This is a genomic window from Sediminimonas qiaohouensis DSM 21189, from assembly GCF_000423645.1.
Taxonomy (GTDB): Bacteria; Pseudomonadota; Alphaproteobacteria; order Rhodobacterales; family Rhodobacteraceae; genus Sediminimonas; species Sediminimonas qiaohouensis.
The window spans coordinates 55,776-102,997 of sequence record NZ_AUIJ01000013.1 but is presented as its reverse complement, the minus strand read 5'-3'; the positions used below and the strand labels follow the sequence as shown (position 1 = coordinate 102,997).

The following is a 47,222-nucleotide window of genomic DNA, read 5'->3' as shown; positions in this document are numbered from 1 at the left end:
CCGCCTCGCAAAAACGCCAAGCCGTGGAAGACCGTCACCGCGGGTGCAATGGCCAGAAACGAGGCCCTGCGAGCTTCGAAATACCTCGGCCGCGCGATCTGGCGAAACTGGAGTGGATACCACCGCCGAAGCCGCGTCGAGACCAAAATGCACTGCGTGAAAATGCTGGGCCAGCGCCTCATGGCGCGGGACTTCGATCGTCAGGTTGCGGAAGTCCAAGTCCGCATCCTCGTCATGAACGGCTATACCGCGCTCGGCATACCCATAACTGAGCCCGTAGGATGAGTCTGTCTGGGGAAAGGGGGCGTCTGGCCTTCAACCAATTTGTGCAACAGAGTCAATCTAGGCTTCTGATCCTCACTCAGATGAAGCCAGATCAGCGAGTCTATCCGTCTGTGCGAGCATCGCCAATTCGACGGATTTAAAAGTCGGAAATGTCGGCTTTGTCCGCATCTTACCAGTTCGCAACCCGTGCGGCGAAGGGCAGCTATCGCAAATTTGAGCCAAGGACTATGGGTCCGCTCCGGGCTGGGAGCGGTCATTGCCGATGCGGAGGCGAACGCCTCCTTTGTCCCGCACGCCACTCCTTCGCTCATAGCGCGGCGACCTTCCGCTTTTCCCCATCGCGACCGCCCCCTCTCGTCGCGGCGCGCGCACCTGGCCCCGGCTCGCTCGGGCGGGGCGCAGGGCCGTGCCCCCGCGATTCATCCCCGCCTACATCTTGGGGTGTTGCGTGGCGGGCGGCGCATTAACCCGCCCCCTGTTCGGCGCCCATACCGACGCGATACCGACGTGGGACCGCCGGGATACAGACGTGCCGACCCCTGCAAAATCAGCCCGTTAACCTTCGAATCACCCATCCGGGCGGCGCAGGGCCTCCAGCGCGTCGATCTCCGGCGCGCCGGCCTCTGCCGCGTGCCGCTCCAACGCCCGGTACCGCGCCAGAACCTCGCGGCCCATGTCGGTCAGGCGCGCGCCGCCGCCGCCCTCGCCACCCCGGCTGCTGCTAACCAGTGGCGCCGCGAACAGCGTGTTCAGCGTCTCAACCAGCGTCCAGGCCCGCTTGTAGCTCATCCGCATCCGCCGGCCCGCCGCCGAGATCGATCCCGTCTCGTCGATCAACGCCAGCAGGTCGGCCTTGCCCGGGCCCAACATCGCCCCCGGCCCGAACACCACCCGCAGCCGCAGGCGCGGCGCCTCGCCGTCCCGCCCCTCGCTCATGCAAAGCTCACGTGGCGGTTCAACGGCAACTCGCGGATGCGCTGCCCGGTGGCGGCGAATATCGCGTTGGCCAAGGCCGGCGCGGCGGGCGGCACGGCCGGCTCGCCAATCCCGCGAATGGTCTCGCCGTTCTCCAATGCGCGCACCTCGATGCTCGGCGCCTGGTAAAGGCGCATGCCCTGGTAGCTGTCGAAATTGCGCTGCTCGGTCATGCCGTCCTTGTAGGTCAATTCACAGTTCATCGCGTGGCCCAAGCCCCAGATGACGCCGCCCTTGACCTGGTTGTCGAAATTCACCGGGTCCAGAACCCGGCCCACCTCAACGGCGACGAACACCTTGTCGATGCGCAGTCCCGCGTTGGTTTGGCTCACTTCCACGACCTCGGCCGCCGGCACCCCGAAAGACAGGGTAAAGGCCACGCCGCGCGCCCGCCCGTCGCCCATGTCCGGCCCGGACCAGCCCGACATTTCGCCCACTGCCTCCAACACCCCGCGCGATAGCGGATCGTCGCAAAGGCGCAGCCGTTCCTGCAACGGATCGGCCCCCGCAGCGTGGATCAACTCATCAAGGAAACAATCGTGCAGGAACCCGTTGCCCGACGCGCCCACCGACCGCCATGAGCTGACCGGTACCATCGGCTGCGCCCGGTAGCCCGTCACCCGGTAGTCGGGAATCGCAAACGGCTGATCCCACGCCCCGGCCACGATCGCCACGTCGGGGCCCGGCATCGGCTGGTTCAAGCGCCCGCCCTGCGATTGCGCGACCGACGGTGTCGCCAGCGACAGGTCGAACGCCGCCACCTTGCCATCCGCCACCGCGCCGCGCGCGCGCGACACCGCCATGGGGCGCGGGAAATCGTGGCTCATGTCCTCTTCGCGAGTCCATGTCATCTTGATCGGGCGGCCCTCGGCGACCATGGCCAGCTCGATCGCCTCGGCGATGAAGTCATCCTCCAGCCGCCTGCCGAAACTGCCGCCCGCGTATTGGTTGTGCAGATGGATATCCTCAGCCTTCAGCCCGGTCAGGCGCGTCGCCGTGGCCACCACGTACATCGGGATCTGCGTCGAGGCCCAGATATCCAGCCGCCCATCCTTGAGCTGCGCCGTGGCGTTCATCGGCTCAAGCGGCGCATGCGCCAGGTGCGGCACGCGGTATTGCGCCTCGAGCACCTCGCCGCCGGCCTGTTCCAGCGCCGCATCGACGTCGCCATCGTCGCGGAACCGCGAATCCTGCAACGCCTCGGTGAACGACGCCTCAAGCTGCGCCCACATCTGCGCGGTATCCGCCGGATAAGGCGCCTCGCCCCAGTCAAAGCTGATTTCCTGTGCCGCGCGCATCGCGCGCCAGGTGCTATCGGCGATCACCCCGGCGCCGCCGGTGACGGGTACGACACGTTGCACGCCCGGCATGCCCTCGGCCTTGCTGGCGTCATAGCCGCGCACCACGCCGCCCCGGCGCGGGTTGGTGCGCACCGTGGCATATAGCATGTCCGGCAGATCGATATCGATGCCATAGCCCTGCGTGCCGGTGGACTTGGCAACGATATCCAGCCGCTCCATCGGTTGGCCCAGGTAGCGCCAGTCGTCGGGCGATTTCAGCGCCACCTCGTCCGGCGGCGCGATCTTTGCCGCCTGCACGGCCAGGTCGGCATAGGCAATCGCCTCGCCGTCCGGCGTCACGACATGGCCGTCGCGCGTGGTCAAGTCGGCCTGCGAGATGCCCGTCTCTGCCTCCGCCGCGCCGATCAGCATCTGCCGCGCCGCCGCGCCCGCCATGCGCATCCGGTCGAACCCATCGGGAACGGTGGTCGATCCGCCGGTGATTTGCAGACCCAGAACCTTGGCCACCCGCCCGCCGAACGCCCGCGCGTTGCGCGCCACGAACCCGTCATCGGTCGCCGAGAACGGAAGCGCCTCGGCCGCGACCTTGGCGTTGTAATAGGCCGCGCCCGGCGGCCCGTCCCAGACCCGGATATCGGACCACGCCAGGTCCAACTCCTCGGCCACCATCGCGGCCAGAACCGAATGCGCCCCCTGCCCCATATCGGTGCGCGGGGTGATGATGGTCACGCCGTCCGCGTCGATCAGGACATAAGGGTTCAGCGCCGCCTCGCCCGGGTCCAGCCCCGGCTTGAGCGGGTTGTCATGCGGGTGCTGCACCACGTAGTAGCCAAGTGCCACCCCCCCCGCGATGGCCACCGTGCCAAACAGGAACGTGCGGCGCGCGATCTTGCCCGCGCGGCTCATTGGGTGTCCTCCCGCATCAGCTCGGCCGCGCGATGCACCGCCGCACGGATGCGCGGATAGGTGCCGCAGCGGCACAGGTTCCCCGACAGGGCGTCGTCGATCTGCGCATCATCGGGGTCCGGCACCTCGGCCAGCAGGGCCGCCGCCGCCATGATCTGCCCCGACTGGCAATAGCCGCATTGTGCCACCTGGTGTTCGATCCAGGCGCGCTGCACCGGGCCCGGGGCCTCGGGCGTGCCTTGCGCCTCGATCGTAGCCACCTCGGCGCCTTCAAGATCCCCGATCTGCATCTGGCACGACCGCATGGCGATCCCGTCCAGATGCACCGTGCAGGCCCCGCATTGCGCGATCCCGCAGCCATATTTCGTGCCGGTCAGCTTCAGCGTATCGCGCAGAACCCACAAGAGCGGCGTCTCGGGCTCCAGATCTGTCTCGACCTGCGCACCATTTACGGTGAATCGGATCATGCGGCCCCTCCGGCAGTTCACGACCTAGCGTAGTATAATTCATTTCAATTGCACATAGCCCCATTGCCCGAGGTGTCAGCAGTGCGGGCCGGGGCTTGACAGCATGCAATAATTGATATTGATGTCATTTTCATAAATGAGGACCCCATGATCCCAAACGCCCAAGACCCCGCCCACTCATCACCGCCCGAGGCGGCGCAAAGCATCGATTTCGCCCGCGCCCTGGAGCAGGCGCAAACCGGCATGAAGAAATCGGACCGCACCCGCACGCGGCTGCGCATCGCCCTGTGCACCGCGTTGAATGAGCGGCCCGCGACCGCGCTCAAGGTGGCCGATATCTGCGCGCTGGCCGGCGTGGCGCATGGCACGTTCTATGTCTACTTCAGCGATTTGAACGCCGCGTTGGATGATGTTCTGGGCGCCTTTGTCGAACACGTGCAGCAGGTGATGCGCCACGCGGCCAAGGGCCGGGGCGGCGCGCGCACCCGCGCCGCGACGGCGGCCTATTTCGACCTGTTCGATAGAAACCCCGGGCTGATGCGCTGCTTGCTTGGCGGCTTTGAAAGCTACCCCGCCGCCGCCGCGATGTTCCAGCGCCTCAATCACGACTGGGCCCGTATCGTGGCCGAGGCGACCGCGCGCCGCCTGTCCCAGGCCGGCCGCCCGGTGCCGCCGCACGACGAGCTGATGCGCCGCGCCTACGCGCTTGGCGGCATGGTCGATCAATACCTTGTCGCCCTGCATTTCAACCGCGACGCGGCCCTCGCGGCGGTGTCGGACGACCGCGAGCAGGTGATCACCACGCTCAGCACGATCTGGCAAAAGGGGATGGAGCAATGAGCCTCGTTGATCGCGCCGAATACAGGCACCCGGCTTGGCTGCTGGAGCACCAGCAAGCCGCCTGGCAAAGGCAGGCATTCCACGTCGCGCAAAACTCCGCGTTCTACCGCTATCTGTGGCAGGGGCGCACGCCGCCACAGGACCTGCACGATCTGCCAGTGCTGCCGCTGTCGGACAAATCGCAACTGCGCCGATCGCAGGCCGCGCATCCCCCGTTCGGCGACTACCTTGCCGCGCCGCGTCGCATGGCCAACCGCCTGCACCGCACGTCGGGCACCACCGGGCAGGCGATGAACCTTGCCCTGTCGGCCGACGATTGCCACATCACCGAGGTCGTCGGCGGCCGCAGTCACCGCGCCGCCGGCCTTGGCCCCGGCATGACCGTGGTGCACTGCCTGAATTACCAGATGTGGATGGGCGGGCTGACCGATCACCGCACGCTTGAAGCAACTGGCGCGCTGGTCGTGCCCTATGGCGTCGGCGGGACCGAGCAACTGATCCGCACCATCCAAGAGGTCGGCATCAATGCGATCTCTTGCACGCCGTCCTACCCCGCCGTGCTTGAGCGGGTGTTGGCCGACAAGTTCCCCGGCACCGACCCGCGCGACCTGGGTCTTGAGCTGGGCCTTTTCGGGGGCGAGCCGGGCCTGGACGATCCCGCCTTCCGCGAGCGTATCCGTGCCACCTGGGGAATGGAGCCGCGCAACGCCAATTACGGCGTATCGGACGTGTTTTCCAACTTCGCCGCGCAATGCGCGCATGACACCGACCTGCATTTCATGGCCGCCGATGTGCTTTGGCCCGAACTGATCGACCCCGACAGCGGCGCGCCGCTTCCACTCACGGATGGGGCCGAGGGCGAGCTGGTGCTGACGCACCTCGTGCGCGAGTGCCAGCCGCTGGTGCGGTTCCGCACCGGCGACATCATCGCCATCACCGCGACCGAGCCGTGCAAATGCGAGCGGACCGGCTTTCGCTTTCGCGTGGTGGGGCGCAGCGATGACATGGTCGTGGTGCGCGGCCTCAACCTGTTTCCCAGCATGGTCGCCGCCGTGGTCAACGAATTCGCGGAGCTATCGGGTGATTACCGCATTATCCTCGATGGCCCGCCCCCCTATGACCGTCTGCCGCTGAGCGTCGAGCGGGCCGAGGGCGCCACGAGTGACTCCGCAATGGGCGATGCCGCGCTGGCCGCCCGCGTCGCCAGCGCCATCAAACACCGCCTTGGCGCCTCCGCCGAGGTCACGGTGTACCCCCACGGCCATTTCCCCGTGACCGAAGGCAAAACCAAACGCGTGATCAGGAGCGACCAATGACCGACCAGAGCGCAGACCAGACCACTGAGCAAACCTATGAAACCATAGAGAGCACGCTGATGGGGGACGGGGTGCGCGTGATCGCGCTTAACCGGCCCGAGCGCCTGAATGCGATGAACCCGGCCCTGATCCGCGACGTGGCGCGCGCCTTTGATGACGCGAATGCCGATACGCAGACCCGCGCCATCGTGTTCACTGGCAACGGGCGCGCCTTTTGCGCGGGCGACGATCGCCACGATCACACCCACCCCGAAACCGAACAGCAGGCCCGCGCCCTTGTCGACGCGATCCAGCGCGCGACACACGCGATCACCTTCGGGCCGAAACCCGTGGTTGGCGCGATCAATGGTTGGGCCGTGGGCGGCGGCTTTGAATGGGCGATCAACTGCGACTTCCCGATCTGGGGCGAAAGCGCGGGCGCGTTCTTTCCCGAGGTGTCGCTCAACCTCTTTGTGACCGGCGCGGTTACCGCGCTCTTGCCCGCGCTGGTGGGGCTGCAAAAGGCGCGCGAGATGCTGTTTCTCGGCCAACGCTACACAGCGGCCGAACTGTCCGAGGCCGGGCTCGCCTGGCGCGTGGTGCCCGATTTGGCCCTGCGCGACGAGGCGATGGAGACCGCCCGGCACCTGGCCGCCCTGCCGCCGCTGGCCGTACGGGCCATGAAGCGCACGCTCAATGCCAACGCCAACGCCGATTTGAACCGCGCGCTGCAAATGGAAACCGATGCCACCGTCGCCGGGTTCCTCGACCCGGAAACCACCCGCCTGCTCAAGGACTTTTGAGGCGCACGCGCGCCCGCATGCCCCACCCGACACCCCGCCGCGCCCCGCGCCGGTGGGGTTTTCTAGCGTCCGCGCCCCGGAAAATTTTTCCCGAAATCCGGCGATCCGCCGCCGTGTTCGTTCAGGTTTCATATTTCTGTTACAAAACTCTTACATAAGCGTCATGCAATCCGCCTACCCGGGGCACGTTCTGTTCTGAAACACCGATAGCAGGAGCTTTCATGTCCTACACCAAACTCACCGTTTCGGCCCTGGCACTGGCTGCCGTGTCCGCGACTTCGGCCGCAGCCCGCGACAACGTTCAGGTTGCCGGGTCCTCGACCGTCCTTCCCTATGCATCGATCGTTGCCGAACTGTTCGGCGAAAACACCGACTTCCCGACCCCGGTCGTGGAATCGGGCGGGTCCTCGGCCGGCCTCAAGCGGTTCTGCGAAGGCGTCGGCGAGAACACCATCGACGTGGCGAACGCATCGCGCGCGATCCGTGAAAAGGAAATCAAGGCCTGCGCCGATAACGGCGTGACCGACATCATCCAAGTCCGCATCGGCTATGACGGCATCGTCTTCGCCAGCCAGCAGTCGGGCCCGGCCTACGACGCGTTCGTGCCCTCCGACATCTTCAACGCCATCGGCGCCACCGTCCTGGTCGACGGTGAACTGGTCGACAACCCGCATCAGCAGTGGGCCGACTTCAACAGCGACCTGCCGGCCGCCGACATTGCCATGTTCATCCCCGGCACCAAGCACGGCACACGCGAAGTGTTCGAGGACAAGGTGCTGCTGAAGGGCTGCGAAGCCACCGGCACCATGGAAGCGATGATGGACTCGGGCATGAGCGAAGACGACGCCGAGGATGCCTGCCTCGACGTGCGCACGGACGGTGCGTCGGTCGACATCGACGGCGACTACACCGAGACCCTCGCCCGCATCGATGCCAACCCCAACGGCATCGGCGTGTTCGGCCTGGCGTTTTACGAGAACAACACCGACAAGCTGAAGGTGACCACGATGGGCGGCGTCTCGCCGTCGACCGAAACCATCGCGTCGGGTGAATACCCGGTCTCGCGTCCGCTGTATTTCTACATCAAGAAGGCACATATCGGCGTGATCCCCGGCCTGAAGGAATACGCGCAGTTCTTCACCGCCGACGAGATCGCAGGCCCCTCCGGCCCGCTGGCCAACTATGGCCTGGTTGCCGATCCGGAACTGGCCAAGACCCAGGAAATGATTGCCAACGAAGTGACCATGGGCAGCGACTCCTGAGCTGACCCGGCCCAATCGGGGGCGGCATATTTCGCCGCCCCCGTTATCGTCTTTTAGGACCTTTTGAAAAGAAACCGGTGGGGTGGCATGCCTGTTATCTGGATCATCGTGGCCGTGCTGGCGATTGCCGGTGCCGGGTATATCCTAGGTCGGCAACGCGCGCTGGCGCGTGCGGGGGGCGACCGGCGCGAGTTGCACTCGCTTCCCTCGTATTACGGCTCAAATGTTGCGCTCAAGGTGGCGGTGCCGTCGTTCCTGCTGCTGATCGCCTGGATGATCGTGCAGCCCTTCGTCGTCGAGAATGCCGTTTCGGGGATGATCCCGCAAAGCGAAATCGACGAAGGCTCCAGCCTCGGCCTCGTGATGGCGGAAGTGCGCCGCGCGGCGACCGGGCTGGAAAACGCGGTCGCGCAGGGCGTCATCACCGAAGACTTCGCGCGCAATGCCCGCGCGGATATCACGGACATCACGCAACGCCTCAAGGACGCGGGGCAGATCGTGACCTCCGACATCACCCAGACCATCCTGCACGCGGCGCAGCGCTACCGGCTGCTGAGCGCCACCGGCGACATGATGATGGCGATCGCGGTGTTGCTCGTGGCGCTGGCCGGGGCGCTCTGGGGGCTGCGGGAATCGGTCCCGCTGTTCCGGGCGCGCAATGCCGTGGAACGCGTCATGCGCGCCATTCTCGTGGCGGCGGCGTCGGTTGCGATCCTGACCACGCTGGGCATCGTGCTGTCGCTGATCTTCAACACCATCGAGTTCTTCCGCCTCTACCCGGCGTGGGATTTCTTCACCGGGACCAACTGGGCGCCGAGTTTCTCGGGCCGTGGCGGCAGCTCCGAGCTGGGCGTGCTGCCGCTGCTGTGGGGGACCTTCTACATCTCGCTCATCGCGCTGCTGGTCGCGGTTCCAATCGGGCTGTTCTCGGCGATCTACCTGTCGGAATACGCGTCAAAGCACGTGCGGTCCATTGCCAAGCCCATGATCGAGGTGCTGGCCGGTATCCCGACCATCGTCTACGGCCTTTTCGCGCTGCTGACGGTCGGGCCGCTTCTGCTGGCGGTGTTCGGCAAGGAGGGGCTGGGCTGGATGCAGGCGGGCACCGCAGTGATGACCGCGGGGCTGGTGATGGGGGTGATGCTCATTCCTTTCGTCAGTTCGCTGTCGGATGACATCATCAACTCGGTGCCGCAGGCGCTGCGCGACGGCTCTTTCGGGCTGGGCGCCACGAAATCGGAAACCATCCGGCAGGTCGTGCTGCCCGCCGCGCTGCCCGGCATCGTGGGCGCCATCCTGCTGGCCGCGAGCCGCGCCATCGGCGAGACGATGATCGTTGTCCTGGGCGCCGGCGCCGCGGCACGGCTGAGCCTCAACCCGTTCGAGGCGATGACCACCGTAACCGCCAAGATCGTCAGCCAGTTGACCGGCGACGCCGATTTCGCCTCGCCCGAGGCGCTGGTTGCTTTCGCACTCGGCATGACGCTCTTTGTCATCACGCTGGGGCTGAACGTCCTGGCCCTCTACATCGTGCGCAAGTACCGGGAGCAGTACGAATGACAAACGCATCGCTCAACACTGGCGGCGAGGCCCCCAAACGCTCACTGCGCGCGCAGGATGCCCTCACCAAGCGGCGCAACGCGGCCGAGAGGCGTTTCAAGGCGTATGGCATGGCCGCGATCGCCGTCGGGCTTTTCTTCCTGGCGGTGCTGGCCGTGTCGATCGTGCGCTCGGGGGCCCCGGCCTTCACGCGGACGGTTGTCGAGGTGGAACTCACGGTGTCTCCGGCAGACATCGACGCCGCCGAGAGCCAGCTTTTCAAGACGAAGGCCTACCAGGACCTGTTCGTCGCCGCGCTTGACCGTCAACTTACCAACAACGGCGTCGAGGTCGCGTTCGATCCCAAGGCGATCGAACGGCTTCTGGGCAAGGTCGGCAGCACGATGCGCGAATTCTACCAGGCCAATCCCGCCAAGGTCGGCAAGCCGGTCAAGTTCGAGCTTGCCGCCGCGTCCCGTGTCGACAGGTACCTCAACGGCGAGTTGACCCGCGATGCGATTCAGGACAGCCGGTTCATGATGAAGACGGATCTCGATCTGGTGGACGTGATGGTGGACACCGGGGTCATGAAATCCAGCTTCAACTGGACCTTCATCACCGGGGCGGATTCGGGCGTGGACAACCCCGGCGGCGCCGGGATCGGCGCCTCGGTCGTGGGCTCGTTCTTCATGATGCTGGTGGTGCTGGTGCTATCCTTGCCGATAGGCGTGGCCGCCTCGATCTACCTTGAGGAATTCGCACCGCAAAACCGCTTCACCGACCTGATCGAGGTGAACATCTCGAACCTGGCCGCCGTTCCGTCGATAGTGTTCGGTATCCTGGGTCTGGCGGTGTTCATCCAGTTCATGCATTTGCCGCAATCGGCGCCGCTGGTGGGGGGGCTCGTGCTCACGCTGATGACGCTTCCCACCATCATCATCTCGACGCGCGCATCGCTTAAGGCAGTGCCGCCATCCATTCGCGACGCGGCGCTTGGCGTGGGCGCGTCCAAGATGCAGTCGGTCTTTCACCACGTCCTGCCGCTGGCCATGCCGGGTATCCTGACCGGCACCATCATCGGCCTTGCGCAGGCATTGGGCGAAACCGCGCCGCTGCTGCTGATCGGCATGGTGGGCTTCGTCGCACGCGGCTATCCCGACGGCGTGGTTTCGGGGTTCGTCGATCCCAACTCGGCCATGCCGGCACAGATCTATACCTGGGCGGCGCGGGCCGATGCCAGCTTCTACGAGAAGGCATGGGGCGGCATCATCGTGCTGCTGGCCTTCCTGTTGACCATGAACATCATTGCCATCATCCTGCGCCGCCGTTTCGAGCGCCGCTGGTAACAACCCGGGACGGATCTCACGATGTACGACATACCAAGAAGGGATAGCTCCGTGGATCAGAAAGACATCAAGTTTCGCTGCCATGGCGTGCAAGTCTATTACGGCGACACCCATGCCATCAAAGATGTCGATGTCGACATCGAGGACAAGACCGTCACCGCCTTCATCGGGCCTTCGGGCTGCGGCAAGTCGACCTTCCTGCGCTGTCTGAACCGCATGAATGACACCATCGCTTCGTGCCGTGTCGAGGGCGACATCCGGCTCGATGACGAAGACATCTATCACCGCGATGTCGACCCCGTGCAACTGCGCGCCAAGGTCGGCATGGTGTTCCAAAAACCCAATCCGTTTCCCAAGTCGATATACGACAACGTCGCCTATGGCCCCAAGATCCACGGGCTGGCCAAGAACAAGGCGGGACTCGACGAGATCGTCGAGAAATCGCTGCGCCGCGCCGCGCTTTGGGACGAGGTGAAAGACCGCCTCGACACGCCCGGCACCGGCCTTTCGGGCGGCCAGCAACAGCGCCTGTGCATCGCCCGCGCGGTGGCCACCGAACCCGAGGTGCTGCTGATGGACGAGCCGTGCTCGGCGCTAGACCCGATCGCGACCGCGCAGGTCGAGGAGCTGATCGACGAGTTGAAGCAGCGGTTCTCGGTCGTGATCGTCACCCACTCGATGCAGCAGGCGGCCCGCGTCAGCCAGAAAACCGCCTTCTTCCACCTCGGCAACCTGGTGGAATACGACGACACCAACAGCATTTTCACAAATCCGCAGGACCCCCGGACCGAAAGCTACATCACCGGCCGGATCGGATAACGGAGCCCTATCATGACCTCCCAACACATCGTTTCATCCTTTGACCGCGATCTTGAATCCCTTCAGGCCATGATCATGAAAATGGGCGGGCAGGTCGAAATGGCCACCGCCAATTCGATCAAGGCGCTCGAGGCGCGCGATCTGGAGCTTGGCGAACAGATCCGCCGCGACGACAAGATCATCGACCAGATGGACGAGGACATCAAAGCCGAAACAGCTCGCGTTCTGGCCCTGCGCTCGCCCACGGCGGGTGATCTGCGCACGGTGCTGTCGGTCATGACCATCAGCTCGCACCTCGAGCGGTGCGGCGACTACGCCAAGAACATCGCCAAGCGCACCACCGTGCTGGTGGACCTGCCGCAGATCAACGGCACCGTCTCGGCCCTGCGCCGCATGTCACGCATGGTCGAGCGGATGCTGGCCGACGCGCTCGATGCCTATATCCAGCGCGACGAGCACAAGGCCGAGGATGTGCGCCTGCGCGATCTCGAAGTGGACCAGATGTATAACACGCTGTTCCGCTCGTTGCTGACGCACATGATGGAAGACCCGCGCAACATCACCGCATGCATGCACCTGCACTTCATCGCCAAGAACATCGAACGCATGGGCGACCACGCCACCTCGATCTCGGAGCAGACGATCTACCTCGTCACCGGCGAGCTTCCTGACGAGGACCGCCCCAAGGGCGATTCCACTTCCTTCGACACCTCCAATGAGGATGACGACTAATGTCCGCCGACAAACCCACCGTTCTGGTCATCGAGGACGAACCGGCCCAGCGCGAGGTTCTCGCCTACAACCTCGAGGCCGAGGGCTTTGCCGTGTTCCGCGCGGAAACCGGCGACGAGGGGCTGCTTCTGGTCGAGGAACAAGCCCCCGACATCATCGTGCTGGACTGGATGCTGCCGGGCGTGTCGGGGATCGAGGTGTGCCGCCGTCTCAAGATGCGCCCCGAGACGCGCCGCATCCCGATCATCATGCTCTCGGCCCGCTCCGAAGAGGTGGACCGGGTGCGCGGTCTGGAAACCGGCGCGGACGACTACGTGATCAAGCCATATTCGGTGGTCGAACTGATGGCGCGGGTGCGCACGCAACTGCGCCGTATCCGCCCCTCGACCGTGGGCGAGACGCTGGAATTCGACGACATCATCCTCGACGCCGAGGCGCACAAGGTCCACCGCGACGGCGAGTTGCTCAAGCTCGGCCCGACCGAGTTTCGCCTGCTGGCCACCTTCATGGAAAAACCCGGCCGCGTCTGGAGCCGCGAACAACTGCTCGACCGGGTCTGGGGCCGAGATATCTACGTCGACACGCGCACCGTGGACGTGCATATCGGGCGTCTGCGCAAGGCCCTGACGCGCCACGGCGGCGAAGACCCCTTGCGCACGGTCCGCGGCGCGGGCTACGCGCTCGGCTGAGGCGTGCGGCTCATGCGGCGGATCATGTTATCCGCGTATGTCTCTGACAGACCAAGATGAATCGCGCTGGGCTGGTTTCGACCCGGCGCGCGCCGGTCAAATCATTGATTTTACTGTGGATAAGTGTGGTTAATTCACCGATTCAGACAAGAATCGGCGTTATATGCTGGATATTTTTATGATCTAAGACTCAATACCGCTAGCACTATGGCTTCAAGTTCAGCAGCATTGACATGGGCACACCGTCAGGTTCGCGCCCGGCCCCGAGGGTGGGCGCGGCAAGGCTTGGCGCGCGGGTCATGCAAAAAACCAGCGCTGCAGCCTTTTGAAACGTCGGATCAATTCGCGCCCGCCCTGGGGGGCGGGGCCGGGCGCGAACCGGATCGCCCGGCGATCCGGGGGCAAATTTGTGAATATCGCGCATGACACCGCTTGTCTGGATATGCCCACGCCCCTGCGGTATGCTGCACGGCAAGACAGCGCGCCGCGCGCAGGCCGGTAATCATGAGGGAATCGCGTGACGTTTCAGGGACAGGATCAGCTACCGCTGAAGTTCCGCGCATCGCATAAAAGCGATGTCAGAACGCAGTTTGCAGCCCTGTGTTACCGTATCCATCGCGGCCGCCCCGAGGTCCTGTTGATCACCAGCCGCGGCTCGCGCCGCTGGATCGTACCCAAGGGCTGGCCGATCGAAAACATGACCCCCGCCCAAAGCGCCCTGCAGGAAGCCTGGGAAGAGGCCGGCGTCAAGGGCCGACCGATCGAGCGCTGCATCGGGTTATTCTCCTACCCCAAGGTGATAGGACAGGACGAAACCTTGCCTTGCATCGCAATGGTCTACCCCGTGAAGGTCAAGTCGCTGGCGAACGACTACCCCGAATCCCATCAGCGCCGCCGCAAGTGGTTCACTCGCAAAAAGGCCGCCGCCCGCATTACCGAGCCGGAGCTCGCGCATATCATCCGCAACTTCGATCCCTCCGCCCTGCGATCGCGCAAGACTTGATCGCCGCGCATTTGTGCATAGATTACCCGCAGGTAACGAAAAAATCGGCCCATGATCCAGTTTTCCCTCAAATGCGACAACGACCACCGCTTCGATAGCTGGTTCCAATCCGCCAGCGCCTTCGACAAGCTCAAGGCGTCGGGCATGGTCACCTGTGCGGTTTGCGGCTCGGCCAATGTCGAAAAGGCACTGATGGCGCCGCACCTGAATTCCGGGCGCGCCTCAGAAGGCACCGAGGAACCGGAGCCGCCCAAAGAGCACGGCGCGCTCAGCGCCCCCGCCACCCCCGCTGAGCAGGCCATGGCCGAGCTGCGCCGCAAGATCGAGGCAAACTCGGACTATGTCGGGCGCGATTTCACGACGCAGGCCCGCGCAATGCACGAGGGCACCGCCCCAACCCGCGCCATTCACGGCGAGGCCAAGCCGGACGAGGCGCGCAAGCTGCTTGAGGACGGCGTGCCGGTGCTGCCCCTGCCATTCCGCCCGCGTGACAAATCCAACTGAAGGGACCAATATATGCATGCCGTCATCACCGGCGCCAACCGCGGTATCGGCGCCGCGCTCGATGCGCGCTACCGCACCGCCGGATGGAAAGTCACCGCAACCGCTCGGCAAGGGGCCGAGTTTCTGCCGCTTGACGTGACCGACCCGGCCGCGCACCGCGCGATGGCGCATGCGCTTGATGGGCAAGCGGTTGATCTGCTGATCTGCAACGCTGGCACCTACCCCGACAAGTACGAAAACCTCGCCGATGGGTACCCCGCGCAGATGTGGGCGGACACCTTCGCCACCAACGTGACCGGCGTATTCCTGACCGTGCAGGCGCTTTTGCCCAACCTTCAAATGGCCGCCGCCCCCAAGGTGGCGATCATCGCCTCGCAAATGGGCAGCAGCACCCGCGCCCCCGGCGGCAGCTACATCTACCGCGCGTCCAAGGCCGCCGCGATCAACCTTGGCCGCAACCTGGCCGCTGATTTGTCACAGCTTGGTATCGCCGTGGGCATCTACCACCCCGGATGGGTGCGCACCGACATGGGCGGCGACAGCGCCGCAATCGACACGGATCAATCCGCCGATGGCCTGGTGCGCCGTTTCGATGCGCTGTCGATGGACACCACCGGCCAGTTCCTGACATGGGACGGGCAGGAGCACCCGTTTTAACGCGGACTGCCCTCCGCCCGTTGCCGCCGGGCCGCGGTGATGCGTCGCAATCCGTCTTGCCCTTTGCCCCCGCAGGGCCTAAACCCCGCGCTACCTGACAATGGGGGGTCCATGCCCGTTCTCGTGATGAAATTCGGCGGCACCTCGGTCGCCAACCTCGACCGGATCAAGCGCGCCGCCAAACGCGTCGGCGTCGAGGTCGCCAAGGGCTACGACGTGATCGTCATCGTCTCGGCCATGTCCGGCAAGACCAACGAGCTGGTCGGTTGGGTCGACGAAATCTCGCCGCTCTTCGACGCGCGCGAATACGATGCCGTGGTCTCGTCGGGCGAGAACATCACCGCCGGCCTGATGGCGCTGACGCTTCAGGAAATGGATGTCCCCGCGCGTAGCTGGCAGGGCTGGCAGGTGCCGCTCAAGACCAACAGCGCCCACTCCGCCGCCCGGATCGAGGACATCCCACCCGACAACATCCGCACCAAGTTCGCCGAGGGCATGCGCGTGGCCGTCGTCGCCGGGTTCCAGGGCATCTCGCCCGAGGGGCGCATCACAACCCTGGGGCGGGGCGGATCGGACACCACCGCCGTGGCCTTTGCCGCCGCGTTCGACGCCGAGCGGTGCGATATCTACACCGACGTTGACGGCGTCTATACCACCGACCCACGGATCAGCGCCAAGGCGCGCAAGCTCGACAAGATCGCGTTCGAGGAAATGCTTGAATTGGCCTCGCTCGGGGCCAAGGTGCTGCAAACCCGCTCGGTCGAGCTGGCGATGCGCTACAACGTCAAACTGCGCGTACTCAGCAGTCTCAATGAACAGTCCGACAGCGCAGGAACGCTGGTTTGCGACGAGGAGGAAAACATGGAATCGCGTGTCGTCTCTGGGATCGCCTACAGCCGCGAAGAATCGAAAATGACCCTCGTGTCGGTGGCCGACCGCCCCGGCATTGCCGCCGCCATCTTCGGGCCGCTGTCCGAGGCGGGCGTCAACGTGGACATGATCATTCAGAACATTTCCGAGGAGGGGCGCACCGACATGACCTTTTCGTGCCCCACCAACCAGGTGCAGCGCGCCGAAAAGGCCCTTGAAGGGGCCAAGCAAAGCGGCGCCATCAACTATCACGACCTGATCACCGACAGCGATGTCGCCAAGGTTTCTGCGGTGGGAATCGGCATGCGCTCGCAATCGGGCGTGGCCGCCAAGATGTTCAAGACGCTCTCGGATGAGGGGATCAACATCAAGGTCATTGCAACCTCCGAGATAAAAATTTCCGTGCTGATCGACCGGAAATACATGGAACTCGCGGTTCAGGCACTGCATGATGCGTTTGAATTGGAAAAACTGGCCTGATCCCGGCGACACCCTGTAAACTGGGCCCCCGGCGGTTGGCCGGGCGTGGGAAATGAAGGCAGGCCAATGCCCGAACAAACGGAATCGGAAAGTCGCAAACTGCTGCGCCGCCTGCGCGCGGCCATGGCCGAGGACAACGCCGGGCAGGCGCGTCTGAATGACATCACCAACATCACAGCCGATTCCATGGGCACCGAGGTCTGCTCGATCTACCTGTTTCGCGACGAGGAAACGCTGGAGCTGTGCGCCACCGAGGGCCTGCAGCCCGAGGCGGTACACGAAACCCGCATGCGTTTGGGCGAGGGGCTTGTCGGCCGCGTCGCGCGCAGCGGCCAGCCGGTCAACACCGCCGACGCGCCCTCGGCGCCGGGGTTTCGCTACATGCCCGAAACCGGCGAGGAACGCTATTCCTCCTTCCTCGGCGTCCCGATCCAGCGCCTTGGCGAAAAGCTGGGCGTGCTGGTGGTGCAGTCGAAACAGGCGCGCGAGTTTTCCGCAGACGAGGTCTATGCGCTGGAAGTGGTCGCCATGGTCCTGGCTGAGATGGCCGAACTGGGCGCCTTCGTGGGCGAAGGCGCGGCGCTGTCGGCGCGTCATCAGCAGGCGGTTCTGGTGCGCGGCAGCGTAGGACAGGAAGGCGCCGCGCAGGGCCATGTCTGGCTGCACGAGCCGCGCGTCGTGGTCACTAACCCCATCGCCGAAGACCCCGCCAAGGAGCTTGAGCGCCTGACCGAGGCCGTAGATACCCTGCGCGTCAGCGTCGACCAGATGCTGCAAGGCGCACAGACCGGCGACAAGGAACAGCTTCAGGTTCTCGAGGCGTACCGCATGTTCGCCAATTCCAAAGGCTGGCTGCGCCGGATGGAAGAGGATATAGGCCGCGGCCTGTCCGCTGAAGCTGCCGCCGAAAAGGAACAGTCCACCGCCCGCGCCCGCATGGCACAGGTCACCGACCCTTACTTGCGCGACCGCCTTCACGATCTCGATGACCTCAGCAACCGGCTGCTGCGTATCCTCACCGGCCAGGGCAACCATACCGGCGCCGAAATGCCCGCCGACCCGATCCTGATCGCGCGCAATATCGGCCCCGGCGAGTTGCTTGATTACGGCCGCTCGCTCAAGGGCATCGTGCTTGAGGAAGGGTCCGTCGGCAGCCACGCCGCCATCGTCGCGCGGGCGCTGGCGATCCCGCTGGTGATCCATGCCCGCAACATCACGACCGAGGCCCTGAACGGCGATCACATCATGGTTGATGGCGATCATGGCGTCGTGCACCTGCGCCCCGATGAAACCGTCGCCGCCGCCTTCCGAGACAAGATCGCCATGCAGGCGCAGGCGCAGGAACGCTACGCCTCGATACGCGACAAACCGGCCGAAGCCCTGTGCGGCACCCGCATCCACCTGCACATGAACGCCGGGCTTATGGCCGACCTGCCCAGCCTCGACAGCTCCGGCGCCGAGGGCGTCGGCCTGTTCCGCACCGAGCTACAGTTCCTGGTGCGCAACCAGATGCCCAAACGCTCGGAACTCAGCGCGCTATATTCCCGCGTTCTGGATGCCGCTCATGGCAAGCGGGTGGTGTTTCGCACGCTCGATATCGGCTCGGACAAGGTGCTGCCCTACATGAAGCCGCATGACGAGCCGAACCCCGCGCTTGGCTGGCGGGCGATCCGCGTCGGCCTCGACAAGCCCGGCGTCATGCGCATGCAGTTGCAGGCGTTGTTGCGCGCTGCCAATGGCCGGCCGCTGACCATCATGTTCCCCTTCGTCGCCCAGTACGAGGAGTTCAAGGCCGCCAAGGCCGAGATGGACAAGGCCATCGCGCGCGAGCGCATCCTTGGCCATACCCTGCCCGAAAACCTGGAAATCGGCGCGATGCTGGAAACGCCCTCGCTGGCCTTCGCCCCCGACAAGTTCTTTCGCGAGGTGGATTTCCTTTCGATCGGCGGCAATGACCTCAAGCAGTTCTTCTTCGCCGCCGACCGCGAGAACGAGCGCGTGCGCAAACGCTATGACACCCTGAACGTCAGCTTCCTGACATTCCTCAAGAATATCGTGCAACGCTGCATCGACACCGGCACCGACCTGTCGTTCTGCGGCGAGGATGCCGGCCGCCCCGTCGAGGCCGTGTGCCTTGCCGCCATCGGCGTGCGCACCCTGTCGATGCGCCCCGCCTCGATCGGGCCGGTCAAGCATATGCTGCGCCGCGTCGATCTGGTGGCGCTCGGCGACGTGATCGAAACCGCCATGCAAAGCGGTGAGCAATCCGTGCGCCCCGCGGTGATGGAGTGGCTGCGCCGCGAGATGTAGCCAACCGCCCGCCCGCTCAGGGTCCACTGGCCAGCGCCGCCGCCAACGCCCGCTGGCGGCGCAATACCGCGTCCATGTCCAGCGTCGTCATCTGCCCATCGCGCACCACTTGCCGCCCCTCGATCAGCAGATCGCGCACCCGCACCGGCCCCGCCAGCAACAGCGCGCCGATGTCCCAGCTTCCGGCGCTTTCCACGCCGCGCATGTCCCAGATGGCGATATCGGCGCGCTTGCCCGGCGCGATCCGCCCGCAATCGGGCCGGCCCAGAACATCGGCGCCGCCGCGCGTCGCGATCTCCAGCGCCGCGCGCGCGCTCATCGCATTCGCCCCCTGCGCGACCCGCTGCAACAGCATCGCCTGCCGCGCCTCGGCGGCGACGTTGCCGGCATCGTTGCTGGCCGATCCGTCCACGCCAAGGCCCACCTTCACACCGGCGCGCCGCATCGCCTGCACCGGCGCGATACCGCTGCCAAGCCGGCAGTTGGAACAGGGGCAATGCGCGACGCCGGTGCCGGTCTGCGCGAACAGCGCGATCTCGGGCGCGTCCAGCTTCACGCAATGGGCATGCCACACATCCGGCCCGGTCCATCCCAGGTCTTGCGCATACTGCCCCGGCCGGCACCCGAATGTCGCCAGGGAATAGGCCACGTCCTCGTCGTTCTCGGCCAGGTGCGTGTGCAGCATCACCCCCTTGTCCCGCGCCAGCAGGGCCGCGTCGCGCATCAATTCACGGCTGACCGAGAAGGGCGAGCAAGGTGCCACGCCCACCCGGCACATCGCGCCCTCGCGCGCATCGTGGTAGCGGTCGATCACCCGAATGCAATCCTCAAGGATCGCGGCCTCGTCCTCGATCAGCGCATCGGGCGGCAACCCGCCCGCGCTTTGGCCGATGCTCATCGCGCCGCGCGTGGGATGAAATCGCATGCCGATCTCCGCCGCCGCCTCGATCGTGTCGTCCAGACGCGCGCCGTTGGGGAACAGGTACAGATGATCGGAACTCAGGCTGCAGCCCGATAGCGCCAGTTCCGCCAGCCCCACCTGCGCGGACACACGCATTTCCTCGGGGCCAAACCGCGCCCACACCGGGTAAAGCGCCTGCAACCACCCGAACAGAAGCGCGTCCTGCGCCCCCGGCACCGCCCGGGTCAGGGTCTGGAACAAGTGATGGTGCGTGTTCACCAACCCCGGAGTCACCACGCAACCGCGCGCGTCGATCACCGCACGCCCCTCGGCGCCTAGGTTCGCGCCGACGGCCTTGATCACGCCGCCGCCGGTCACGATATCCGCGCCACGCAGCTCTTGTCGCGCGTCGTCCATTGTGAGGATCAGATCGGCATTTCGGATCAGTGTCTCAGGCATCGCACGCCCCTTTGGCTGCAAACGCCCCCTCGTCCGGTTTACGCCCACCCGCGCGGCGGAAAAGGGCCAAGAGCCACGCGGCGTATCCGCACATCATGCCCCGCAACGCGCCGCGCGATCAAGATGCAACGCACGCAGGCGGGCGCAGGCGGCTCAGGCAGGCACTTTCGCCAACACCTCCAGCGCCGCATCGTGCTGCATGCGCCCCGCTGCGGCGATCACCCGGCCGCCATGCTGCGCCGGGCCACCCTGCCAATCGGTCACGATGCCGCCCGCGGCCTCGATCACCGCCATCGGCGCCTGTATGTCGTAGTCCGACAGGCCCGCCTCGATCACCAGGTCGATCTGCCCCGCCGCCAGCAGCGCGTAGGCGTAGCAATCCATGCCATAGCGCGTCAGCCGCGCCCGCGCCGCCACCTTGGCAAAAGCCTCGCCTTCGGCCTCGGTGCCCAGCTCGGGAAAGGTGGTGAACACTATCGCCTGGTCCAGCGGCCGATCCCCGCGCACCGACAGCGCCCGCGTGCCCTGCGGTCCGTCCATCGCCGCCACGCCCAAACCGCCGCGAAACCGCTCGCCGATATAGGGTTGATCGATCACGCCGTAGACCGGGCCGCCCGCGTCCCCCACGGCAATCAAAACGCCCCATGTCGGCGTGCCCGACAGGAACCCGCGCGTGCCGTCGATCGGGTCCAGCACCCAGGTCAGGCCGCTTTGCCCCGCCGTGGCGCCGAACTCTTCGCCGATCACCGCGTCATCGGGGCGCAACCGGGCCAGCGCCTCGCGCATCGCGCGTTCGCCGGCGCGGTCGGCCTCGGTCACCGGGTCGAACCCGGCCGATAGCTTGTTGTCCGCCGTCAACTCCTGCGCGCGGAACCACGGCAGCACCGCCGCCCGCGCGGCATCCGCCACCTGCTCGGCCACCTGCCTTAGCTCTGCTGCATCCGCTCGTGTCATGGCCCTGCCCCTTGTCGCACCCGGGGGCCTGCCTACCCCGGGCGCGCGCCATGCTCAAGCGGCGCTGGACAGGACCCGCGCCAGATCGAACAAGCGCCGCCGCTGGCTGGCCGGGATCGCGTAGTACGAGCGCACCAGATCCTCCGCCTCCTTGTTCGGCGCCGCGCATTTTTCATCCGCGGGCGCGTCCGCGCCTTCCACGTCCATACCCTCGAAGAAGTAGCTGACGGTCACGCCCAGCGTCCTTGCAATGTCCCAAAGGCGCGAGGCGCTCACGCGGTTTGCGCCGGTCTCGTATTTCTGGATTTGCTGGAACTTGATCCCGACCTGCTCGGCCAACTGGCCCTGCGTGACGCCGAGTGCCCAGCGCCTTTGCCGAATGCGTTGCCCAACGTGGCGATCCACTGGATGTGGCACATCGATTCTCCTCGTAACATCAATCATGCGTCGCGGCCCTTGCGCGCCCCCGGACACGCGGCCGGGCCCTTGCCACCAAATTCTCTGCCTCAAACGCTTACATTTGCTTATGACCAAGCGTTTTAGCCAATTGCGCCGGAAAATGCACCGCATACGCGGCACCCTATACTTTTGCGCCGCTCACGCGGCCCCGGCGCACGATATTTGACACCCGCACGGCCGCGCGCCTATCTACCCCCCGGTGCAACCAACCCGAAAGGGCCGCCATGCGCGCCTTCCATATCCCCGACAGCTCCGCCACCGGCGCGCTGCGCCAGATCGACCGCCCCGCGCCCGGCCCCGGCCAGCTGTGTCTGCGGATCGAGGCGTGCGGCCTGAACTTCGCCGACCTGCTGATGCTCAAGCGGCAGTACCAGGACACGCCCGAGCCGCCCTATACCCTGGGGATGGAGGTGGCCGGCACCGTCGATACCCTCGGGCCCGGCGTGGAGGGCCCCGCGCCGGGCACCCGCGTCGCGGTGTTCGGCGGCCAGGGCGGGCTGGCCGAATGGGGCTGTTTCGATGCGGCCCGCGCCGTGCCCCTGCCCGATGACATGCCCGCCACCGACGCCGCCGCATTCCAGATCGCCTATGGCACCAGCCATGTCGCGCTGGATCATCGAGCGCGGATGCTGCCGGGCGAGACGCTTCTGGTGCTGGGCGCGGCGGGCGGCGTGGGCCTGACCGCGGTGGAAATCGGCAAGCTGATGGGCGCAACCGTGATCGCCTGCGCGCGCGGCGAGGACAAGCTTGCCGTCGCGGCGGAGGCAGGCGCCGACCACCTGATCGACGCCGCGCGCCAGGACATCCGCGCCGAGGTGCGCGCACTCGGCGGTGCCGACGTGGTCTATGATCCGGTCGGCGGCGAGCAATGGCAGGCCGCGTTTCGCGCCTGCAACCCCGAAGCGCGCCTGCTGCCGATCGGATTTGCCAGCGGCGAGGTGCCGCAAATCCCCGCCAATCACCTGCTGGTCAAGAACCTCAGCGTGCTGGGCCTCTACTGGGGCGGGTACCTGAAATTCCGACCCGAGGTCCTGACCGACAGCCTGCGCACCTTGCTTGGCTGGTACCAGCAGGGCCGCATCAAACCCCATGTCAGCCACATCTTGCCGCTGGAGCGCACCGAAGAGGGGCTGGCCCTGCTGCGCGAGAGGCGCGCCACCGGCAAGGTGGTGATCACCCCCTGACGCCGCGCCGGGCGGGACGGCCGGACGCCTCCGGCGGGAGTATTTTGGGCAAGATGAAGGGCCGGGCCGCGCTCAGCGGGCCGCGAACCCCTCACGGATCATGGCGCACAGGTCTCGCTGGATCTCGTCGCGCGCCTGGCCACCGTAAAGGTTGATCTTCTGCATGCCCAGATCCGGCAGCTCGCCGCCCGAGTTGATGCATTCCAGGTGCGGCGGCGCGTGCCCCTCCAGCATCGAGGTGATCGCCAGATCGGCGCTGACCGTGGCCTCAACGGTACGGTCAGAGTCCGAATCCACCGCCATTTCCCATTCGATCCCCTCGTCGTCCAGCCGCCCGATATCGCCGTCGCGAAACTTGCAATAGCGGCAATAGGCAAGGCGCAGCGGCCGCCGTTTCCACGCGCTGCCACCCGGCGCCCCGATCCAGCGCAGGGGCACCTCGTCCAGCGTCTCGCCGCCGGCATCGACGCCGCCTTCGGTGGTCAGGATCACGTTGATCTCGCCATGCGCGTATTGCCGCTTCAGACCGGTGGTATAGGACGACTGCAGATTGACCCGCATGCGCGGGTATTGCGCATGGAACCGCTGCAACACCTTGGGAATCACCGGGTAGACCACGTCATGCGGCACGCCCAGCACAATCTCGCCCTCGAACACCTGGTCCGTCAGGCGCGAGATCGCGTCGTCGTTCACCTCGACGATCCGCCGCGCATAGCCCAGAAGCTGCTGCCCCGAGGCGGTCAGCGAGACGCTGCGATTGGCCCGCTCCAGCAGGGTCTGACCCAGCATGTCCTCAAGCCGCTTGACCTGCATAGACACCGCCGATTGCGTCAGGTTGAGCTGCCCTGCGGCACGGGTTACGCCACCGGTGTCGGCCACCGCGATGAACGAGCGAAGGGTCGTGACGTCAAGGTTTCTCATATTCATCACCGTTTTTTATGCGTTAGCTAATAAATATTAATTTTAAAATGCGGCGCAACCCCATATACATCACCATAGATGATGCAACCCCGATTACCGATCACATTTGCGAAGGTATCCGCCATGACGACCCTGACCTCTACCCGCCGCGACACCGCCTGCACCGCCCCCCGCCGCCCCGGCGTCCTGAGCCGCCTGCGCGGCATGCTGGCCGTGCGCGTCCAGCGCCGCGCACTGGCCCGGCTGGACGAACATGCCCTGCGCGATATCGGCCTGACCCGCGACACGGCCCTGTCCGAGGCAAACCGCCCGATCTGGGACGTGCCGCAGCACTGGCTGCGCTAAACCTGAAAACTGCGGGCACGCCACCGGAAAGCCTTGAAAACATGCACACCGTGCACGATATTCATCCTGAGAGTCCTGACGGGCATCAAAGGTTCACCATCGGAGGCATGAATGGCTGATTTCAACACGATCCGGACGGCGGCCGGCAGAAGCGCCGCCCAGATTGACGAGGGGCTTCGCGCCCACATGAACAAGGTCTACGGCACCATGTCCGTGGGCATGCTCATTACCGCGCTGGCGGCATGGGCGATTTCGGGCATTGCCACCACGACCGATCCGGCCATGGCAGTGGGTGAGATCGGCAATGGCAAGATGCTGACCAATTTCGGCGCGCTGATCTACACGACGCCGCTGAAATGGGTGATCATGTTCGCACCGCTGCTGATGGTCTTTGGCTTTGGCGCCGTGATGCAACGCGCTTCGGCGCAGGCGGCGCAGCTGTTCTTCTTTGTCTTTGCCACGCTGATCGGTGTGTCGCTCAGCTCGATCTTCATCTTCTACACGTCCTTTTCGATCGTGCAGACCTTCCTGGTGACGGCCATCGCGTTCGCGGGCCTGTCTCTGTGGGGGTACACCACGAAAAAGGACATCTCGGGCTGGGGTTCGTTCCTGATCATGGGCGTGATCGGCCTGCTGGTGGCGATGATCATCAACATCTTCCTCGGATCGCCCGCGATCATGTTCGCGATCTCGGCGCTTGGCGTGCTGATCTTTGCGGGCCTCACGGCCTATGACACGCAGCACATCAAGAACATGTACTTGCAACATGCCGCCCATGGCGATCAGGAATGGCTGGACAAATCCGCCATCCACGGCGCGCTCAGCCTGTACCTGGACTTCCTCAACATGTTCCAGTTCCTGCTGATGTTCATGGGCCAGCAGGAATAGCGGAACCACCGACAGACATGTATCAGGGCCGGCGCACATAGCGACCGGCCCTTTTTCGTGGGGGCACGCCCCGCCCGGCCGAGAAGCCGCGCATCGTCGGGCCACGGTGCGGCGATCCTACGTTGGTGCGGGCACTTTATGACAGCCAAATCCGAAGAACCTCAAAGCGATGCGCAGGTGTCAGCCAAATCGCCGTGCCGGTCACGCCGGAGGATCGTTTCGCGCCCGGTCTGTCAGGACCGTAATCAAGTGAGATCGACCGCCGTCTTCGCATGAGGCCTGAACGGATACGCAGCGGCATGTCGCCCGCTCGGGCCTGGTGCGCGACCGGACCGCCCTGATGACCCGGCAATCCGGCACCTGGCGCGGCAAGGCGAGGATAGAGGGCGGGCGCAGACACCTGCGTGAAGCCGGAAAACCTCACAAGGTCGCGCTCACCGCACTCATGCGAAAACTCGTTCAACTCGCCAACACACTCATCCGCGAGGACAGGACATGGCACCCAAAACCCGATTGACACGGACGGATACTTGATGCCGCGCGGGGGAGGGCGGCCTCTTTCAATGCTAGACTGAGGACGCCAACAACACCAAAAAGGCCGCATGCCAATGGCAGCGACCTTTGAAAGACTGCAACGCGGTAATCAGCCCTGGCGTGCCTTGAAGCGGCGCTGGGTCTTGTTGATCACGTAGACGCGGCCTTTGCGGCGCACGACACGGCAGTCGCGGTGCCGGTTCTTGAGCGAGCGGAGCGAGTTTTTGACCTTCATGGTCGTCTCCTGTCTGTCGCGGCGCGGGCCTTGCGCCTGGGTTTGCGGGCGCCCCGTTGGCGGGGCAGTGAAATCATGGTGGGCGATACTGGGATTGAACCAGTGACCCCTTCGATGTCAACGAAGTGCTCTACCGCTGAGCTAATCGCCCATGATCCCGACGGAAATTCGACCCCTCCGAATAAGAGGGGCGCGGATATTCCGCGCCGGTTCGCGTGTCTATAAAAGGAGTCGGCAGGGGGATCAAGGGCTTTTGGCAAGGCAATTTATCGCGCTATAACTTGGTATGTCAGGAGGACCGATGCCAAGCCGACCCTTTCATATCGTTCAGCCCGCCGAGCGCAACACCTGCGTGATCTTTGCCTCGCCGCATAGCGGGCGCAAGTATCCCGAGGACTTCCTTGCCCGGGCGGTTGTCGGGGGGACGGATATCCGGTCGTCCGAGGACGCCTATGTTGACCGGCTGATCGCGGCGGCGCCGCGTCACGGCGCGCCCTTGTTGCTGGCGGATGTGCCGCGCGCCTACGTGGATCTGAACCGCAGCGCGGAAGAGCTTGACCCGGCCATCGTCGAAGGGGCGCGGGCGGTGGCCCATAATCCGCGCATCGCCTCGGGGCTGGGGGTGATCCCGCGGGTCGTGGCGGGGGGGCGCGCGCTTTATCGTGGGAAAATCCCGCTGAGCGAGGCGCATCAGCGTATCGCGACCTGTTGGCGCCCCTACCATGCGCAGCTTGGCGCGCTATTGAAGGAGGCGCATGAGCGGTTCGGCCAGGCGATCCTGATCGACTGCCACTCGATGCCGCACGAGGCGGTGGACGGCGTGGCGCGGCATGGGGCAAAGCGGCCCGACGTGGTGCTGGGCGACAGGTTCGGCGCGGCGGCTGGCGCCGCGGTGGTCGAGCGGGTCGAGGCGGCGTTTGCCCGTGCCGGCCTGGTGACCGCGCGCAACGCCCCCTTCGCGGGCGCTTACACGGTGCAGCATTACGGCCGGCCCCTGCGTAATCAGCACGTCATCCAGATCGAGATCGATCGCAGCCTCTACATGGACGAGCGCCGGGTGCGGCCCAACGGCGATTTCGACGCCTTCGTTCAGGTGATGAGCGGCGTCGTGGCGGACATCGCCCTGATCGGTGCGGCGGGGGATGGGGCGCTGGCGGCGGAGTAGGGGCGGCCTAGCGCAGGGAGCGGCCCTTGCGGATCGCCTGGGCCCCAAAGCGGCGGCGGATCGCGTCGGTGGTGCGCTCAGTGGCGTGGCGGGCGGTGGCGGCCGGATCCAGCAAATCGCCCGAGCGGTCGGCCTGCGCGGCGGGGCACAGATCCGAAAGGCCGACACCCAGCAGGCGAAAGGGGCCGGCGGAGGCACCGCCGCGATCATACAGATCGCGCGCAGCGCGGTAGATGGTATCGGCGAAATGGGTCGCGTCGCGCAGGCTGTGGCGGCGGGTGAGCAGGCGATGATCGGCTGTCTTGAGCTTGAGCGTGACAACCCGCCCGGCTAGGTCACGCGCCTTGGCGCGGTCCGACACCTTTTCGGCCAGCCGCCACAGGTGCCCGTCAAGCACGTCGGGATCGGCAGTATCGGTGGCAAACGTGGTCTCGTTCGAGATGGATTTCACCGGGTGATTGGCCGAAACGCGGCGAGTGTCCTGACCGCGGGCGAGGGTCCAGAGCCGTTCTCCCATGCTGCCGAAACGGGCGTGTAGATCGGAGCGGTCCCACCGCAGCAGATCGGCGAAGGTGTGGATGCCCGCCCTTTCAAGCGCGGCGCGCGAGGTGGCGCCGACGCCCCAGATCAGGCTAACGGGTTTGTCGCGCAGGAAGGCGTCGGTATCGGCCTGCCCTATCACGGAAAAGCCGTGCGGCTTGTCGAGGTCCGAGGCGATCTTGGCCAGGAACTTGTTGTGGCTCAGCCCAATCGAGCCGGCGATGCCCAGTTCGTCCCGCATCCGCCGGATCAGGCGGGCCAGCATGACGGCGGGGGGCGCGCCGTGGAGGCGGGCGGTGCCGCCGAGGTCCATGAAGGCCTCGTCAAGCGAGAGCGGCTCGACCGCGGGGGTCATCTCTTGCATCATGGCGCGGATTTCGCGGCTGATGGCGGCGTAATGCTCCATCCTGGGGGGGATCACGACCGCCTCGGGGCACAGGCGGCGGGCCTGGAACATAGGCATGGCCGAATGGATGCCCCTGATGCGGGCGATATAGCAGGCCGTCGAGACGACGCCGCGGGCACCGCCGCCGATGATGACCGGCTTGTCGGCGAGATCGGGATTGTCGCGTTTTTCGACGCTGGCATAGAAGGCGTCGCAATCCATGTGGGCGATAGAGAGCGAGAACAGCTCGGGGTGGGCGGCCACGCGGCGACTGGCGCAGGCGGGGCAGCGGGCGCCGGCGTCAAAGGTGGTCAGGCAATCGCGGCAAAGGGCGGGCATGGGGGCATTATAGCAGGGTGCGCGGGGCAGGCGACAGCGATGTTTCACTATGGGAATAAAATTGTAAGTTGTTGAAATGTAAGGTGTAATTGGTTTTCGTGTCTTTGTGGTTGGTGGCGGGAGTGGTGCAAGCCGGGCGCGCGCCAGCCCGTGGGATGGCGCTGCAACGGTTTGGCGGCGCGCTTTATCCCGCCGCATACCTCCGTCCTATCAACGGTAGTGCCACCCCTCCAAAGCGCCAGCCCGCCGGGACGGGTCATGCTGAAAGCATGCCTCTGGCATGACCGCTCGCCCGGCGCCTGTCGGCGCTATTCGGGCGGTTAGTGAGCGAATGGTTGAGGAGCCGCGCCGGCCTGATCACACCTCCAGCCAGATGGTCATCGGGCCGTCATTGGTCAGCTCCACCTGCATTTCGGCGCCGAACTGGCCGGTTTGGGTGGGAATGCCGAGGGTTTCGAGGTGCTTGGCCACGCTCAGGTACAGCGCCTCGGCTACGTCCGGGGCGGCGGCGGCGGAAAAGCCGGGGCGGTTGCCGCGCGAGGTGTCTGCGGCAAGGGTGAACTGGCTGATCACCAGCGCGGAGGCCCCCGCATCAAGGGCCGAGCGGTTGGTTTTCCCCGCCTCGTCGCGAAAGATGCGCAGGCGGGCGACCTTGGACGCCAGTTTCGCGGCGTTTTCCTCGGTATCGCCCTGCATGGCGCAGACCAGCAGCAAAAGGCCGGGGCCGGTGCGCCCGACGCAAGCGCCTTCGACGCTGACCGAGGCATGGGTGACGCGTTGAACGAGGGCGCGCATATCGGGGCCTTTCGGGTTAGGACAGGATGCGAGCGGCAGCATGCCGCCGGCGGCCGCGCGGGCGCAAGCGGAAATTGACGCGGATCAACGACGAACATATATTTTTGTGTCATCGTTCCAGAAGTGTTTGAAATGCAACACGAAAAAGGAGGATGAAATGGTAGAGAAATCTCATACCGCAGGGTTGTGGCCATCGCTTTACGAGCCGTTCAAGGCGGTCGGCTCACGGGTGGCCGATTGGCTGGCGCCGGCGTCGGACGCCAGCGTGGGTGATGACGCCTATACCATCACGATGGAGCTACCGGGCGTCGAGGAGGGCGATATCGACGTGTCGGTCAGCGATGGCGTGATCACCGTCAAGGGCGAGAAATCAGCCACGCGCGAGGACAAGGGCGATACCTGGTACTTCAGCGAGCGACAATACGGCGCCTTCAGCCGCGCCTTTCGCCTGCCGCAGGACGCAGACGGCGACAAGGTGGCGGCAAAACTGAAGGACGGTATCCTGACCCTGTCGGTGCCCAAGCGCGGGCCTGATGAGGCACCATCGAGCAAGGTGAAGATCACCAAGGGCTGAGGCCCCGCCGCGCGCGCGGCCCGCGCGGATCAGGTGCGCCAGTCGATCACCTGGTCCAGCGGCGCGCGCTCGGTCCGGAAGGTGTTGGCCGGGTGATCGGGATCGGCATAGCCGAACGAGATCGCGCACAGGATCAGGCGGTCATCGGGGATATCCAGCACCCGGCGCAGGGTCGGCGCGTAGGCGGCGATGGCCGCCTGCGGGATGCTGGCCACGCCAAGGGCCTGCGCGGCAAGGGTAAAGGCCGCGACAAAGCCACCGGTATCCATCGCGCCGTAGGGCCCCAGATCGGCATCGGAGGTGACGATGGCCACGTGCGGAGCACCGAAGAAGCGGTAATTCTCAAGCATCTGCGCGTGGCGCGCGTCACGATCGCCGCGGTCGATGCCGACCGCCTCGTAGAGCTGAAAGCCGCAGGTGCGGCGACGGTCCTGGTAGACGCCTGTATAACGCTTGGGCCAGTCCAGGTCGGGCGCGGGGGCGTCGGTTTGCACGGCATGCAAAAGCGCATCGCTCAGGGCTACGGTTTGCGGCGGGGTGGTGACGATCACCTGCCACGGCTGCGCGTTGCACCACGACGGCACGCGCCCGGCGGCGGCGATGATACGTTCGGCCACGTCGCGCGGCACAGGATCGGGGCGAAACCCTCGGCAGCTATGGCGCGTGTGCAGAAGATCCGAGAGGGTCTGGAAGCTGTCGGTCATGGCGTTTCCCCGTGCGTTTCCCCGGTGATCAGCCATTGGCATAGCCGGCCCGCCGCAGGAGGGGAAGACCCCGGGCGGAGTGTCGCCGGGGCAGCCGGGTCAGCCCGATCCGCCCACCAGCCCGGCGGCGATGCGGCGCAGGGTCGGGCGGGCCTGCCGGAGCGCCATGCCGGGCTTCAGGCGCGGATCATACAGCATTTGCAACAGCTTCTCGTCATGCGCGGTCAGCAGGGCAAACTCGTCATCATCGTTGAAGATCGACGGCCGCGCCTCGGCGCTGTCATTGGGCAGACCCAGCCCCTGCGCGATTTCCTCGTGATAGCAGGAGCGGCGCAGCAGGTCGGGATGCTCGGCCCGGACAACGGCGACGGCGCGGCGGTATGCGGAATCGTTATCCTCGCCCGAGAAGGCAAAGACAAAGCAATGCACCGCGCGCGGCATCCTGTCGAACAGCTCCATCGCGCGGGGGTCGATCTGTGGCACGAGGCGGCGCACGCGCGCCTTGGCGTCCGCGCGGTCATCCTCGCCCAGGACCAGCACCAGGAAGTTGGGGTTGCGGTCCACCATGCGGATGGAATGGCCCGTGACCCCGTTCAGGCGCTCGGCGTAGCGCGCCAGCGTGCCCCGGTCGGCCTTGCGCATCTCGGGTCCCACCGAGGCGCCGAATTCCACGCCAAGGCGCACCGGCACATCCCAGCGGCGTAGCACCCCGGGGCGCCCGTCCGAGGGCATCAGCCCGGCGCCGCGCTGATATTCGTCATAGAACGCAATCCGCTCGAAATTGCGCAGCAGCATGGTGTCGGTATAGGGCGTGTCCAGCCCGCCGCCATCGGTGCGCAGCAACCCCTTGGCCAGCAACTGCCGCTCCATCCGGGCATAGTAGCGCGACAGCAGCGCACTGCGCGCCGATGGCTCGGCCGGGCCGGTTTGCAGGGTGTCGGGCCGCGCCTGCGGCTTGGTCGAGGGGGCCATTTCGCCAAAGGGCAGGCAGGCGGCGGTAGCGATGAGGGATGTGCCAAGGGCGGTGCCGCGCGCGGCGCGGACCAATCGCGTGATCATCGGGGGACGGCGGCAACCTACAAGTGTCATCGGGCGCTCCGGGCGGGTGGTGACATCGGCTAAGTATAGGCAGGACGTGGCGAATATTCCAGTGCCCGCAATGCGGGCGCGCGGGCGGGCGCGTCTAGGACCGGCGCTTGCGGCTGGCGCGGGGGCCGGATGGCCGCTTGGCCCCGCCGGGGCGCGGCGCGGGGCCCTCGGCTTCCGCATCAAGGCCCAGTTGGTCGCGCATCACGCGGCGGCGCACCTCTTCGACCTGGCCGGGCTTGAGCTGCCCCAACTGGAACGGACCATAAGAGATGCGAATCAGGCGATTGACGCCAAGCCCGACCTCTTCCATCGCGCGGCGCACCTCGCGGTTGCGCCCCTCGCGCAGTCCGACGGTCAGCCAGGCGTTGGCGCCCTGTTGCCGGTCGAGGGAGACGTTCATCGGTTGGAACGTCTCGCCCTGGGCAGTGATGCCGCGGCGCAGGGGCTCCAGCATCTCGTCGCTGACGCGGCCATTGACGCGGACGCGGTACTTGCGCAGCCAGCCCGTCGAGGGCAATTCGAGCCGGCGCTTGATCGCGCCGTCATTGGTCAGTAGCAGCAGCCCCTCGGAATTCAGATCAAGGCGGCCGACGCTCATCACGCGGGGCATGTCCGGGGGCAGCTTGTCGAAGATGGTCGCGCGGCCCTTCTCGTCGCGCTCGGTCGTCACCAGGCCGGTGGGCTTGTGATAAAGCCACAGGCGGGCCGGCTCGGGTGCGGCCAGCGGTTTGCCGTCCACCGCGATGCGATCGGCGGACGTGACATTGAGTGCGGGGCTGTCGATGACGCGGCCGCCGACGCTGACGCGGCCTTCGGCGATCAGGCGCTCGGCCTCGCGGCGCGAGGCGCGGCCGGCGCGGGCGATCACCTTGGCGATGCGGTCGCCCTTGGGGGTGTCATTGGTCACGGTCGGAACACTCTTTTTGGTCAGGGGGCGGGCAGCCATGCGGCGCTATCGGGGACACCGGGGCGCCGCAAAGGCCGGTAGGATGGCCGGTGGGCGGTTTGTGCACAGGCCTTAGCGCAAAATCCGCCATTGCGAAAGCGCCGATACCGGGGCAATCAGGGGCATGGAGTTCAACAGCCACATGCAGGCCGCCCTTGACGAGGCGCGCGCCGCCGCCGCGCGCGGCGAGGTGCCGGTGGGCGCGGTGATCGCCGGGCCGGATGGGGACATCAAGGCGCGCGCGGGTAATCGCACGCTGGAGCTGCGCGACCCGACCGCGCATGCCGAGATGCTGGCCATTCGCGCCGCCTGCGCCGCGCTGGGCAGCGAGCGGCTGACCGGCTGCGCGCTCTATGTCACGCTGGAGCCGTGCCCGATGTGCGCGCAGGCGATATCGGCGGCGCGCATCGCGCGGCTTTACTACGGCGCGGCCGATCCCAAGTCGGGCGGCATCGCGCAGGGCCCGCGCATCTTCAGCCACCCGCAATGCCACCACGTGCCCGAAATCTATGACGGCATCGGCGCGGCGCAGGCCGAGGCGCTGCTCAAGACCTTTTTCGCCGCGCGCCGGTAACCCCCCGTGGGACCGCCTCCGGCGGGAGTATTTGTGGGCAAGATGAAGGGCATGAGAGACCCTTGTGCTTCATCTTGCCCCAAATACTCCGGGGGGAGCGCCGCCAGGCGATGGGGGGCAGCGCCCCCCGCCGCGCTTGGGGGCCAGGTCAGATCGTGATGGGTGTGAGCACCTCGGGCTCGATCACGTCGACGCCGGGCAGGGCCGCGATGAGCGCGTCCGCCGATTGCTCCAACAGGGGAAAGGTCTTGTAGTGGCAGGGGATCACGGTTTTGAAGTTGAAGAACCGCTTGGCGGCGTAGGCGGCGCGTTTCATGTCCATGGTGAAGTGGCCGCCTGCGCACAGGATGCCGATATCGGGGTGGTGCAGGTCGGCCAGCACCTCCATATCGGCCATCACGTCCGTGTCGCCCGAGACATAGATCGTGCGCCCCTCGCCCGCGATCATGAAGCCCGATTCGTGCCCGGTGTAGACAGGCGTGCCATCGGCGCCGGCCAGCGAGGAGGAATGCGCCGCGTTGACCATGGTCACCGCTACGTCGCCCAGCATCACCGTGCCGCCCTTGTTAAAGCCCACCGTTTCGATGCCGTGCTGTTGTTCCAGCCATCCGGCCAGGTCGAAGATGGTGACGACGGGAATGCCCAGCTCTTGTGCGATGGGGGCGGCGTCGTTGACGTGGTCGAAATGGCCGTGGGTGACCAGGACGTGGGTGGCGCCCTTGATCGCCTCGGCGCGCCGGTCCTCGGGGAACATGGGGTTGCCGGTGACCCAGGGGTCAACCAGCAGGGTCTGGTTGCCGATCTCGATGCGGAAGCCGGAATGGCCGAGCCATGTGAGTTTCATTGCCTTGGTCCTTCTTGCTTGTGAACGGACTTGATTGTGAACAGGTCGATCGGGGGTAGCCTATCACGCTTGCCGGCCACGGCCAGAGGGCGCGCGCGGGCGAGACGCTTGCAGGCGCGCGGCGGGGGCGCTAAACGCGGGGGCGACAGGAATACGGAGCTTGGCCATGTCCATCGATCTTGAGACCGCCGCGCGCGTGGCGAAACTGGCGCGCATCCGCGTGAGTGATGACGCGCTGCCGGAACTGGCGGCTGAATTCAACACGATCCTTGGCTTCATCGAGCAGCTTGGCGAGGTGGATGTCGAGGGCGTCGAGCCGATGACCAGCGTCACGCCGATGCGCCTGAAGCGGCGCGAGGACGTGGTGACCGACGGCCATCAGCAGGACAAGGTCCTGGCCAATGCGCCCGACGCGCGAGAGGGCTTTTTCGCGGTGCCGAAGGTGGTGGAATGATGTCTGACATGAGCAAGATGACCCTGGCGCAGGCGCGCGATGCGCTGCGCGCCGGAGAACTGACCAGCGCGGAGTTGACCGAGAGCTGCCTTGAGCGGATCGGCGCGGCCGGAGCGCTCAATGCGTTCGTGCATGACACCTCGGATCTGGCGCGGGCGCAGGCGACCGAGGCCGACGCGCGCATCCAGGCGGGCGATGCGCCCGATCTGTGCGGTATTCCGCTGGGCATCAAGGATCTGTTCTGCACCGAGGGGGTGCCGAGCCAGGCGGCGAGCCGCATCCTTGAGGGGTTCCGCCCGCAATACGAATCGACCGTGACGCGCAACCTGCGCGCGGCGGGTGGCGTGATGCTGGGCAAGCTGAACATGGACGAATTCGCTATGGGTAGCTCGAACGAGACCAGCGTCTACGGCGATGCCGTCAACCCGTGGAAGGTGGACGACCGGGCGCTGACGCCGGGCGGATCGTCGGGCGGATCGGCGGCGGCGGTGGCGGCCGATCTGTGCATCGCGGCGACGGGCACCGACACCGGCGGCTCGATCCGGCAACCGGCAGCGTTTACCGGCATCGTGGGGATCAAGCCGACCTACGGACGCTGCTCGCGCTGGGGGATCGTGGCGTTTGCCAGCTCGCTGGACCAAGCCGGCCCGATGACCAAGAGTGTGCGCGACGCGGCGATCATGCTGGGCGCGATGGCCGGGCATGACCCGATGGACAGCACCAGCGCCGACATCCCGGTGCCCGATTTCGAGGCGATGCTGACCGGCGACATTCGCGGCAAGGTGATCGGCATCCCGCGCGAATACCGGATGGAGGGCATGCCCGAGGAGATCGAGGCCTTGTGGAGCCGCGGCACCGAGATGCTGCGCGATGCCGGCGCCGAGATCCGCGATATTTCGCTACCGCACACGAAATACGCGCTGCCGGCCTATTACGTGATCGCGCCGGCGGAGGCGTCCAGCAACCTGGCGCGGTATGACGGGGTGCGCTATGGCCACCGTGCCACGCTGGAGGCGGGCGAGGGCATCACCGAGATGTACGAGAAAACCCGCGCCGAGGGCTTTGGCGCCGAGGTGCAGCGCCGCGTGATGGTGGGCACCTACGTGTTGTCGGCGGGGTTCTATGACGCCTATTACAACCGCGCCCGCAAGGTGCGCACGCTGATCAAGCGCGATTTCGACCAGGCGTTCGAGGCAGGCGTCGATGCGATCCTGACGCCGGCCACGCCATCGGCGGCGTTTGGCCTGGACGAGATGAGCGATGCGGACCCGGTGCAGATGTACCTGAACGATGTGTTCACGGTCACGGTGAACCTGGCCGGGTTGCCGGGGATCAGCGTGCCTGCGGGCTTGAACGGGGCGGGTTTGCCGCTGGGCCTGCAACTGATCGGGCGGCCGTGGGAAGAGGGCGATCTGCTGAACACCGCCTATGCGCTGGAAAGCGCGGCGGGGTTTGTGGAAAAGCCCGCGCAATGGTGGTAGAACGCCGCTAAAACCACGATCAGGCAGGATCAAGTATGCGGTATTCGATCTATGGCGCGGCCCTTGGGGCCGCTATTGCGGCGTTGGCGGGCTGCACCCCCAGCGTGCCCGACAGCGGCGCGGGTGTGGGCTTTGGCGATTACGACAGTTATGCCCAGCAACAGGCCGCGCGCGAGGCGCAGTTGAGCGGGCAGCAGCAGGCGGGGGCATCCGCCGCGCCCTTGCCGCAGTCGGGCGGGCAAACCGGCGCGCCGCTTTCGGCGACGGGGCAGGCGATGGCGCCATTGCCCGAGGATGAGCAGGGCACCGCGCAGGACGGGGGGCAGGAAGAGGCCGACCCGGTCGAGCAGCTTGCCGCCGACACCGCCGCCGCGCTCAATTCGGGCGAGGAGCCGCTGCAGGCCGATCCGAACAACCCGCCGCCCGAGGCGGTGAACGAGATGGGCATTTCGCAGGAAAACGATTTCGAGGATGTCGCGGGCCTGCGTAGCATCGACGACGACGCCGACAGGATCGCCCGCAACCGCCAGGAATACGAGCTGGTGCAGCCCGAAGCCCTGCCCCCGCGCGAGGGCAAGGAGGGGCCGAATATCGTGGCCTACGCCCTGCGTACGACGAACCCGGTGGGCACGCCGCTTTATAATCGGATGACGCTGTTTGACACCGAGGGGCGGATGCAGCGCAACTGCCGCAAATACCCGTCGGCGGACCAGGCGCAGATCGATTTCCTTGAGCGCGGCGGCCCCGAGCGGGATCGCTTGGGCCTTGACCCCGATGGCGACGGATTTGCCTGCGATTGGGACCCCGCGCCGTTCCGTAGCGCGCGCGGCGGCAGCGGAGAGTGATCCCCGTGCCCGGTGCGCCGCATGACGGGGCGCGGTGGCATCCCTCGCCCAATCATGGTGCGCGGCGGGGCGGGGTGCTGCCCGATACGGTGGTTTTGCATTACACCGCGATGGACAGCGCCGAGGCGGCGTTGGAGCGGCTGTGCGATCCGCAGGCGGAGGTTTCTGCGCATTACCTGATCTGCGAGCGCGGGCGACTGTGGCAACTGGTGGGTGAAGCGGGCCGCGCGTGGCACGCGGGCACGGGCCGGTGGGGTACGGTGGACGATGTCAACTCGGCCTCGATCGGGATCGAGCTGGCCAATCGGGGCGATCATCCGTTTCCCGAGCCGCAGATGCGGGCGCTTGAGGCGCTATTGGCGGGCGTCATGGACCGCTGGCGCATCCGGCCCGAGCGGGTCATTGCCCATTCCGACATGGCGCCCGAGCGCAAGTTCGACCCCGGCGCGCGGTTCGATTGGCGGCGGCTGGCGCGGGCGGGTCTATCGGTTTGGCCCGATATGGCCGGTGGCGCGGCAGGCCCGCCCGACGCGGCGCGGTTTCGCGCGCTGGCGGGGCGGGTCGGGTACGATATGCGGGCGGGCGACGCGGCCCTTCTGGCGGCGCTGCGGCTCAGGTTCCGGCCGTGGGGGCGCGGGCCGCTGGCGGCGGCGGATATGGGCGTGGCCACCGATCTGGCGCGGCGTTTTCCCGTTGACCGGGGCAATACGAGCGCATAGATGCCAAGACGCGCGGAGGGCTGGATGGCCGCGGCGCGGCATCGTCCGCGTCGAGGAAAGTCCGGACTCCACAAGGCAACGGTGCCGGGTAACGCCCGGCCGGGGAAACCCGAGGGAAAGCGCCACAGAAAACAAACCGCCGGCCCGCGCGGCCGGTAAGGGTGAAACGGTGGGGTAAGAGCCCACCGGGGGGCTGGCAACAGCGCCCGCACGGCAAGCCCCACCGGGAGCAATGCCGAATAGGGGCCCCGCGCGGGTTGATCGGGGCGCATGCGCCGATATCACCGCAGGGCACGTCTTGGCCCGGGGGCCCGGGTTGGCAGCTTGAGGCGGGCGGGTAACCGCGCGTCCAGAGGAATGGTCATCCACCGTGCCGCAAGGTGCGGGGACAGAATCCGGCTTACAGGCCCTCCGCGCGTTATTTATGCCGGTTATGCGGTTGACTCGCGCCGCGCCATGCGTAAAAGGCGAGGTTCATGAGAATTTCACGGGCGGAGCGTCTGCCCGGCGCAGGAGAGTACCAATGGCGAAGCCGACGACAATCAAGATCCGTCTGAACTCGACCGCGGGCACGGGCCATTTCTATGTGACCAAGAAGAACGCCCGCACGATGACCGAGAAGATGACCATGCGCAAATACGATCCCGTTGCGCGCAAGCATGTCGAATACAAGGAAGGCAAGATCAAGTAAGCGATCTGTGCCTTTCGACACGCGGATCAGGCCACGCAGCGCGCGTGGCCTTTTTCATGTCCGCCCCTTTGAAAATGAGTTGCAGGATCAGGCCATGCCGAAGGAAGGGCACTATGTGAATCGCACCGGGTGGCTGAGGGCTTCGGTTCTTGGTGCCAATGACGGGATCGTGTCCACGGCCAGCCTTCTGGTGGGGGTGATCGCGGCGGGGATGGACCATGCCAACGTCGTGCTGACCGGGCTTGCGGGGCTGACGGCGGGGGCGTTTTCGATGGCGGCGGGGGAGTATGTCTCGGTCTCGGCGCAATCGGATACCGAGGCGGCGGATTTGGAGCGCGAGCGCCGCGCCTTGCACGAGGATCCCGACTATGAGCTGGACGAGCTGACGGCGCATTTCACCGATAACGGGGTGCAGGACGCCCTTGCCCGGCAGGTGGCCGAGCAGATGACAGAGCATGACGCGCTGGCCGCGCATGCGCGATCCGAGCTGGGCCTGTGGGAGGAAGGCGCCGCCGACCCATTGCAGGCGGCGTGGACATCCGCCGTCAGTTTCGCGGTGGGGGCGGGGCTGCCGCTGTTGGGGGTGTTGGTGATGCCGACGGCCCCGGTGCCGATGAGCCTGGCGGTGGTGGCGGCGATGACGCTGCTGGCGCTGATGGGGCTGGGCGCGGTGGGCGCGCATATGGGCGGCGCGCCGATCCGCCCCGGGGTGCTGCGGGTGCTGTTCTGGGGCTCGGTCGCGATGGCCGTCACCGCCGGCGTCGGGCGCCTGTTCGGCGTGACGATGGCCTGAGCGGCGCGGGCGCCCTCCCCCGCACGCGGAATCGAGTATCCGTCCGTGTCAATCGGGTTTTGGGTGCCATGTCCTGTCCTCGCGGATGAGTGTGTTGGCGAGTTGAACGAGTTTTCGCATGAGTGCGGTGAGCGCGACCTTGTGAGGTTTTCCGGCTTCACGCAGGTGTCTGCGCCCGCCCTCTATCCTCGCCTTGCCGCGCCAGGTGCCGGATTGCCGGGTCATCAGGGCGGTCCGGTCGCGCACCAGGCCCGAGCGGGCGACGTGCCGCTGCGTATCCGTTCAGGCCTCATGCGAAGACGGCGGTCGATCTCACTTGATTACGGTCCTGACAGACCGGGCGCGAAACGATCCAACCGCCGCCACCGCACGCCATGAGTGGCGTGGCGTGCGGTGACCCCATCATCGCATGGAACCGAAAAAGTCATAAGACAAGGCGCGGTACGCGCCGCCGCGCAGCGCCGGGCCGCCCCCGTCGCACCGAAGGCGCGCCGCTTATCCTCGGCACGCCTCCGGCGTGACGGGCGGGCACTGCGCGGCTCCCGGGCCAGTCTCTCAACGGCAGCAGCAGGCCGACCCCCGCTCAGTCGTAGCTGCGCCGGTCCTCGATCACCTTGCCGTCGTTGGGCAGGCTGCCGGGGTTCACCACTTCGACCTGCCCCTTGAGCTTGAGCACATCGCGCACCGTATCGGCAAAACTGTCTGCCGCGCCGCCCGATGCCTCGATCTGCACGGTCATCACGTCCATCTCGCCCTCGCGGGTGGCGATCACGCGGGCGCGGGCAATGTCGTCGTGGCGCGAGACCAGTTCGGCCACCTGTTCGGGGCGCACGAACATGCCCTTGATCTTGGTCGTCTGGTCGGCGCGTCCCATCCACCCCTTGATGCGCATGTTGGTCCGGCCGCAGGGGCTCAGCCCCTCAAGAACGGCGCTGAGGTCCCCGGTGGCAAAGCGGATCAGCGGGTAATCGGGGTTGAGCGTGGTAACAACCACCTCGCCCACCTGCCCCGGCTCGACCGGATCGCCGGTGCCCGGCGTCACGATCTCGACGATCACGCTTTCATCCACGATCATGCCTTCCATCGCCTCGGATTCATACGCGATGTTGCCCAGATCGGCGGTAGCATAGCATTGCAAACAGGTGATCCCCCGGTTCGCGTATTCCTGGCGCAGCGACGGGAACAGCGCCCCGCCACCCACGGCCGCGCGGGTAATCGACAGGGGCACGCCCATCTCGTCGGCCTTATCGAGGATGATCTTCAGGTAATCGGGCGTCCCGGCATAGGCGGTGACGCCGATATCGGCCGCCGCGCGCACCTGTAGCTCGGTCTGCCCGGTGCCCGCGGGCACAACAGCCGCGCCAACCGCACGCGCGCCGGATTCAAAGATCATCCCGGCGGGCGTCAGGTGATAGCCAAAGCAGTTCTGGACGATATCGCCCTGCCCAATTCCACAGGCATGCAAAAAGCGGCCCATGCGCCACCAGTCATGCGCGGCGCCGCCCGGTTCGTAGATCGGACCGGGGGATTGGAAGATATGCGCAAACCCGCTGGCGGGCCGCGTCGTCAGCCCGCCAAAGGGCCCATTATCGGCCTGCGCCCGGCTCAGATCCGATTTGCGCAACACCGGAAGCGCCGCAAGATCCGCCGCGCGGGTAATCGTGGCGGGGTCGACGCCATCAAGCGCGCCACGATACCCCGGCAATTCCTTGGCACGGGCGATTTGGGCTGGCAGCGCGCGGGCGATCGCGGTCTCGCGATCCTGCGGCGAGCGCGCTTCCATTTCATCAAAATAGTGGCTCATAGGAAGCACTCTTTCAAAAAGGGACAGGCAGATGCGGGTGGTGGCGGTCTGTGATGGGAGCGGGGCGATACCCCGCTCAAACCATCAGCTCAGCCAACGCTTGCGGCGGCGGTAGCTGCGCACGTCGCGGAAGCTCTTGCGCCCCTCGTCCGACATGCCGAGGTAGAATTCCTTCACGTCCGGGTTTTCACGAAGGTCATCGGCCGGGCCGTCCATCACGACGCGACCGGATTCGAGAATATAGCCATAATGCGCAAACCGCAGCGCCACGTTGGTGTTCTGCTCGGCCAACAGGAACGTGTTGCCCTCATTTTCATTGAGGCTTTTGACGATGCCAAAAATCTCTTCGACCAACTGCGGCGCAAGGCCCATGCTCGGCTCGTCCAAAAGGATCATCGTGGGCCGCGACATCAATGCGCGGCCAATCGCGACCATCTGTTGTTCCCCACCCGAGGTATAGCCCGCCTGGCTCTTGCGGCGCTCGCGCAGGCGCGGGAAATAGTCATAGACCATCTCAAGATCCGCGTTGATCGCGCCCTTGCCGTCCTTGCGGGTATAGGCGCCGGTCATCAGGTTTTCCTCGACCGTGAGGTGCTCAAAGCAGTGACGGCCCTCCATCACCTGCACGACACCCTTTTCAACCAGGGCGGTCGGCGTCTGATCTTGCACGCGCTCGCCCAGGTACTTGATGTTGCCCTTGGTCACTTCGCCGCGCTCGGAATGCAAAAGGTTCGAAATGGCCTTGAGCGTCGTCGTCTTACCCGCGCCATTGCCACCCAGAAGGGCAGTGATGCCGCCCTTGGGCACCTTGAGGCTAACCCCCTTGAGCACGAGGATCACGTGATTGTAGATCACTTCGATGTTGTTGACCTCGAGAAGGGTCTCGTCTGTGTGACCGGCATCCAGCATGGGATTCTCTTTCCAAATCTGTCGGGGTGATCCCGGCCGCAGGGATGCGGCCGGGATGCGTGTCGTGGATCAGTCGCAGCCAGGCTCGATGTCGTTTTCCTCGGCATAAGCCATGGAATCCGCCTCGATCAGCGGCGCAAGAACCTCCTGGTCCGACTGGAAGTAGTCGGTGATCATGTTCCATTCACCGGCTTCTGCATCCCACTGCGCAACGGCGCCATAGCCGTTGCCGCCGTGGTTTTCGCAGGTCACGGTGAATTCCGGACCGAAGTTCGGCAGGCCAAGCTCGGCCATCTTCTCTTCGGTCATCTCCAGGGCCTCCATGCCGTCACGCATCATCTCAGAGGTGATCGCGCTAGTGCCGTGGATTTCCTGGGCCGTCTTGGCTGCTTCTGCTGCAAGCATCGCCGCGTACATGCCGCGGTTGTAAAGCACGGTGCCAACCTGATCGCCGGCGCCGGCTGCCTTGCCCGCGTCGATGACATACTCCTGCAGGTCATCATAGAGCGGATAGTCGGTGCCGAAGTTGTGGAAGGTCAGCGCCTTGTAACCATGGGCGCCCGCGCCGGCCGGCTTCACGTCGTTCTCGGACCCGGACCACCAGATGCCGATGAAGTTTTCCATCGGATAGCGGATGTTCACGGCTTCCTGGATGGCGACCTGGTTCATAACGCCCCAGCCCCACATCACGACATAATCTGGCTTTTCACGGCGGATTTGCAGCCACTGCGACTTCTGCTCCTGGCCGGGGTGATCCACCGGCAGCAGCGTCAGGTCATAGCCGTGCTTCTTGCTCAGCTCCTCCAGCGTGCGGATCGGCTCCTTGCCGTAGGCCGAGTTGTGGTAAACCAGCGCGATGGTCTTGTCGCTGATGTCGCCATCGTTCTCGTTCAGGATGTGCGTCACCGCGTGGCTGGCGCCGTCCCAGTAGTTGGCGGGATAGTTGAAGATATTGCGGAACACCTCGCCGTTCTTGGCCGAGGTCCGGCCATAGCCCATCGAATGCATCGGAATGCCGTCCGCGGTGACTTTGGGGATCAACTGATAGGTGATCCCGGTCGAAAGCGGCTGATACACCAGTGAGCCTTCGCCCTTGGTGGCCTCGTAGCACTCAACACCCTTCTCGGTGTTGTAGCCGGTTTCGCACTCGACCATGCGGATCGGCTCGCCGCCGATGCCGCCGTCGCGCTCATTCAACAGCGTGAAGTAATCCGCGTAGCCATCCGCGAACGGGATGCCGTTGGCCGCGTAGGGACCCGTGCGATAGGACAATGACGGGAACACGAGTTCCGCCATTGCCGGGGCTGCGGCCATCAACGTGGCGGCAGCGGCAGTAATCAGTTTCAGTTTCATCGGGTATATCCTCCCTTGGTTTTTTTCCGATGGTGATATCAGGGTTGCCCCCGAACAGGTGCCCACCCCACACTCAGTGCGGGAAAGGCCAGAGTCTCAGTTTTTGCTTGGCCACGCGCCATAGCTGCGCCAACCCATGCGGCTCGGCCACGAGGAACGTGATGATCAAACCGCCGACAATCATGAACTCCAGGTGCGCAGCCAAATCGGTCGGCCAGCCAAGTCCGCCAACCAGCGTATTCTTCAGAAGGACAGGCAACAGCACAAGAAATGCCGCCCCCGCGAACGAGCCGAATATCGACCCGAGACCGCCAATGATGACCATGAACAGCACCAGGAACGACTTGTTGATACCGAACGCCTCGCCCACTTCGACAGCCCCTAGATAGACGGCAAAGAACAGCGCGCCCGAGATGCCGATGAAGAAGGATGAAATCGCAAAGGCACTCAGCTTGGCCTTGAGCGGGTTAACGCCAATGATCTCGGCGGCGATATCCATGTCCCGGATCGCCATCCATTTGCGGCCAACGCTACCGCGCGTGAGGTTGCGCGCAACAATCGCGCTCAGGAACACAAAGACAAGGCAGAACAGGTAGGTGGCCCATGCGCTGGTTTCCGCTCCGGTGACCGGAACGCCGAAAACGGTGCGCTCGGGCGCGCTGATCTGTCCCGAGGCCGAGTAGTTGTAGAACCACGGAACGCGGTTGAACAACCACACCAGGAAGAACTGCGCCGCCAGCGTCGCCACGGCAAGGTAGAACCCCTTGATCCGCAGGGATGGAAGGCCGAACAGCAAACCAACTATTGCCGTGATTGCCCCGGCGATGATCACGTGGAAAAAGATATTCACATCCGGAAACGCGGTCATCAGCTTGTAAACCGCGTAGGCCCCGACCGCCATGAACCCGCCGGTGCCGAGACTGACCTGCCCGCAATAGCCGACAAGGATATTCAGCCCGATCGCGGCAATGGCATAGATCAGGAACGGCATGAAAATGGCGTTCACCCAATAGTCATCGATCAGGAATGGCACCACGGCAAAGCCGAACAAAAGGACGGCGTAGTAGCGGTAGCGGTCGAACTTGATCGGGAAGGTCTGATTGTCGTCCTTGTAGGACGTCTTGAAATCCCCCGCTTCGCGATAGAACATCTCTTGTTACCCTTCCTGCATGGTCCCGGCTTTGGTCGCCGGGTTGTTCGACGTGGCGCGCTTGGGCGCAGACAGATTGAGATAGGTCACGATCCCGGTCAAAAACCCAAACCCTGCCAGCATGGCAGCGATCAGAAGCTGCCGCTCGCTGAGGCCCTCGGCCGTGATCGCCAGGTAGCCGAAAGCCCAGAACCCCGACCAGGCGATCACGTTTGCTATGGCAATCAGCTTGCGCATATCTATACCCTCTCGATGATCTTCTCGCCGAACAGGCCCTGCGGCCGGAACACGAGGAAAATCAGGGCGAGAACATAGGCGAACCAGTTCTCGGTCGCCCCGCCAATCATGGACCCGACAAGGAACTCGAACAGTTTCTCACCCACGCCGATGATCAGGCCCCCAACGATGGCGCCGGGGATCGAGGTGAAGCCGCCCAGCATCAGCACCGGCAGAGCCTTGAGCGCGATCAGCGATAGCGAGAACTGAACGCCCGACTTGGTGCCCCACATGATCCCCGCCACGAGGGCAACGAACCCGGCGATGGACCAGACCAGAACCCAGATGAACTTGAGCGAAATACCGACCGACAGCGCCGCCTGGTGGTCATCCGCCACGGCGCGCAGGGCGCGGCCTTGCTTGGAATACTGGCTGTATATGGTCAGCACGATCACCAGCAACGCCGCGATCACGGTTGCCCATATATCAAGATTGTCGATGAAGAAGCCGTAGCCAAAGATGTTGTAAGTGACCTCATCGATCATGCCGTTGATCCCCTGCGGAAGGCCGACATCAAGCTTCTTGATGTCGCTGCCCCACATGATGTCGCCGAACCCTTCCAGGAAATACGCCAAGCCGATTGTTGCCATGAACAGGATGATCGGCTCTTGTCCAACGAGATGCCGGAAAATGAACTGGTTCACCGCCCAGGCCAGCAGGACCATCACCCCCATTGTCAGCAAAATCGCGGCAAAGGCCGGCACGTGCCATCCGAAATGGTGCACATCGGTGCCAAGGGCGGCATTGATCAAGTGACTGAATGGAACCTGCCCTTCCATGATGCCCACCAGCGTCAGCGCCGCGAAAAGGGCCATCACGCCCTGGCTGAAGTTGAAAATCCCGGACGCCTTGAAGATCAGGACAAAGCCAAGAGCGACCAGCGCATAGAGCACGCCCGCCATGAGGCCGTTCAGGAAGACCTCCATTCCCCAAAGTACCTGTTCAGGCATGGATCAAGCCTCCGTTTTCGCGTTACGCTGCGGCACTGTCGGCTTACCGACGCGATACCGACGTTTTACCGACGTGAAAAAATCAGTCATGTGACACCCCCAGATAGGCGTCGATGACGTCCTGGTTGTTGCGAACCTCGTCCGGCGTTCCGTCGCCGATCTTCTTGCCGTAATCCATGACGACGACCCGGTCGCTAAGATCCATAACCACGCCCATGTCGTGTTCAATCAGGGCGATGGTCGTGCCGAACTCGTCATTCACATCGAGAACGAAGCGGCTCATGTCCTCTTTTTCCTCGACGTTCATGCCCGCCATGGGCTCGTCCAGCAGCAGCAGCTTGGGCTCGGCCGCCAAGGCACGGGCAAGCTCGACGCGCTTTTTCATGCCGTATGGCAGGTTCGCCACCGGCGTTTTGCGGATCGCCTGGATTTCCAGAAAATCGATAATCTTTTCAACGAACTCGCGGTTTTCGACCTCTTCGCGCTCGGCTTTGCCCTTCCACAGGGCCTGCGCCGCGATGCCCGTTTGCATATGCGTCAGGCGCCCCGTCATCACGTTGTCCAGAACGCTCATACCCTCGAACAGGGCGATGTTCTGGAACGTGCGGGCGATGCCCTGGCGGGCCACTTCGTAGGGGCGCATCTGCGGGCGCTTCTCGCCGCGGAACCAAACTTCGCCCTCTTGCGGCACGTAAAATCCGCTGACGACGTTCAGCATCGAGGACTTCCCCGCCCCGTTCGGCCCGATGATCGCGCGGATCTCGCCCTCGCGGATATCAAAGCTGATATCGGTGATCGCCTTGACCCCGCCGAACCGCAGCGAAATGTGCTTCATTTCCATCAGCTTACCGCCAATGGTGCGTCCGTCTTCGGTGACGTAGCCTTCTTCTGTCATCTGGTTCATTCCGCTGCCACCTTTTGCGGGGTCACCGGCACCACGGCCGCGTCCCTGATCTCAAGTGTCGCACTGATCGAGCCCTTGCGCCCGTCCTCGTAGGTCACCTCGGTCTTGGTGAAGATCTCTTTCGAGCCGTCGTAAAGCGCGGTGATAAGGTCGCTATACTTGTCTTCGACGATACGGCGGCGCACCTTTCGGGTGCGGGTCATCTCGCCGTCATCGGCGTCCAGTTCCTTGTGCAAGATCAAGAAGCGATGCACCTGGCACCCCGATAGCATCGGGTCTTCGGCCACGGATTTGTTGACCTCTTCCACGTGTTCCTGAACGGTTTGCAGCACCTTCGGGTGTCCGGCCAGCTCCTGGTAGGACGAGTATGCAATGTTGTTGCGCTCGGCCCAGTTGCCCACGGCACTCAGGTCGATGTTGATGAAGGCCATGCACTTTTCGCGCTCGTTGCCGAACACCACCGCCTCTAAGATGTTGGGGTAGAACTTGAGCTTGTTCTCGACATACTTAGGCGCGAACAGGCTTCCATCGGACATCTTGCCGACATCCTTGGCGCGGTCGATGATGCGCAGGTGCCCGGTGTCTTCTTCGATAAAGCCCGCATCGCCCGTTGCGACCCAGCCATCCGGATCCTTGGTATCGGCGGTGCTTTCGGGGTTCTTGTAGTAGTTTTCGAACACGCCGGGACTGCGATAAAAGACCTCTCCATCGTCGCTGATCTTCAGTTCGACACCCGGCGCCGGGACACCCACGGTATCGCTGCGCACTTCGCCGTCGGGCTGCACCGTGATGAACACGGTCGCCTCGGTCTGACCATAGAGCTGCTTCAGGTTGATCCCCAAAGAGCGATAGAAATCAAAGATTTCCGGGCCGATCGCCTCGCCGGCGGTGTAGCCGACGCGCACACGGCTGAAACCAAGCGTGTTCTTTAGCGGGCCGTAGATGAACAGATCGCCAAGGGCGTACTTGATCCGA

Annotated in this window: 49 protein-coding genes, 1 tRNA gene, 1 other RNA gene and 2 pseudogenes (1 of these 53 only partly in view); 29 read left to right on the top strand and 24 right to left on the bottom strand. The window is 65.2% G+C overall.

From position 1 onward, the window contains the following. On the top strand, positions 1-285 hold a 285-nt coding region (locus tag G568_RS19955), incomplete at its 5' end, for a transposase (RefSeq protein WP_026758304.1). Positions 286-852: 567 nt separating this feature from the next. Here G568_RS19955 and G568_RS0112180 read toward each other — a convergent pair. The 3 genes from G568_RS0112180 to G568_RS0112170 are packed head-to-tail and all read right to left on the bottom strand — an operon-like array spanning position 853 to position 3,931. Continuing rightward, positions 853-1,221, bottom strand: a complete 369-nt coding sequence (locus G568_RS0112180; protein WP_026758303.1) for a winged helix-turn-helix domain-containing protein — start codon at positions 1,219-1,221, stop codon at positions 853-855. Continuing rightward, positions 1,218-3,467, bottom strand: a complete 2,250-nt coding sequence (locus G568_RS0112175; RefSeq protein ID WP_026758302.1) for a xanthine dehydrogenase family protein molybdopterin-binding subunit — start codon at positions 3,465-3,467, stop codon at positions 1,218-1,220. Before G568_RS0112175 ends, G568_RS0112180 begins: the two co-directional genes overlap by 4 nt. Next, positions 3,464-3,931, bottom strand: a complete 468-nt coding sequence (locus tag G568_RS0112170; RefSeq protein WP_026758301.1) for a (2Fe-2S)-binding protein — start codon at positions 3,929-3,931, stop codon at positions 3,464-3,466. Before G568_RS0112170 ends, G568_RS0112175 begins: the two co-directional genes overlap by 4 nt. Before the next feature lie 150 nt (positions 3,932-4,081). Here G568_RS0112170 and G568_RS18750 point away from each other — a divergent pair, with 150 nt between their 5' ends. The 14 genes from G568_RS18750 (at position 4,082) to ptsP (ending at position 19,083) form a co-directional block, all read left to right on the top strand. Beyond that, the gene (locus tag G568_RS18750) at positions 4,082-4,774 is read left to right on the top strand and encodes a TetR/AcrR family transcriptional regulator (protein WP_051202966.1); all 693 of its coding nucleotides are present in this window, start codon (positions 4,082-4,084) and stop codon (positions 4,772-4,774) included. Continuing rightward, positions 4,771-6,090 (top strand): phenylacetate--CoA ligase family protein, encoded by a 1,320-nt coding sequence (locus tag G568_RS0112160; RefSeq protein WP_026758300.1) that lies wholly within the window; start codon positions 4,771-4,773, stop codon positions 6,088-6,090. Before G568_RS18750 ends, G568_RS0112160 begins: the two co-directional genes overlap by 4 nt. After that, on the top strand, positions 6,087-6,872 hold the full coding sequence (locus G568_RS0112155; protein WP_051202964.1) for an enoyl-CoA hydratase/isomerase family protein: 786 nt from the start codon (positions 6,087-6,089) through the stop codon (positions 6,870-6,872). Before G568_RS0112160 ends, G568_RS0112155 begins: the two co-directional genes overlap by 4 nt. A 221-nt stretch (positions 6,873-7,093) precedes the next feature. Further along, positions 7,094-8,134 (top strand): substrate-binding domain-containing protein, encoded by a 1,041-nt coding sequence (locus G568_RS0112150; protein ID WP_026758298.1) that lies wholly within the window; start codon positions 7,094-7,096, stop codon positions 8,132-8,134. 87 nt (positions 8,135-8,221) lie between these two features. Continuing rightward, a complete protein-coding gene (pstC, locus tag G568_RS0112145) occupies positions 8,222-9,694 on the top strand; it encodes a phosphate ABC transporter permease subunit PstC (RefSeq protein ID WP_026758297.1) in 1,473 nt (490 codons plus the stop codon). Next, complete coding sequence (gene pstA / locus G568_RS0112140; protein ID WP_026758296.1) at positions 9,691-11,019, top strand: phosphate ABC transporter permease PstA; 1,329 nt, start codon at positions 9,691-9,693, stop codon at positions 11,017-11,019. Before pstC ends, pstA begins: the two co-directional genes overlap by 4 nt. Positions 11,020-11,040: 21 nt before the next feature. Continuing rightward, the gene (gene pstB / locus G568_RS0112135; protein ID WP_026758295.1) at positions 11,041-11,838 is read left to right on the top strand and encodes a phosphate ABC transporter ATP-binding protein PstB; all 798 of its coding nucleotides are present in this window, start codon (positions 11,041-11,043) and stop codon (positions 11,836-11,838) included. A 9-nt stretch (positions 11,839-11,847) separates the two neighbouring features. After that, a complete protein-coding gene (gene phoU, locus G568_RS0112130; RefSeq protein ID WP_026758294.1) occupies positions 11,848-12,570 on the top strand; it encodes a phosphate signaling complex protein PhoU in 723 nt (240 codons plus the stop codon). Continuing rightward, positions 12,570-13,259 carry a phosphate regulon transcriptional regulator PhoB gene (gene phoB, locus G568_RS0112125; RefSeq protein WP_026758293.1) on the top strand — a complete coding sequence of 230 codons (690 nt, stop codon included), beginning with the start codon at positions 12,570-12,572 and terminating at the stop codon, positions 13,257-13,259. The genes phoU and phoB overlap by 1 nt, the downstream gene beginning before the upstream one ends. A 517-nt stretch (positions 13,260-13,776) precedes the next feature. After that, complete coding sequence (locus G568_RS0112115) at positions 13,777-14,262, top strand: NUDIX hydrolase (protein ID WP_026758291.1); 486 nt, start codon at positions 13,777-13,779, stop codon at positions 14,260-14,262. 51 nt (positions 14,263-14,313) lie between these two features. After that, the gene (locus G568_RS0112110) at positions 14,314-14,766 is read left to right on the top strand and encodes a DUF1178 family protein (RefSeq protein WP_026758290.1); all 453 of its coding nucleotides are present in this window, start codon (positions 14,314-14,316) and stop codon (positions 14,764-14,766) included. A gap of 12 nt (positions 14,767-14,778) precedes the next feature. After that, complete coding sequence (locus G568_RS0112105; RefSeq protein ID WP_026758289.1) at positions 14,779-15,423, top strand: SDR family NAD(P)-dependent oxidoreductase; 645 nt, start codon at positions 14,779-14,781, stop codon at positions 15,421-15,423. 111 nt (positions 15,424-15,534) lie between these two features. Further along, a complete protein-coding gene (locus tag G568_RS0112100) occupies positions 15,535-16,773 on the top strand; it encodes an aspartate kinase (protein ID WP_026758288.1) in 1,239 nt (412 codons plus the stop codon). 66 nt (positions 16,774-16,839) lie between these two features. Next, positions 16,840-19,083, top strand: coding sequence for a phosphoenolpyruvate--protein phosphotransferase (gene ptsP, locus G568_RS0112095; RefSeq protein WP_026758287.1), 2,244 nt, complete (start codon positions 16,840-16,842; stop codon positions 19,081-19,083). Between the two features lie 16 nt (positions 19,084-19,099). Here ptsP and G568_RS0112090 read toward each other — a convergent pair whose 3' ends face one another. From G568_RS0112090 to G568_RS0112080, 3 genes are all read right to left on the bottom strand, one after another. Beyond that, positions 19,100-20,443, bottom strand: coding sequence for an 8-oxoguanine deaminase (locus G568_RS0112090; RefSeq protein ID WP_026758286.1), 1,344 nt, complete (start codon positions 20,441-20,443; stop codon positions 19,100-19,102). A 153-nt stretch (positions 20,444-20,596) separates the two neighbouring features. Continuing rightward, positions 20,597-21,397 carry an inositol monophosphatase family protein gene (locus G568_RS0112085; protein ID WP_026758285.1) on the bottom strand — a complete coding sequence of 267 codons (801 nt, stop codon included), beginning with the start codon at positions 21,395-21,397 and terminating at the stop codon, positions 20,597-20,599. Positions 21,398-21,451: 54 nt separating this feature from the next. Beyond that, positions 21,452-21,814: a helix-turn-helix domain-containing protein gene (locus tag G568_RS0112080; protein WP_026758284.1), complete on the bottom strand. Its 363-nt coding sequence runs from the start codon at positions 21,812-21,814 to the stop codon at positions 21,452-21,454. Between the two features lie 266 nt (positions 21,815-22,080). On the opposite strand from G568_RS0112080, the gene G568_RS0112075 reads away from it, so the two are divergent. Beyond that, positions 22,081-23,040 (top strand): NADPH:quinone oxidoreductase family protein, encoded by a 960-nt coding sequence (locus G568_RS0112075; RefSeq protein ID WP_026758283.1) that lies wholly within the window; start codon positions 22,081-22,083, stop codon positions 23,038-23,040. Positions 23,041-23,112: 72 nt separating this feature from the next. Here G568_RS0112075 and G568_RS0112070 read toward each other — a convergent pair whose 3' ends face one another. Continuing rightward, on the bottom strand, positions 23,113-23,961 hold the full coding sequence (locus G568_RS0112070; RefSeq protein ID WP_026758282.1) for a LysR family transcriptional regulator: 849 nt from the start codon (positions 23,959-23,961) through the stop codon (positions 23,113-23,115). 123 nt (positions 23,962-24,084) lie between these two features. Here G568_RS0112070 and G568_RS0112065 point away from each other — a divergent pair, with 123 nt between their 5' ends. From G568_RS0112065 to G568_RS20290, 3 genes and pseudogenes are all read left to right on the top strand, one after another. Further along, positions 24,085-24,306, top strand: a complete 222-nt coding sequence (locus tag G568_RS0112065) for a DUF1127 domain-containing protein (RefSeq protein ID WP_026758281.1) — start codon at positions 24,085-24,087, stop codon at positions 24,304-24,306. Positions 24,307-24,417: 111 nt separating this feature from the next. Next, the gene (locus G568_RS0112060) at positions 24,418-25,194 is read left to right on the top strand and encodes a Bax inhibitor-1/YccA family protein (RefSeq protein ID WP_026758280.1); all 777 of its coding nucleotides are present in this window, start codon (positions 24,418-24,420) and stop codon (positions 25,192-25,194) included. A gap of 331 nt (positions 25,195-25,525) precedes the next feature. After that, positions 25,526-25,711: pseudogene (locus G568_RS20290) on the top strand (IS110 family transposase); the annotation flags it as partial. Positions 25,712-25,837: 126 nt separating this feature from the next. On the opposite strand, the gene ykgO reads toward G568_RS20290, so the two are convergent. Continuing rightward, a complete protein-coding gene (ykgO, locus tag G568_RS0112055; RefSeq protein ID WP_008562923.1) occupies positions 25,838-25,963 on the bottom strand; it encodes a type B 50S ribosomal protein L36 in 126 nt (41 codons plus the stop codon). Positions 25,964-26,039: 76 nt separating this feature from the next. Continuing rightward, positions 26,040-26,114 (bottom strand) — tRNA-Val (locus tag G568_RS0112050). A gap of 150 nt (positions 26,115-26,264) precedes the next feature. Here G568_RS0112050 and G568_RS0112045 point away from each other — a divergent pair. Beyond that, positions 26,265-27,128: an N-formylglutamate amidohydrolase gene (locus G568_RS0112045; protein ID WP_026758279.1), complete on the top strand. Its 864-nt coding sequence runs from the start codon at positions 26,265-26,267 to the stop codon at positions 27,126-27,128. A gap of 7 nt (positions 27,129-27,135) precedes the next feature. Here the strand turns inward: G568_RS0112045 and G568_RS0112040 are convergent, their stop codons facing one another. Together G568_RS0112040 and dtd are read right to left on the bottom strand one after the other, a co-directional pair. Beyond that, positions 27,136-28,392 carry a DNA polymerase IV gene (locus G568_RS0112040; RefSeq protein WP_026758278.1) on the bottom strand — a complete coding sequence of 419 codons (1,257 nt, stop codon included), beginning with the start codon at positions 28,390-28,392 and terminating at the stop codon, positions 27,136-27,138. Positions 28,393-28,749: 357 nt separating this feature from the next. Then, a complete protein-coding gene (gene dtd / locus G568_RS0112035) occupies positions 28,750-29,187 on the bottom strand; it encodes a D-aminoacyl-tRNA deacylase (RefSeq protein WP_026758277.1) in 438 nt (145 codons plus the stop codon). Between the two features lie 157 nt (positions 29,188-29,344). Here dtd and G568_RS0112030 point away from each other — a divergent pair, with 157 nt between their 5' ends. After that, entirely contained in the window at positions 29,345-29,761 is a 417-nt protein-coding gene (locus tag G568_RS0112030; RefSeq protein ID WP_026758276.1) for an Hsp20/alpha crystallin family protein, read from the top strand. Between the two features lie 29 nt (positions 29,762-29,790). On the opposite strand, the gene G568_RS0112025 is transcribed toward G568_RS0112030, so the two are convergent. From G568_RS0112025 to G568_RS0112015, 3 genes are all read right to left on the bottom strand, one after another. Beyond that, positions 29,791-30,465, bottom strand: coding sequence for a nitroreductase (locus tag G568_RS0112025; RefSeq protein ID WP_026758275.1), 675 nt, complete (start codon positions 30,463-30,465; stop codon positions 29,791-29,793). Positions 30,466-30,564: 99 nt separating this feature from the next. Continuing rightward, a complete protein-coding gene (locus G568_RS0112020; protein ID WP_245582938.1) occupies positions 30,565-31,554 on the bottom strand; it encodes a DUF2927 domain-containing protein in 990 nt (329 codons plus the stop codon). A 94-nt stretch (positions 31,555-31,648) separates the two neighbouring features. After that, positions 31,649-32,461 carry a pseudouridine synthase gene (locus G568_RS0112015; RefSeq protein WP_037374084.1) on the bottom strand — a complete coding sequence of 271 codons (813 nt, stop codon included), beginning with the start codon at positions 32,459-32,461 and terminating at the stop codon, positions 31,649-31,651. Between the two features lie 163 nt (positions 32,462-32,624). Here G568_RS0112015 and G568_RS0112010 point away from each other — a divergent pair, with 163 nt between their 5' ends. Further along, positions 32,625-33,074 (top strand): nucleoside deaminase, encoded by a 450-nt coding sequence (locus G568_RS0112010; protein ID WP_026758272.1) that lies wholly within the window; start codon positions 32,625-32,627, stop codon positions 33,072-33,074. 148 nt (positions 33,075-33,222) lie between these two features. Here G568_RS0112010 and G568_RS0112005 read toward each other — a convergent pair whose 3' ends face one another. Beyond that, on the bottom strand, positions 33,223-33,918 hold the full coding sequence (locus G568_RS0112005) for a metal-dependent hydrolase (RefSeq protein ID WP_026758271.1): 696 nt from the start codon (positions 33,916-33,918) through the stop codon (positions 33,223-33,225). A gap of 166 nt (positions 33,919-34,084) precedes the next feature. Here G568_RS0112005 and gatC point away from each other — a divergent pair, with 166 nt between their 5' ends. From gatC to G568_RS0111975, 7 genes are all read left to right on the top strand, one after another. Continuing rightward, entirely contained in the window at positions 34,085-34,372 is a 288-nt protein-coding gene (gatC, locus tag G568_RS0112000; RefSeq protein ID WP_026758270.1) for an Asp-tRNA(Asn)/Glu-tRNA(Gln) amidotransferase subunit GatC, read from the top strand. Further along, entirely contained in the window at positions 34,372-35,853 is a 1,482-nt protein-coding gene (gene gatA / locus G568_RS0111995) for an Asp-tRNA(Asn)/Glu-tRNA(Gln) amidotransferase subunit GatA (protein WP_026758269.1), read from the top strand. The genes gatC and gatA overlap by 1 nt, the downstream gene beginning before the upstream one ends. Before the next feature lie 35 nt (positions 35,854-35,888). Next, positions 35,889-36,698, top strand: coding sequence for a hypothetical protein (locus tag G568_RS0111990; RefSeq protein WP_037374074.1), 810 nt, complete (start codon positions 35,889-35,891; stop codon positions 36,696-36,698). Beyond that, positions 36,695-37,417, top strand: coding sequence for an N-acetylmuramoyl-L-alanine amidase (locus tag G568_RS0111985; RefSeq protein WP_483826389.1), 723 nt, complete (start codon positions 36,695-36,697; stop codon positions 37,415-37,417). Before G568_RS0111990 ends, G568_RS0111985 begins: the two co-directional genes overlap by 4 nt. A gap of 12 nt (positions 37,418-37,429) precedes the next feature. Further along, positions 37,430-37,836, top strand: an RNA gene (gene rnpB, locus G568_RS19695) — RNase P RNA component class A. A 104-nt stretch (positions 37,837-37,940) separates the two neighbouring features. Then, positions 37,941-38,108, top strand: coding sequence for a 50S ribosomal protein L33 (gene rpmG, locus G568_RS0111980; RefSeq protein WP_026758266.1), 168 nt, complete (start codon positions 37,941-37,943; stop codon positions 38,106-38,108). 94 nt (positions 38,109-38,202) lie between these two features. Beyond that, the gene (locus G568_RS0111975; RefSeq protein ID WP_026758265.1) at positions 38,203-38,901 is read left to right on the top strand and encodes a VIT1/CCC1 transporter family protein; all 699 of its coding nucleotides are present in this window, start codon (positions 38,203-38,205) and stop codon (positions 38,899-38,901) included. A 48-nt stretch (positions 38,902-38,949) separates the two neighbouring features. Here the strand turns inward: G568_RS0111975 and G568_RS20285 are convergent. The 9 genes and pseudogenes from G568_RS20285 to G568_RS0111935 all read right to left on the bottom strand — a co-directional run. Continuing rightward, a pseudogene (locus G568_RS20285) lies at positions 38,950-39,135 on the bottom strand (IS110 family transposase); the annotation flags it as partial. 349 nt (positions 39,136-39,484) lie between these two features. Then, the gene (locus G568_RS0111970; protein WP_026758264.1) at positions 39,485-40,705 is read right to left on the bottom strand and encodes a phenylacetate--CoA ligase family protein; all 1,221 of its coding nucleotides are present in this window, start codon (positions 40,703-40,705) and stop codon (positions 39,485-39,487) included. 84 nt (positions 40,706-40,789) lie between these two features. Next, positions 40,790-41,614 (bottom strand): ABC transporter ATP-binding protein, encoded by an 825-nt coding sequence (locus G568_RS0111965; RefSeq protein WP_026758263.1) that lies wholly within the window; start codon positions 41,612-41,614, stop codon positions 40,790-40,792. A 69-nt stretch (positions 41,615-41,683) separates the two neighbouring features. Continuing rightward, on the bottom strand, positions 41,684-42,967 hold the full coding sequence (locus G568_RS0111960; protein ID WP_026758262.1) for an ABC transporter substrate-binding protein: 1,284 nt from the start codon (positions 42,965-42,967) through the stop codon (positions 41,684-41,686). A gap of 73 nt (positions 42,968-43,040) precedes the next feature. Further along, entirely contained in the window at positions 43,041-44,117 is a 1,077-nt protein-coding gene (locus G568_RS0111955) for a branched-chain amino acid ABC transporter permease (protein ID WP_026758261.1), read from the bottom strand. A 6-nt stretch (positions 44,118-44,123) separates the two neighbouring features. Beyond that, positions 44,124-44,354 carry a hypothetical protein gene (locus G568_RS0111950; protein ID WP_026758260.1) on the bottom strand — a complete coding sequence of 77 codons (231 nt, stop codon included), beginning with the start codon at positions 44,352-44,354 and terminating at the stop codon, positions 44,124-44,126. A gap of 2 nt (positions 44,355-44,356) precedes the next feature. Beyond that, on the bottom strand, positions 44,357-45,343 hold the full coding sequence (locus G568_RS0111945; RefSeq protein WP_026758259.1) for a branched-chain amino acid ABC transporter permease: 987 nt from the start codon (positions 45,341-45,343) through the stop codon (positions 44,357-44,359). Between the two features lie 82 nt (positions 45,344-45,425). Then, positions 45,426-46,247 carry an ABC transporter ATP-binding protein gene (locus G568_RS0111940; RefSeq protein ID WP_157084394.1) on the bottom strand — a complete coding sequence of 274 codons (822 nt, stop codon included), beginning with the start codon at positions 46,245-46,247 and terminating at the stop codon, positions 45,426-45,428. Continuing rightward, positions 46,244-47,222, bottom strand: partial view of an AMP-binding protein gene (locus G568_RS0111935; RefSeq protein ID WP_026758257.1) — the 3' portion only. Its footprint extends 965 nt past the window's final position; only the last 979 of its 1,944 coding nucleotides appear in the window; the start codon falls outside the window, past its right edge — the gene reads right to left on this strand; it ends in the stop codon at positions 46,244-46,246. Before G568_RS0111935 ends, G568_RS0111940 begins: the two co-directional genes overlap by 4 nt.

Excerpts from the sequence above, each read along its gene's own strand:
- G568_RS0112180 (WP_026758303.1), bottom strand. The coding sequence starts at position 1,221 with ATGAGCGAGGGGCGGGACGGCGAGGCGCCGCGCCTGCGGCTGCGGGTG.
- G568_RS0112175 (WP_026758302.1), bottom strand. The coding sequence starts at position 3,467 with ATGAGCCGCGCGGGCAAGATCGCGCGCCGCACGTTCCTGTTTGGCACG.
- G568_RS18750 (WP_051202966.1), top strand. The coding sequence starts at position 4,082 with ATGATCCCAAACGCCCAAGACCCCGCCCACTCATCACCGCCCGAGGCG.
- G568_RS0112160 (WP_026758300.1), top strand. The coding sequence starts at position 4,771 with ATGAGCCTCGTTGATCGCGCCGAATACAGGCACCCGGCTTGGCTGCTG.
- G568_RS0112155 (WP_051202964.1), top strand. The coding sequence starts at position 6,087 with ATGACCGACCAGAGCGCAGACCAGACCACTGAGCAAACCTATGAAACC.
- G568_RS0112150 (WP_026758298.1), top strand. The coding sequence starts at position 7,094 with ATGTCCTACACCAAACTCACCGTTTCGGCCCTGGCACTGGCTGCCGTG.
- pstC (WP_026758297.1), top strand. The coding sequence starts at position 8,222 with ATGCCTGTTATCTGGATCATCGTGGCCGTGCTGGCGATTGCCGGTGCC.
- pstA (WP_026758296.1), top strand. The coding sequence starts at position 9,691 with ATGACAAACGCATCGCTCAACACTGGCGGCGAGGCCCCCAAACGCTCA.
- pstB (WP_026758295.1), top strand. The coding sequence starts at position 11,041 with ATGTACGACATACCAAGAAGGGATAGCTCCGTGGATCAGAAAGACATC.
- phoB (WP_026758293.1), top strand. The coding sequence starts at position 12,570 with ATGTCCGCCGACAAACCCACCGTTCTGGTCATCGAGGACGAACCGGCC.
- G568_RS0112110 (WP_026758290.1), top strand. The coding sequence starts at position 14,314 with ATGATCCAGTTTTCCCTCAAATGCGACAACGACCACCGCTTCGATAGC.
- G568_RS0112105 (WP_026758289.1), top strand. The coding sequence starts at position 14,779 with ATGCATGCCGTCATCACCGGCGCCAACCGCGGTATCGGCGCCGCGCTC.
- G568_RS0112100 (WP_026758288.1), top strand. The coding sequence starts at position 15,535 with ATGCCCGTTCTCGTGATGAAATTCGGCGGCACCTCGGTCGCCAACCTC.
- ptsP (WP_026758287.1), top strand. The coding sequence starts at position 16,840 with ATGCCCGAACAAACGGAATCGGAAAGTCGCAAACTGCTGCGCCGCCTG.
- G568_RS0112090 (WP_026758286.1), bottom strand. The coding sequence starts at position 20,443 with ATGCCTGAGACACTGATCCGAAATGCCGATCTGATCCTCACAATGGAC.
- G568_RS0112085 (WP_026758285.1), bottom strand. The coding sequence starts at position 21,397 with ATGACACGAGCGGATGCAGCAGAGCTAAGGCAGGTGGCCGAGCAGGTG.
- G568_RS0112075 (WP_026758283.1), top strand. The coding sequence starts at position 22,081 with ATGCGCGCCTTCCATATCCCCGACAGCTCCGCCACCGGCGCGCTGCGC.
- G568_RS0112070 (WP_026758282.1), bottom strand. The coding sequence starts at position 23,961 with ATGAGAAACCTTGACGTCACGACCCTTCGCTCGTTCATCGCGGTGGCC.
- G568_RS0112065 (WP_026758281.1), top strand. The coding sequence starts at position 24,085 with ATGACGACCCTGACCTCTACCCGCCGCGACACCGCCTGCACCGCCCCC.
- G568_RS0112060 (WP_026758280.1), top strand. The coding sequence starts at position 24,418 with ATGGCTGATTTCAACACGATCCGGACGGCGGCCGGCAGAAGCGCCGCC.
- ykgO (WP_008562923.1), bottom strand. The coding sequence starts at position 25,963 with ATGAAGGTCAAAAACTCGCTCCGCTCGCTCAAGAACCGGCACCGCGAC.
- G568_RS0112045 (WP_026758279.1), top strand. The coding sequence starts at position 26,265 with ATGCCAAGCCGACCCTTTCATATCGTTCAGCCCGCCGAGCGCAACACC.
- G568_RS0112040 (WP_026758278.1), bottom strand. The coding sequence starts at position 28,392 with ATGCCCGCCCTTTGCCGCGATTGCCTGACCACCTTTGACGCCGGCGCC.
- dtd (WP_026758277.1), bottom strand. The coding sequence starts at position 29,187 with ATGCGCGCCCTCGTTCAACGCGTCACCCATGCCTCGGTCAGCGTCGAA.
- G568_RS0112030 (WP_026758276.1), top strand. The coding sequence starts at position 29,345 with ATGGTAGAGAAATCTCATACCGCAGGGTTGTGGCCATCGCTTTACGAG.
- G568_RS0112025 (WP_026758275.1), bottom strand. The coding sequence starts at position 30,465 with ATGACCGACAGCTTCCAGACCCTCTCGGATCTTCTGCACACGCGCCAT.
- G568_RS0112020 (WP_245582938.1), bottom strand. The coding sequence starts at position 31,554 with ATGACACTTGTAGGTTGCCGCCGTCCCCCGATGATCACGCGATTGGTC.
- G568_RS0112010 (WP_026758272.1), top strand. The coding sequence starts at position 32,625 with ATGGAGTTCAACAGCCACATGCAGGCCGCCCTTGACGAGGCGCGCGCC.
- G568_RS0112005 (WP_026758271.1), bottom strand. The coding sequence starts at position 33,918 with ATGAAACTCACATGGCTCGGCCATTCCGGCTTCCGCATCGAGATCGGC.
- gatC (WP_026758270.1), top strand. The coding sequence starts at position 34,085 with ATGTCCATCGATCTTGAGACCGCCGCGCGCGTGGCGAAACTGGCGCGC.
- gatA (WP_026758269.1), top strand. The coding sequence starts at position 34,372 with ATGTCTGACATGAGCAAGATGACCCTGGCGCAGGCGCGCGATGCGCTG.
- G568_RS0111990 (WP_037374074.1), top strand. The coding sequence starts at position 35,889 with ATGCGGTATTCGATCTATGGCGCGGCCCTTGGGGCCGCTATTGCGGCG.
- rpmG (WP_026758266.1), top strand. The coding sequence starts at position 37,941 with ATGGCGAAGCCGACGACAATCAAGATCCGTCTGAACTCGACCGCGGGC.
- G568_RS0111975 (WP_026758265.1), top strand. The coding sequence starts at position 38,203 with ATGCCGAAGGAAGGGCACTATGTGAATCGCACCGGGTGGCTGAGGGCT.
- G568_RS0111970 (WP_026758264.1), bottom strand. The coding sequence starts at position 40,705 with ATGAGCCACTATTTTGATGAAATGGAAGCGCGCTCGCCGCAGGATCGC.
- G568_RS0111965 (WP_026758263.1), bottom strand. The coding sequence starts at position 41,614 with ATGCTGGATGCCGGTCACACAGACGAGACCCTTCTCGAGGTCAACAAC.
- G568_RS0111960 (WP_026758262.1), bottom strand. The coding sequence starts at position 42,967 with ATGAAACTGAAACTGATTACTGCCGCTGCCGCCACGTTGATGGCCGCA.
- G568_RS0111955 (WP_026758261.1), bottom strand. The coding sequence starts at position 44,117 with ATGTTCTATCGCGAAGCGGGGGATTTCAAGACGTCCTACAAGGACGAC.
- G568_RS0111950 (WP_026758260.1), bottom strand. The coding sequence starts at position 44,354 with ATGCGCAAGCTGATTGCCATAGCAAACGTGATCGCCTGGTCGGGGTTC.
- G568_RS0111945 (WP_026758259.1), bottom strand. The coding sequence starts at position 45,343 with ATGCCTGAACAGGTACTTTGGGGAATGGAGGTCTTCCTGAACGGCCTC.
- G568_RS0111940 (WP_157084394.1), bottom strand. The coding sequence starts at position 46,247 with ATGAACCAGATGACAGAAGAAGGCTACGTCACCGAAGACGGACGCACC.